This window comes from Aureimonas sp. SK2 (assembly GCF_029813115.1).
GTDB lineage: Bacteria > Pseudomonadota > Alphaproteobacteria > Rhizobiales > Rhizobiaceae > Aureimonas.
This window is the reverse complement of sequence record NZ_JAPZDS010000022.1, coordinates 1-42,827: the sequence shown is the minus strand read 5'-3', so window position 1 is coordinate 42,827 and position 42,827 is coordinate 1. Positions and strand designations below refer to the sequence as shown.

At 67.1% G+C, this 42,827-nt stretch carries 39 protein-coding genes and 1 tRNA gene; 13 read left to right on the top strand and 27 right to left on the bottom strand.

The window, feature by feature from the left end:
- Together O5O54_RS20160 and O5O54_RS20155 are read left to right on the top strand one after the other, a co-directional pair.
- Positions 1–1,219 (top strand): MFS transporter (locus O5O54_RS20160; RefSeq protein ID WP_279483645.1); only part of this gene is annotated, 1,219 nt, incomplete at its 5' end.
- Positions 1,220–1,423: 204 nt separating this feature from the next.
- Entirely contained in the window at positions 1,424–1,699 is a 276-nt protein-coding gene (locus tag O5O54_RS20155) for an AlpA family transcriptional regulator (RefSeq protein ID WP_279483644.1), read from the top strand.
- Here the strand turns inward: O5O54_RS20155 and O5O54_RS20150 are convergent.
- From O5O54_RS20150 to O5O54_RS20125, 6 genes are all read right to left on the bottom strand, one after another.
- Entirely contained in the window at positions 1,665–2,921 is a 1,257-nt protein-coding gene (locus tag O5O54_RS20150) for a site-specific integrase (protein ID WP_279483643.1), read from the bottom strand. The genes O5O54_RS20155 and O5O54_RS20150 overlap by 35 nt on opposite strands.
- 295 nt (positions 2,922–3,216) lie before the next feature.
- Positions 3,217–4,773 (bottom strand): glutamine-hydrolyzing GMP synthase, encoded by a 1,557-nt coding sequence (gene guaA, locus O5O54_RS20145; protein WP_279483642.1) that lies wholly within the window; start codon positions 4,771–4,773, stop codon positions 3,217–3,219.
- A 41-nt stretch (positions 4,774–4,814) separates the two neighbouring features.
- Positions 4,815–5,450, bottom strand: a complete 636-nt coding sequence (locus O5O54_RS20140) for a 5'-methylthioadenosine/S-adenosylhomocysteine nucleosidase (protein ID WP_279483641.1) — start codon at positions 5,448–5,450, stop codon at positions 4,815–4,817.
- Positions 5,447–5,899 (bottom strand): tryptophan-rich sensory protein, encoded by a 453-nt coding sequence (locus O5O54_RS20135; protein ID WP_279483640.1) that lies wholly within the window; start codon positions 5,897–5,899, stop codon positions 5,447–5,449. Before O5O54_RS20135 ends, O5O54_RS20140 begins: the two co-directional genes overlap by 4 nt.
- A complete protein-coding gene (locus tag O5O54_RS20130; RefSeq protein ID WP_279483639.1) occupies positions 5,896–7,194 on the bottom strand; it encodes an RsmB/NOP family class I SAM-dependent RNA methyltransferase in 1,299 nt (432 codons plus the stop codon). The genes O5O54_RS20135 and O5O54_RS20130 overlap by 4 nt, the downstream gene beginning before the upstream one ends.
- 123 nt (positions 7,195–7,317) lie before the next feature.
- Positions 7,318–8,823: a catalase gene (locus tag O5O54_RS20125; RefSeq protein ID WP_279483638.1), complete on the bottom strand. Its 1,506-nt coding sequence runs from the start codon at positions 8,821–8,823 to the stop codon at positions 7,318–7,320.
- A gap of 97 nt (positions 8,824–8,920) precedes the next feature.
- Between O5O54_RS20125 and O5O54_RS20120 the strand changes: the two genes are divergently transcribed.
- Positions 8,921–9,832, top strand: coding sequence for a LysR substrate-binding domain-containing protein (locus O5O54_RS20120; RefSeq protein ID WP_279483637.1), 912 nt, complete (start codon positions 8,921–8,923; stop codon positions 9,830–9,832).
- Here O5O54_RS20120 and guaB read toward each other — a convergent pair.
- Together guaB and O5O54_RS20110 are read right to left on the bottom strand one after the other, a co-directional pair.
- Positions 9,811–11,316 (bottom strand): IMP dehydrogenase, encoded by a 1,506-nt coding sequence (gene guaB / locus O5O54_RS20115; RefSeq protein ID WP_279483636.1) that lies wholly within the window; start codon positions 11,314–11,316, stop codon positions 9,811–9,813. The genes O5O54_RS20120 and guaB overlap by 22 nt on opposite strands.
- Positions 11,317–11,428: 112 nt before the next feature.
- Entirely contained in the window at positions 11,429–12,475 is a 1,047-nt protein-coding gene (locus O5O54_RS20110) for an MBL fold metallo-hydrolase (RefSeq protein WP_279483635.1), read from the bottom strand.
- A gap of 134 nt (positions 12,476–12,609) precedes the next feature.
- Here O5O54_RS20110 and O5O54_RS20105 point away from each other — a divergent pair, with 134 nt between their 5' ends.
- Positions 12,610–13,998 carry an MFS transporter gene (locus O5O54_RS20105; protein WP_279483634.1) on the top strand — a complete coding sequence of 463 codons (1,389 nt, stop codon included), beginning with the start codon at positions 12,610–12,612 and terminating at the stop codon, positions 13,996–13,998.
- Positions 13,999–14,002: 4 nt separating this feature from the next.
- On the opposite strand, the gene O5O54_RS20100 is transcribed toward O5O54_RS20105, so the two are convergent.
- Positions 14,003–14,746, bottom strand: a complete 744-nt coding sequence (locus O5O54_RS20100) for an RlmE family RNA methyltransferase (RefSeq protein WP_279483633.1) — start codon at positions 14,744–14,746, stop codon at positions 14,003–14,005.
- Positions 14,746–16,272, bottom strand: coding sequence for a Ppx/GppA phosphatase family protein (locus O5O54_RS20095; protein ID WP_407061740.1), 1,527 nt, complete (start codon positions 16,270–16,272; stop codon positions 14,746–14,748). Before O5O54_RS20095 ends, O5O54_RS20100 begins: the two co-directional genes overlap by 1 nt.
- Before the next feature lie 237 nt (positions 16,273–16,509).
- Here O5O54_RS20095 and O5O54_RS20090 point away from each other — a divergent pair.
- The 3 genes from O5O54_RS20090 (at position 16,510) to O5O54_RS20080 (ending at position 19,069) form a co-directional block, all read left to right on the top strand.
- Positions 16,510–16,583: transfer RNA gene (locus O5O54_RS20090), tRNA-Gln, on the top strand.
- 622 nt (positions 16,584–17,205) lie between these two features.
- Entirely contained in the window at positions 17,206–17,895 is a 690-nt protein-coding gene (locus tag O5O54_RS20085) for a haloacid dehalogenase type II (protein ID WP_279483653.1), read from the top strand.
- Between the two features lie 295 nt (positions 17,896–18,190).
- Positions 18,191–19,069, top strand: a complete 879-nt coding sequence (locus O5O54_RS20080; RefSeq protein ID WP_279483631.1) for a GNAT family N-acetyltransferase — start codon at positions 18,191–18,193, stop codon at positions 19,067–19,069.
- Here the strand turns inward: O5O54_RS20080 and O5O54_RS20075 are convergent.
- The 7 genes from O5O54_RS20075 to O5O54_RS20045 all read right to left on the bottom strand — a co-directional run bounded on the left by O5O54_RS20075 (position 19,054) and on the right by O5O54_RS20045 (position 27,893).
- Complete coding sequence (locus O5O54_RS20075; protein WP_279483630.1) at positions 19,054–19,749, bottom strand: GntR family transcriptional regulator; 696 nt, start codon at positions 19,747–19,749, stop codon at positions 19,054–19,056. The two genes, O5O54_RS20080 and O5O54_RS20075, sit on opposite strands and share 16 nt — an antisense overlap.
- Before the next feature lie 22 nt (positions 19,750–19,771).
- Positions 19,772–21,127: an aspartate aminotransferase family protein gene (locus O5O54_RS20070; protein WP_407061739.1), complete on the bottom strand. Its 1,356-nt coding sequence runs from the start codon at positions 21,125–21,127 to the stop codon at positions 19,772–19,774.
- Positions 21,128–21,130: 3 nt separating this feature from the next.
- The gene (locus tag O5O54_RS20065; protein WP_347814899.1) at positions 21,131–22,207 is read right to left on the bottom strand and encodes a phosphotransferase; all 1,077 of its coding nucleotides are present in this window, start codon (positions 22,205–22,207) and stop codon (positions 21,131–21,133) included.
- A 590-nt stretch (positions 22,208–22,797) separates the two neighbouring features.
- The gene (locus tag O5O54_RS20060) at positions 22,798–23,730 is read right to left on the bottom strand and encodes a sugar phosphate isomerase/epimerase (RefSeq protein ID WP_279483629.1); all 933 of its coding nucleotides are present in this window, start codon (positions 23,728–23,730) and stop codon (positions 22,798–22,800) included.
- 11 nt (positions 23,731–23,741) lie between these two features.
- Entirely contained in the window at positions 23,742–25,256 is a 1,515-nt protein-coding gene (locus O5O54_RS20055) for a glycerol-3-phosphate dehydrogenase (RefSeq protein WP_279483628.1), read from the bottom strand.
- Between the two features lie 4 nt (positions 25,257–25,260).
- Positions 25,261–26,886 carry a carbohydrate kinase gene (locus O5O54_RS20050; protein ID WP_279483627.1) on the bottom strand — a complete coding sequence of 542 codons (1,626 nt, stop codon included), beginning with the start codon at positions 26,884–26,886 and terminating at the stop codon, positions 25,261–25,263.
- Positions 26,883–27,893: a sugar-binding transcriptional regulator gene (locus tag O5O54_RS20045; RefSeq protein ID WP_279483649.1), complete on the bottom strand. Its 1,011-nt coding sequence runs from the start codon at positions 27,891–27,893 to the stop codon at positions 26,883–26,885. The genes O5O54_RS20050 and O5O54_RS20045 overlap by 4 nt, the downstream gene beginning before the upstream one ends.
- A gap of 303 nt (positions 27,894–28,196) precedes the next feature.
- On the opposite strand from O5O54_RS20045, the gene O5O54_RS20040 reads away from it, so the two are divergent.
- The 4 genes from O5O54_RS20040 to O5O54_RS20025 are packed head-to-tail and all read left to right on the top strand — an operon-like array spanning position 28,197 to position 32,474.
- Positions 28,197–28,850 (top strand): DUF2291 domain-containing protein, encoded by a 654-nt coding sequence (locus O5O54_RS20040; RefSeq protein ID WP_279483626.1) that lies wholly within the window; start codon positions 28,197–28,199, stop codon positions 28,848–28,850.
- Positions 28,847–30,385: a sugar ABC transporter ATP-binding protein gene (locus tag O5O54_RS20035; RefSeq protein WP_279483625.1), complete on the top strand. Its 1,539-nt coding sequence runs from the start codon at positions 28,847–28,849 to the stop codon at positions 30,383–30,385. The genes O5O54_RS20040 and O5O54_RS20035 overlap by 4 nt, the downstream gene beginning before the upstream one ends.
- A gap of 14 nt (positions 30,386–30,399) precedes the next feature.
- A complete protein-coding gene (locus tag O5O54_RS20030; RefSeq protein ID WP_279483624.1) occupies positions 30,400–31,467 on the top strand; it encodes an ABC transporter permease in 1,068 nt (355 codons plus the stop codon).
- Positions 31,468–31,526: 59 nt separating this feature from the next.
- Positions 31,527–32,474, top strand: a complete 948-nt coding sequence (locus tag O5O54_RS20025) for a D-ribose ABC transporter substrate-binding protein (protein ID WP_279483623.1) — start codon at positions 31,527–31,529, stop codon at positions 32,472–32,474.
- Between the two features lie 189 nt (positions 32,475–32,663).
- On the opposite strand, the gene O5O54_RS20020 is transcribed toward O5O54_RS20025, so the two are convergent.
- The gene (locus tag O5O54_RS20020; RefSeq protein WP_279483622.1) at positions 32,664–33,494 is read right to left on the bottom strand and encodes a sugar phosphate isomerase/epimerase; all 831 of its coding nucleotides are present in this window, start codon (positions 33,492–33,494) and stop codon (positions 32,664–32,666) included.
- 58 nt (positions 33,495–33,552) lie between these two features.
- Between O5O54_RS20020 and O5O54_RS20015 the strand changes: the two genes are divergently transcribed.
- A complete protein-coding gene (locus O5O54_RS20015) occupies positions 33,553–33,951 on the top strand; it encodes a cupin domain-containing protein (protein ID WP_279483621.1) in 399 nt (132 codons plus the stop codon).
- Between the two features lie 23 nt (positions 33,952–33,974).
- Here the strand turns inward: O5O54_RS20015 and O5O54_RS20010 are convergent, their stop codons facing one another.
- The 3 genes from O5O54_RS20010 to O5O54_RS20000 all read right to left on the bottom strand — a co-directional run bounded on the left by O5O54_RS20010 (position 33,975) and on the right by O5O54_RS20000 (position 36,173).
- Positions 33,975–34,853 (bottom strand): aldose 1-epimerase family protein, encoded by an 879-nt coding sequence (locus O5O54_RS20010; protein WP_279483620.1) that lies wholly within the window; start codon positions 34,851–34,853, stop codon positions 33,975–33,977.
- A gap of 60 nt (positions 34,854–34,913) precedes the next feature.
- Entirely contained in the window at positions 34,914–35,624 is a 711-nt protein-coding gene (locus O5O54_RS20005) for a DUF2161 domain-containing phosphodiesterase (protein WP_279483648.1), read from the bottom strand.
- 114 nt (positions 35,625–35,738) lie between these two features.
- Positions 35,739–36,173 carry an Lrp/AsnC family transcriptional regulator gene (locus O5O54_RS20000; protein WP_407061738.1) on the bottom strand — a complete coding sequence of 145 codons (435 nt, stop codon included), beginning with the start codon at positions 36,171–36,173 and terminating at the stop codon, positions 35,739–35,741.
- Positions 36,174–36,305: 132 nt separating this feature from the next.
- On the opposite strand from O5O54_RS20000, the gene O5O54_RS19995 reads away from it, so the two are divergent.
- Positions 36,306–37,409, top strand: a complete 1,104-nt coding sequence (locus O5O54_RS19995; protein ID WP_279483619.1) for a saccharopine dehydrogenase family protein — start codon at positions 36,306–36,308, stop codon at positions 37,407–37,409.
- On the opposite strand, the gene O5O54_RS19990 is transcribed toward O5O54_RS19995, so the two are convergent.
- The 6 genes from O5O54_RS19990 to O5O54_RS19965 all read right to left on the bottom strand — a co-directional run.
- Positions 37,370–37,693 carry a DUF6894 family protein gene (locus tag O5O54_RS19990; protein WP_279483618.1) on the bottom strand — a complete coding sequence of 108 codons (324 nt, stop codon included), beginning with the start codon at positions 37,691–37,693 and terminating at the stop codon, positions 37,370–37,372. The two genes, O5O54_RS19995 and O5O54_RS19990, sit on opposite strands and share 40 nt — an antisense overlap.
- 275 nt (positions 37,694–37,968) lie before the next feature.
- Positions 37,969–39,255 (bottom strand): D-tagatose-bisphosphate aldolase, class II, non-catalytic subunit, encoded by a 1,287-nt coding sequence (locus O5O54_RS19985; protein WP_279483617.1) that lies wholly within the window; start codon positions 39,253–39,255, stop codon positions 37,969–37,971.
- Positions 39,252–40,217 carry a sugar kinase gene (locus O5O54_RS19980; protein WP_279483616.1) on the bottom strand — a complete coding sequence of 322 codons (966 nt, stop codon included), beginning with the start codon at positions 40,215–40,217 and terminating at the stop codon, positions 39,252–39,254. The genes O5O54_RS19985 and O5O54_RS19980 overlap by 4 nt, the downstream gene beginning before the upstream one ends.
- 25 nt (positions 40,218–40,242) lie before the next feature.
- Positions 40,243–41,256, bottom strand: a complete 1,014-nt coding sequence (locus O5O54_RS19975) for a LacI family DNA-binding transcriptional regulator (RefSeq protein ID WP_279483646.1) — start codon at positions 41,254–41,256, stop codon at positions 40,243–40,245.
- 83 nt (positions 41,257–41,339) lie between these two features.
- Positions 41,340–42,110: an L-iditol 2-dehydrogenase gene (locus O5O54_RS19970; RefSeq protein ID WP_279483615.1), complete on the bottom strand. Its 771-nt coding sequence runs from the start codon at positions 42,108–42,110 to the stop codon at positions 41,340–41,342.
- 72 nt (positions 42,111–42,182) lie between these two features.
- Positions 42,183–42,827: extracellular solute-binding protein (locus tag O5O54_RS19965; RefSeq protein WP_279483614.1), on the bottom strand; the 645-nt coding region annotated here is incomplete at its 5' end.

Below are 42,827 nucleotides of genomic sequence, written 5' to 3'. Positions count from 1 at the left end.
CAAAAAGACGTCGGAAAGCTCCAACCAGCATAGACCCTTTCTCGCTATCCTAGCCTTGGCGGTTTTTTTCGTCGGCGCAAGCGAGTTCATGCTTTCGGCGATGCTTGGACCGCTAGCTGAAGCATTCCGCACGTCTCCGGCTCGTGCCTCGTGGCTAATCTCCGGCTACGCCTTCACTTACGCTTTGGCGGCTCCTATTCTGGGATATCTTTCAGACCGTATCGACCGTGTTCGTTTCCTACTCTTTGCTCTTCTGGCCTTTGCTATCGATGGAATAGGAATTGCATTTTCGCCGACTATCGAAATTGCAATGGTTCTTAGAGTCTTCGGTGGGCTAGCGTCTGCTGTAATCATTCCAACGGCGTTCGCCCTGGTTTCCGAAATCGTCCCCAGGGAAAGGCAGGCTGGTGCGATGGGCCTCGTCGTGCTTGGAATGACGTTCGGCATTGCGCTGGGTCCAGCCCTCGCAGGCGTGCTCACCGAATGGGCTGGTTGGCGACTGCCTTTTCTCACGAGCGCAAGCGGATGCGTGTTGGCGTTCATTATCGGCTCCAGAACGACCCCCGGTAATTATTCACCCTCATTCGCCAGAACTGCAGTGCATTTTCATTGGATGAAGAAATGGAATGTAATGCGACCGCTGATAGCCAAGGGCGCCTGGAATGGGACAGGCGTGGCCGCTTTCCTATTCTCGGGGGAGATGCTCAAGCAACGCTACAACTTGAACACGGCCGAAATTGGCGTCACGGTTACCGCGTTTGGTTTCGGTTTGGGCATCGGAAATCTTTCTGCAGGCTGGATACGCCGCATGTGCGGCAGAGAAGAGATATCACTCATCGCGATAACTGCATTACTTGCGCTGTCGATCGCAGCCTTCACCACAGTCGCTCTCCCTTTCATCTGGGCCGTAACTTGCCTAGTCCTATGGGGATTTGCACTCGGCGCCGGCGCGCCAAGCAGCACAACGATATTGGCAGAGCGATCTGGGTATAGCAAAGGCATGGTACTTGCTTTTGCTGAAACGCTAAATAACGTGACAATTTTTGCAGTCCTCCCTGCAGCAATACGTTCAATCGATCGCGGCGACAATATTTCCCTCATATTGGCGTTGGGTACGGGGCTTGTTGTTGGAATAATTCTGACGTTGATTGATGGCTTCCTTTCGCGACCGGTCTCTGCCGAGCAATCAAAGCCCCTCGACCTTTCGGGAACGAATTGATTGAACGTCATACGATCGAGAAGACGGCTGGGAACGTGACAAGCGGGCTGCATAACTGCGTGGACGGTTATGGGAGGCATTTCTTCCAAGACCAATCCGATTTGCACGACATAGCGCGATATTACCGCACAAGCGCCTGCAAGGACTTTTCACATTCAGCTTCTATCGCTTTCTATGGTTCTCATGATGATCAGAGGACATAGAATGAACACTCCAAATTTTCGTCGAACGATTCGGCGCCAGCAGCTACGTGAAATGGTCCCTTTGGCTGACAGCACCATTTATGAAATGGAGCAACGTGGCGAGTTTCCATGCCGGTTTGCGCTCTCTCCGCGTTGCGTCGTTTGGGACTTGGCTGAAGTCGAAGCTTGGCTGATGGCAAAGCGGGCGGCACCGATCCGGCGCGCCCAACACCCCGATGTCACCAGGCGTAAAACCCGCCCCGTCAAAGGGCAGGATCAAGCTCCATCAAGGGCATAGCTTGCGGCAAAAGCGTGGGAGCATACTTCCGGCCATCGATCCAGGCATCCACAGTATCCGCCCACTGCTGCATCATATGCCGGCGCTGCACTTCATACTCGGCCTTGTTATAAACGCCGCGCGATGAGCGCCCGTCCTCGTGCGCCAAGCACTTTTCTATCCAATCGCTGTTAAAGCCCAATTCGTTTAGCAGCGTCGACCCGGTGCGCCGCAGATCGTGCACGGTGAACGGCTCCAGCGGCAACCCCTCCTTCTTGGCCTGTGCGACGACAGCGTAGCTGATACGGTTAAAGGTCGCGCGGGACATGGGAGCATCAGCATCGTACCGGGACGGCAAAAGATATCGGGAGTTGCCGGAGCAGGTCTTGAGCGCGATCATGATATCCAACGTCTGTCGGCACAGGTAGACGTTGTGCGGCTTCGACCGCTTCATGCGTTCCTTTGGTATCGTCCAGATAGCGTTGTCGAAATCGATCTCGTCCCACACCGCGTCCTGCAGCTCGCTCTTTCGGACCATGGTCAGGAGGAAGAGCTTCATACCGAGGCGGATCGTTGGCAGCGTCGCGACATGCTCGAGTTGCTTGAACATGATGCGGATCTCGGCGGGCGACAATGCGCGGTCTTTCGGCGTAAAGGTGGCGATTGAAGCCGGACCGACGTCATCGGCCGGATTGACGACCTTCTCGCCGTGCAGAATGGCATAGCTGTAGATCTGCTTCAGGATATCCCGCACATGGATGGCCGTTGCAGGCGCGCCTCGTTCGACGATCTTGCCGCAGTGGGCACGCAGGTCATCAGGCGTGATCCCCGTCAGAAGACGATTGCGCCAGACGGGCATCAGTTCGCGCTCGAAGATGGAGCGACGCATCGCGCGCGTACTGTCGGCCATGGTTGCGTTCGTCAGCCACTTCTCTCCGAACTGACCGAAACTCTTCGCTTCCTTGATCCGGCGCTTCTCCCGCTGCTTCTCAATGGCAGGTGACCGCCCCTCGGCAATTGCGCGCCGTGCGTCGATGCATAGCTCCCGAGCCCTGGCGAGCGATATTCCGTCACGTGCATACCTACCGAGGTAGATGGTCTCTCGCCTGCCGTTCAGCCGATAGTCGAGCCTGAACGAGATGGCACCCGACGGCGCGACGCGCACATACATGCCGTCACGATCGGAGACCTTGTACATTTTGGCTTTTGGCTTCAAACACTTAAGTGCTGCATCGGTCAACATTTCGGGCCTCCTTGCGGAAAAGTACCGTCACGCGGTTTTTGGAGGCTGGCGGCGTCGAAAAGACTTTTTAATTAGCGTCTTAGATCAAAAAAAGTACCGTCATGAGCCTCATTACTCCTGACGGTACTTTCGCTTTTTCCGTTTGATCAATGGGGGCGAGGCCCGTCAGCGAGGCTGCCAAACGCGATCTATGCCCACCGATAGATGTCGATAGGCATAGAAGAAATTTATTTTTATTTTCAGTTGGTTAGATCGTGTTTCGGCGCAAAATCGGCGATGTTCGGATGGGTCTGAATCATTCCCACTCGATCGTGCCGGGAGGCTTCGAGGTGATGTCGTAGACCACGCGGTTGATGCCGCGAACCTCGTTGATGATGCGGGTCGCGGCGTTGCCGAGGAACTCCATATCGTAGGGGTAGAAGTCGGCTGTCATGCCGTCCACCGAGGTGACGGCGCGCAGCGCACAGACGAACTCGTAGGTGCGCCCGTCGCCCATCACGCCGACCGTCTGGACCGGCAGAAGCACTGCGAAGGCCTGCCAGATGGCGTCATAGAGGCCGGCCTTGCGGATCTCGTCGAGATAGATCGCGTCGGCCTGTCGCAGGATGTCGAGCTTCTCGCGCGTCACGCCGCCGGGGCAGCGGATGGCAAGGCCCGGGCCGGGGAACGGGTGGCGGCCGACGAACCGGTCGGGCAGGCCGAGCTCGCGGCCGAGGGCGCGCACCTCGTCCTTGAAGAGCTCGCGCAGCGGCTCCACGAGCTTCATGTTCATGCGCTCTGGCAGACCGCCCACATTGTGGTGCGACTTGATGGTGACCGACGGCCCGCCGGTAAAGGAGACGCTCTCGATTACGTCGGGGTAGAGCGTGCCCTGCGCCAGGAACTCGGCGCCGCCGATTTTAGCGGCTTCCGCCTCGAAGGTCTCGATGAAGAGGCGCCCGATCGTCTTGCGCTTGACCTCCGGGTCTATCTCCCCTTCCAGCGCGTCGAGGAAGAGGTCCTGCGCCTGAACGTGGACGAGCGGAATGTTGTAGTGGTCACGGAACATGCCGACGACCTCCTCCGCCTCGCCCATGCGCATCAGGCCGTGGTCGACGAAGATGCAGGTGAGTTGGTCGCCGATCGCCTCGTGGATCAGGACGGCCGCGACTGAGGAGTCGACGCCGCCCGACAGGCCGCAGATGACCCGGCCACTGCCGACTTTGGCGCGGATCTCCTGCACGGCCTGCTCGCGGAAGGCGGCCATGGTCCAGTCGCCGGGAAGGCCCGCGATGCGGTGGACGAAGTTGGAGATGAGCTTGGCGCCGTCCGGCGTGTGGACGACCTCCGGGTGGAACTGGACGCCATAGAAGCGGCGGGCCTCGTCGGCGATCGCCGCGAAGGGCGCGCCCGGAGACGTCGCGACGATCTCGAAGCCCTTGGGCAAGGCCGTCACCCGGTCGCCATGACTCATCCACACCTGATGGCGCGTGCCCTCGGCCCAGATGCCGTCGAAAAGGGGCGAGCCCTTCTGCACCTCGAGGAAGGCCCGGCCGAACTCCCGGTGGAGACCGCCCTCGATCCTCCCGCCGAGCTGGGCGCACATGGTCTGCTGCCCGTAGCAGATACCCAGCACCGGAACGCCGGCCTCGAAGATCGCCTCGGGCGCCCGCGGGCTGTTCTCCTCCGTCGTGGAGGCGGGCGATCCGGACAGGATCACGGCGCGCGGCTTCAGGCGCCGGAAGCCCTCTTCGGCCGACTGGAACGGCACGATCTCGGAATAGACGCCGGCCTCGCGCACGCGACGCGCGATGAGCTGCGTCACTTGGGAGCCGAAATCGACGATGAGGATATTGTCGGGGTGCTGGGTCATGGCGGACTTCTAATGATGCAGCGCCGAAAAACAAGGGGTGCTCAGGCCGGCTCCTGCAGGAGATCGGCAAGACGATCCAGCGCTTCGGCCAGCCGCCCGTCGAGATGGGGCAGGAGCGCGGTCCAGTCGTCGTAGCGGCGCAGCTCGCTCGCGCCGTCGGAGATGCCGCGCAGGCCGAGGAGCGGGATCTGGAAACGCTGGCAGGCGCGCAGCACCGCGAAGGTCTCCATATCGACCATGTCGGCGTCGATGGCGCGATACGCCTCGCCGCTGACGACGTTGGCGCCGCTCGAAAGGCGCGCGGCGGGAATGCCGGGGATCGGCGTCGGTAGGGGCAGTTCGGCCGGCAGATCCAGAAGCGGCGTCACGCCCTTGGGAAAACCGAGCGCCGAGGCGTCCATGTCGCGCCACGAGACGCTGGAGGCCTGGTAGACCTCGCCCTGTTCCAGCACCGCCGAGCCGGCCGAGCCGAGCGAGACGACGAGATCGGGCAGCCGGTCGCGCGCCACGCAGGCGCTCAGCGCATAGGCCGTGGCGATTCCCGCCTCGATCGGGCCGACGCCCGTCATGACCGGCCGGATGCGGGCGCGCAGCGCGGGACCGTATTCTGGCTCAGCCGCCATGGCGAACAGAACGCGGCGCCCCCCGATCGTCTCGATCTGCGCCTCGGGAATCATCCGTTCAGTCTCCAGATCGCCGCGTTCAGCAGCGTCGCATAGGAGACCCAGATCGCATAGGGGACGAAGCACCAGAAGGCGACCCGGTCGCGCGGGCCGGTGCGGGCGAGAAAGGTGAGGATCGCCGCCAGCATGCCGAGGATCACCACCAGCGCGGGCAGGACCGCGTGGGCCGAGAAGAAGAGCGGCGACCACAGGAAGTTCAGCGCCATCTGCACGACCCAGGCGACCAGCGCCTTGTGGTTGCCGGCGCTGAAGACCCTCCAGCCCGCCACCGCGATCAGCACGTAGAGAACGGTCCAGACGGGGCCGAACACCCAGTCCGGCGGGTTGAACCAGGGCTTCTCGAGCGCGCGGTACCAGTCGTCCGGCGTGTTGCTCGCGCCGATCAGGAGGCCGCCGCCGAGCGAGATGGCGAGGAACAGGGGGAAGCTCAGCCAGCGCGTCATGCGGTGCGCTCCAGAAGTGCGAAGAAGAACCCGTCCGTCCCCGAGCGCAGCGGCGTCAGCGTGAGGACCGCGCCCTCCCCGATCCGCTCGGCATGATAGGCGGGCGGCGCGCCGGGAAGGCGCTCGGCCCAGAGGCCCTGCGCATCGGCGAGGCGCCAGCCGGGCGTGCGCGCCAGAAAGGCCTCGACCCGCCCCGCGTTTTCCTCGCGCAGCACCGAGCAGGTGATATAGGCGAGGCGTGCGCCGGGCTTGGCGAAGCGGGCCGCGGCATCCAGGACCTTGTCCTGTTCGCCCATGCGTTTCGTCAGCTGCGCCTCCGTCAGCCGCCATTTGGCGTCCGGCCGACGGCGCCATGTGCCGGCGCCGGTGCAGGGCGCGTCCACCACCACGAGGTCCATCGTGCCGTAGAGCTTCGACAGGTCGTCGCGCGGGGCATGGACGGTCACCGCCGTCGCGCCCGCGCGCGCCAGCCGTTCCCAGATCGGGGCGAGGCGCTGGCGATCGGCGTCGAAGGCGTGAATCTCGGCCGCGCTGTCGGACGAGGCGGCGAGCGCCAGCGTCTTGCCCCCCGCCCCGGCGCAATAGTCCAGGACGCGCTCGCCCTCGCGCGCGCCGCACAGGAGCGCTGCGATCTGCGAGCCCTCGTCCTGGATCTCGAAGGTCCCCGTCTGGAAGCCGCGTTCCACCTGGACGTTGGGATGCCGCCCCTCCCCCACGATCGGCGGCACCCGCAGGCCGACGGGGGAAAGCGGCGTCGGCGCGGCATCGAACGGGGCGAGCTCGGCCGAAACCTCCTCGCGCGTCGCCTTCAACGTGTTGACGCGCATGTCGAGCGGCGGCCGGGTCGAGAGGGCGCGCGCCTCGGCGACCCAGTCCAGCCCGAGCGAGGCCGCGAGCGGCTCGGCCATCCAGTCCGGCACATCGGCCGCGACGGCAGGCTCGGCGCCCTCGACTCCTGCTTCGCGGAACCGTGCAAGCCGGGCATCGTCCGGCAGCGGGGGCGCGAAGCGGTCGCCGTCCAGCGCGGCGCGCAGGGCCGCCGGCTCCATGCCGGACGAATCGAGAAAGGCGCCGAAGACCAGCGACGCGGTCTCGCGCGTTCCCATGCGGAACTCCAGCGAACGGCGCCGGCGCAGGACGTCGTAGACGAGGTTGCCGATGGCCGACCGGTCGCCCGAGCCCGCGAAGCGATGGGCGAGGCCCCAATCCTTCAGCGCGTCGGCCACCGGGCGCCGGCGCGAGGCCATGTCGTCCAACACCTCGACCGCCGCCGCGATCCGCCCGCCAAGCCGCATGACACCTCGTCTCCGTTTCGAAGCGTTTGGTAGTGCGCCGGCGCATCGATCACAAGCTGCGATCACGACGCGAAAAGGGCCGGGATCGCTCCCGGCCCTTTCCTGTCATCCTGTCGCGACGCCTTACTCGGCCGCCGCCGAATGGCTGGTGGTCAGGCTCGCCTGCTCGTCGTCGCGGCCCTGGGCGGCCAGGGCGCGGCGGATGCCGGCGCCGTAGTCGGCATGGACCTTGTCGAAGTGGCCGAGCTGGCGCTCGACGATGAAGTCCGGCACGCCCTGCATCGCGCCCGCGATGGTCTTGAACAGGCGCTCCTTGTGGGCGTCGTCGAACATCTGGAACAGCGCGCGGGGTTGGCTGTAGTGGTCGGCCTCCGCGCGATACTCGTAACGACCCACCTGGCCGCTATAGCGGTGCGGCGGCTCCTCGACGCTCGGATCCTCCACGGGACCGCCGAACGAGTTGGGCTCGTAATAGGCGTCCGGGTTGGTGCGCAGGCCGAAGGGCATCGAGCCGTCGCGGTTGTAGTGGTTCACCGGCGAGCGCGGCTTGTTCACGGCGAGCGACTCGTAGTGGACGCCGATGCGGTAGCGGTGCGCGTCCGGGTACGAGAACAGGCGGCCCTGCAGCATCTTGTCCGGCGAGAAGCCGATGCCCGGCACCACGTTGGACGGGTTGAAGGCCGACTGCTCGATCTCGGTGAAGTAGTTGTCCGGGTTGCGGTTCAGCTCGAACTCGCCGACCTTAATCAGCGGGTACATGCCGTGGGGCCAGACCTTGGTGAGGTCGAACGCGCTCCACCCGGTCTTCTTCTCGAACTCCTCGGCTTCCATCTCCGGCATGATCTGCACGAAGAAGTCCCACTTCGGGAATTGGCCGGCCTCGATCATGCCGTAGAGCGCCTCCTGGTAGCTCTCGCGGGACTTCGCGATGACCTTCTCGGCCTCTTCGTTCGTGAAGGTCTTGTGACCCTGCTTCGTTTTAAAGTGGAACTTCACCCAGAAGCGCTCGCCCTGGTCGTTCCAGAACGAGAACGTGTGCGAGCCGTATCCGTTCATGCGGGAGGGGTCGACCGGGATGCCGCGGTCCGACATCAGGATCGTCACCTGATGCAGCGACTCGGGGCAGAGCGACCAGAAGTCCCACATGGCGGTCGCCGAGCGCAGGTTGGTGCGCGGGTGGCGCTTCTGCGTGTGGATGAAGTCCGGGAACTTGTAGGGGTCGGCGACGAAGAACACCGGCGTGTTGTTGCCGACGATGTCCCAGTTGCCCTCCTCGGTGTAGAACTTCAGCGAGAAGCCGCGCACGTCGCGCTCGGCATCCGCCGCGCCCTGCTCGCCGGCCACCGTCGAGAAGCGGGCCAGCATCTCGGTCTTCTTGCCGACTTCGGAGAAGACCTTGGCTCGGCTGTAGCGCGTGATGTCCTCGGTGACCGTCAGCGTGCCGTAGGCGCCCCAGCCCTTGGCGTGGACGACGCGCTCGGGAACGCGCTCGCGGTTCTGGTGCGCCAGCTTCTCGATGAGCTGGTAGTCCTCCAAGAGAACCGGCCCGTTGCGGCCGACGGTCTTGGAATTCTGGTTCGACGAAAGCGGCGCGCCGGCCGTCGTCGTGAGCCGCGGTCTGTCGGTCATGGAAACCTCCGTGATCAGGTTGGAAACATTCCAACCGATTCCTTTGATAATTTCCAATCGTATTTACCCGGCTTGTCGATCAGCTTATCTGATCGGCATGTTCACGATGCGACAGTTCCGCTACTTCGAAGCCCTTGTGGAGACGCTGCATTTCGGCCGCGCGGCGAAGCGGCTGAACATCTCGCAGCCCGCACTCTCCGCGCAGATCGCGCAGATGGAGTCGGATTTCGGCGCGGCGCTGTTCGAGCGGCGGCCGACCGGGGTGTCGCTGACGCCGGAGGGGCAGACGGTCGCCCGGCGCGTGCGTCGGATCCTCGCCGAGGTGCGCGACCTCGAGGCCCTCGCCAAGGCGAGCGACGAGCTTCTTGTCGGGCAGCTCAGGCTCGGCATCATCGCCTCGCTCGCGCCCTATCTCCTGCCGGGCCTCCTGTCCGAACTCTCGCACTCCTTTCCCCGCCTTGCGGTCGGCGTGCGCGAGAACGTGACGGCGCAGCTCGCCGACGAGCTGGCGCGCGGCGAGCTCGACTGCGTGGTGCAGGCGCTTCCCGTCGAGCGGAAGGGGGTGGAGACGATCCCGCTCGGGCAGGACCCGTTCCTCCTGGCCGTGCCGGAGCGAAGCGCTGCGCGCATCTCCGTGCCCGTGTCGCCGGACCGGCTGGAGGGCGAGCGGCTGATCCTCCTTGAGGAAGGGCACTGCCTGCGCGACCAAGCGCTCGACGTCTGTCGCATCGCCGAATCGCGCGACCTCGCCACGCTTGGTGCCACCAGCCTCAACACGCTGATGCGCATGGTGGCGGGTGGGCTCGGGGTCACGCTCGTGCCGGCCTGCGCGGTAGCGGCGGAGGGCCGGGCCGGCGGCATCGCCTTCCTCCCCTTCGAGGATCCCGCCCCCTCGCGAACGCTCGTCCTCGTGTTCCGCTCGTCCTCCGGCCGCCGCTCGGACTTCGAGCGGCTGGCCGAGATGATCCGGGCGTGCTTGGCAGACGTTCAACCCCCGAAGCCGGGATAGTTCGGGCTTTCGCGCGTGATCGTGACGTCGTGGGCGTGGCTCTCGCGCAGGCCCGCGTTGGAGATGCGCACGAAGGTCGCCTTCTCGCGGAAGTCCGGGAGCGTCGCCGCGCCCGTGTAGCCCATGGCGGCGCGCAGGCCGCCGGTCAGCTGGTGGAGCACGGCGCCGACGGCGCCCTTGTAGGCGACCTGTCCTTCGATGCCTTCGGGCACCAGCTTCAAGGTGTCGCGCACCTCGGCCTGGAAGTAGCGATCGGCCGAGCCGCGCGCCATTGCGCCGACGGAGCCCATGCCACGATAGGCTTTGAACGAGCGGCCCTGGTGGAGGTAGACCTCGCCGGGGCTTTCCTCGGTGCCGGCGAGCAGCGAGCCGACCATGGCCGCCGAGGCGCCCGCCGCCAGCGCCTTGGCGAGGTCGCCGGAATACTTGATGCCGCCGTCGGCGATGACCGGCACGCCCGCCTTGTCGGCGACGTTGACGGCATCCATGATGGCCGAGAGCTGCGGCACACCGACGCCCGCCACGATGCGCGTGGTGCAGATCGAGCCCGGCCCGATGCCGACCTTGATGCCGTCGGCGCCCGCGTCGATCAGCGCCTGGGCGCCACCCGGCGTCGCGACGTTGCCGGCGATCACCTGCACCTCGTTGGACATCTTCTTCACGCGCGTCACGGCGTCGAGCACGCGCTGCGAATGGCCGTGGGCGGTGTCCACCACGATCAGGTCGATGCCTGCGTCGATCAGGCGCTCGGCCCGCTCGAAGCCGTCGTCGCCGACGCTGGTCGCGGCCGCGGCGAGAAGGCGACCCTGCGCGTCCTTGGCGGCGTTCGGGTTGAGCTGGGACTTCTCGATGTCCTTCACGGTGATGAGGCCGATGCAGTGACCCTCGCCGTCCACCACCAGGAGCTTCTCGATCCTGTGCTTGTGCAGGAGACGCTTGGCCTCGCTCTGCTCGACGGTCTCGCGCACGGTGACGAGCCCCTCGCGCGTCATCAGCTCGAAGATCTTCTGCCGGTCGTCGGAGGCGAAGCGCACGTCGCGGTTGGTCAGGATGCCGACGAGGCGCCCCTTGGTCTGCCCGCCGCGCCCGGCATTCTCGACCACGGGGATGCCGGAGATGCGATGGGCCTGCATCAGGGCGCGCGCGTCGCCGAGCGTGGCGTCCGGGCCGATGGTGACCGGGTTCACGACCATGCCGGATTCGAACTTCTTGACCTGCCGTACCTCTTCGGCCTGCTCGGCGGGCGTCAGATTGCGGTGGATGACGCCGATGCCGCCGGCCTGCGCCATGGCGATGGCGAGGCGCGACTCGGTGACCGTGTCCATCGCGGCCGAAAGGATGGGGATGTTGAGGTTCAGGGTGCGGGTGATGCGCGTGCGCACGTCCACCTGCCCCGGCATGACCTCAGAATGGCCGGGCTGCAGCAGCACATCGTCGAAGGTCAGTGCCAGCGTGCCGGTCGCGGTCTCGATGATGCGTGCCATTGCCAGTCCCTTGAAATGAAAGCAGGCGCCCCGTGGGGAGCGCCGGCGTGTCTAGGATTGGCACGGGCTCGTAGCATGGAGGCCCGCCGAAGGAAAGCCGAAGCGGCTCGGCTCAGCCGTCCGCCAGAAGCTGATAGGTCTCCGGCACGAAGCGAAAGGCGTCGCCGTCCCGCTCGACATAGCCGAGGCCGGGGAACGGCAGGTGGTAGCCGAGGAGCGGCACCTTGGCGTCGGCCAGCATCCCGGCGAAGCGGCGCCGGGTCTCGGCCGCTGCGGTCTTGTCCTGGTCGAAGCGGACCTGCCAGTCCGGCCGCTGGAACGAGACGATGAAATGGCTGAACGTGTCGGCCATCAGGAACAGGCGCTCGCCGGCCGACGACACCTCGAAAGCCATCATGCCCGGCGTGTGGCCGAAGGCGGCGCGAGCGGTCATGCCGGGAACGACCTCGTCTCCGTCGCCGAGCAGCGTGGTCTTGTCCTGGAGGGGCACGACGGTCGCCTCCACCGCCTTGGCGTTTTCGGCACGCGGGCCGTTCTTCGCGTCGTCCGAGGTCCAGAACTCCATCTCTGTCCGGCCGACCGCATAGCGCGCGTTGGAGAAGACGGGCACACCGCCTTCCATCAGGCCGCCGATATGGTCGCCGTGGAGATGGGTCAGCACCACCAGCGTCACGTCGCCGGGCTTGAGCCCCGCCGCCCCCATGCGCTGGGTCAGGAGACCCATGCCGTTGGCGCGGCCGTTGGCGCCCATCCCGGTGTCGACGAGGATCAGCTCCTCGCCAAGGCGGATCACCACCGGCTGGAAGAAGTTGGCGAAGCGCTGGGCCGGCAGGAAGTTCTCCTCCATCAGCGCGCCGACTGTCTCCTGGCTCTGATCCTCGCCGAAGGTCGGGAACGGCCCCTCGCCCGGCCGGATGCCGTCGAGGATCACCGTGACCTCGGCGTCGCCGATCATGAACCGGCGCCAGCCGGGCGCGAGCGGATGGGTATCGCTGGTGGCTTCCATGGTCGAACCTTGTGCGGCGGCCGCGCGCGGCGCCATCGTTCCTGCGACCCCGCCGGCGGCCAGGAGCAGGGCGTTGCGGCGGTTGACTTCAAAGGCGTCGGGCATCGGGGCCACCTCACGTTCGATCTTGGGACGGACGACAAACGTGAACATGGGCCGGAGGTCCTGTTTCACAAGGCCGGGCGGCGCCCGGTTCGCGCTGCGTAAGGTGGACGCTATAGCCTGGCCCGTAAGTCCGGCTTATATCCCGCTGGAAACCCCGTCCTCCTGCCGCTGGTTCCCCCGCCGTGAAGCGCATCGTCCCGCTCGTCCTCGCCGTCGCCCTCTTCATGGAGAACATCGACTCCACGGTGATCGCGACCTCGCTGGCGACCATCGCGCGGGACATCGGAACGAGCCCCATCGCCCTCAAGCTGGCGCTCACGAGCTATTATGTCGCGCTCGCCGTCTTCATTCCGATCTCCGGCCGTATGGCCGATCGGTTCGGCGCCAAGCCGGTGTTCCAGATGGCGATCGCCGTGTTCCTGGCGGGCTCGCTGGCCTGCGGCTTCGCTACCTCGCTCGAAGGCTTCGTGATCGCCCGCTTCGTGCAAGGCATGGGCGGCGCGATGATGACACCGGTCGGCCGGCTCCTTCTGGTGCGCGCCGTGCCGCGCTCCGACCTCGTCAGCGCCATGGCCTGGTTCACCATGCCGGCCCTTGTCGGGCCGCTGATCGGGCCGCCGCTCGGCGGCGCCATCGCCACCTATGCCGACTGGCGCTGGATCTTCTTCATCAACATTCCCGTCGGCATCGTCGGCATGGGCCTCGCGCAACGCTACCTGCCCGAGGTCGAGCCGATCCGCGACGTCCATTTCGATTGGACGGGCTTCATGCTCTCGGGCCTTGCCTGCGCCGGCGTCGTGTTCGGCCTGTCCGTGGTCTCGCTGCCCGCGCTGCCGCCCGTCGTCGGCGTTGCGACGACACTGGTCGGCGCCGTCTTCGCACTCCTCTACATCCGGCATTCGCGCTGCACGGAGCAGCCGGTCGTGCGGCTCGACCTCCTGCGCATCGCGACCTTGCGCGCCTCCGTCGTCGGCGGCTCCCTGTTCCGCATCGGTGCGGGCGCGACGCCCTTCCTGTTCCCGCTGATGCTGCAGCTCGGCTTCGGCTACTCGGCCTTCCAGTCGGGCCTCATCAGCGCCGTGTCGATCGGCGGCGCGATGACCACGAAGGCGCTGATCAAGCCGATCCTGAAACGCTACGGCTTCCGCCCGACGCTGGTGGTCTCGGCGCTGATCGGCGGCGCGCTGATCGCGGCCATCGCCTTCTACCGGCCGGCCGTCCCGATCGCCGTCCTGATCGCGCTGATGCTGGTCGGCGGCTTCTTCCGATCGATGTTCTTCACCGGCACCAACACGATCGCCTTCGCCGACGTGCCGCACAACCGCTCGGGCGACGCGACCTCCATGCTGGCGGCCTTCCAGCAGATCGCGATCGCAGGCGGCGTGGCGACGGCCGGCGGCATCCTCGAGGCCGGCATCGTCCTCAACGGGACAGGCCATGCGACGTTGGCCGACTTCTCTGTGGCCTTCCTCGCCGTCGGCCTCGTCACCATGCTCGCCGCCATTCCCTTCATGCGCCTGTCGCGCGAGGCGGGGGCGGAGCTGGCCGGCCGGCGCTTGCCGGCCGAGTGAGCGCTCAGCCGAGCGGGCCGGCCTCCTCGTCGGCCTCGCGGTCGTCGGTCTCCGCCTCGGCGCGGCGGCCCTTGAAGCCCTTGGCGAGAAGGTAGAGCTCGACCGACCCTTCGCGCGAAGCCGGCGGCTTCACGTGGTGAACCGTGCGGAAGTTCTTCTTCAGCATGGCCAGGAGCTCGCCTTCCGTCCCGCCCTGGAAGGTCTTGGTCAGGAAGTGGCCGCCGGGCTTCAGGGTGCGAATGGCGAAGTCGGCCGCCACCTCGCACAGGTGCATGGTGCGCAGATGGTCCGTCCTGCGGTGGCCGGTCGTGGGCGCCGCCATGTCGGACATCACGATGTCGGGGTCGCCGCCCAGCGCCTCGATCAGGCGATCGGGGGCGCTTTCGTCGAGAAAGTCGAGTTCCAGGATCGTCGCCCCGGGGATCGGATCGACGGGCAGGTAGTCGATGCCGACGACATGCGCCTCTGCGGCCGAGTTCGCCGTGCGCTCCACCGCGATCTGGCACCAGCCGCCCGGCGCCGCGCCGAGGTCGACGATGCGCATGCCCTTCTGCAGAAGCTTGTAGCGATCGTCGATCTCGGTGAGCTTGTAGGCCGCGCGCGAGCGGTAGCCGTCGAGCTTGGACCGCCGGACATAGGGGTCGTTCAACTGGCGCTGCAGCCACTCGCGCGACGACGCCTTCAGGCCGCGCTTCTTCTTGACCCGGACCGCGAGGCCCCGGTCGTCGCCCCGTCCCGAACTCGCCATCAGACCGTCTGCCTTGCACTCGTCGGTGCCGGACGTCGCCAGACGCCGTCGGCCACCATCATTTCCGTAAGCAGCCCCTCGCGCAGGCCGCGATCGGCGACGCGCAGGGTCTTGGCTGGCCAGACGCGGCGGATCGCCTCCAGAATGGCGCAGCCGGCCAGCACCAGGTCCGCCCGCTCCGAGCCGATGCAGGGATTGGCGACGCGTTCCTCGAAGCTCCACCCGGCGATCCGGCCGACAAGGCGGTCGATGTCGGGCGCGGCGAGCCACAGCCCGTCAACCTGGCGCCGGTCGTAGCGCTCGAGCTCCAGCTGGACGCCGGCCAGCGTCGTCACCGTGCCGGACGTGCCGAGGAGATGGAACCCCTCGCCCCCGACGAGGTCGGCGAGCTTGTTCGCGCCGGGGAAGCGGGCGATCATTTCCTCCACCTCGCGGATCATCCGCTCGAACACTTCGGGCGGCACGTCGCGCCCGCCATGGCGCTCGGCCAGCGTCACGACGCCGACGGGAAGCGAGGTCCAGGCGACGATGTGGTTGGACAGGCGCCGGCTCGCCCCGCGGCGCAGGTCGAGAAGCGCGATCTCCGTGGAGCCGCCGCCGATATCGAAGAGCACCGCGCCCTTGGCCGAGCGGTCCACCAGCGAGCCGCAGCCCGACACGGCGAGCCGGGCCTCCGTCTCGCGCGTGACGATCTCGAGCGAGAGGCCCGTGTCACGCTGGACGCGTTCGATGAACTCCGCCCCGTTGGCGGCCGAGCGGCAGGCTTCGGTGGCGATCAGACGTGCGCCCGAGATCTCGCGCGCCGACAACTTCTGGCTGCAGATTTCCAGTGCCGCCACGGCGCGGTCCATCGCGCCGGCAGCCAAGCTTCCGGTGCGCCCGAGCCCTTCGCCGAGCCGCACGATGCGCGAAAAGGCGTCGATCACCCGGAACTGGCCGGGGCGCGTCGGCACGGCGATCAGCAGGCGGCAATTGTTGGTGCCGAGGTCCAGCGCTGCATAGGTCGGCTGGCGGCCAGGCTCGCCTGCCTGACGCAAGGGGGCGGGACGCGCGGCGGACGGCGCGGCCACGGCCGGCGTATGCACGGCCGGCGCAGCGGTGCCGGAAGCACCCGCACGGCCGCGCCCGCGGCCGCGACGCCGCCGCCTGCCCTTGGCGGCGGGCGGCACCGCTTCCGAGCCCGAGCGCGCACGAAGCGCGCGTTCGGCTTCGCTCACTTTGGCACTCAGGCCCGGCGGCAGGTCGCTCAGCACCTTGGCCACGGGGTCGGCATGGCCGACGGACGGTCCCTTGCGCCGACGGCGGCGCTGCCGCTTGGACAGCTTGCCCGCCGGCACGCCCGTTTCGGCAGCGGCGCGCTGGTCGCCGCGCTTGGGCTGGACGCTTTCGCCGGGCTTGGGCGTCTCGTCCGCCGGGGTCCTGCCGAGAACGGCCGCTAGATCACTCCCTAGATGCCTGACTGTTGCTCGGCCTTGTTGTTCATGGATCACATTTCTTCTCCGGAGCCGGCCGCGAAGGCGCTCCATGACCCTTGAGAGGTCAATGACGTTGCCCAGAGTGTAGCCGACCGGCCACAATGCACAAGCCGCCACCCCAAGCTTCCACGAAATCCGCGGGGATCGACATGCTTTCGCCCCAAAGCCCCAAGGCGTCACTCAAGTTTCGCAAAGGCGGTTGACGCGTGCGCGCGAATCCCTTATCTCGCCGCTCACGGAACGAGGCCTGGAAGGCTTCGCTCCTCCTCGCGAGAGCGGGACCCCTGCTGGGGGATAGTTTAAGGGTAGAACAGCGGACTCTGACTCCGTTAGTCTTGGTTCGAATCCAGGTCCCCCAGCCATTTCTTTTTTCCAGGCCTTGCCTTCAGTCTCTCTTGAGCGAGTGCCGCGTGCCGTTCTGGTTTACGAGCCTTTCGGGGTCAGCCGGTGAGCTTGGCTTTGGAAAGGCGACTGCCCGACATTGAATACGGCCCGCCTTTCAAATCTCAACGCGCTTCAAGAGCTTTGAGACTTGCCCCCGGGCGATAACGTCCAAGAGGCAACGGGAGTTTGCACGTTTCCGAGGAGGGCTCTCACAGAAGAACCTAGCCCACGGTCGGCTCCAGGATATGAAGGCTGGCGAAGCGGGCTTCCACACACTGCTTTGCACCGAGCTGATCGACCGTGGAACCGCCTTGTCCTCGGTTCGGGCCGTCGCATCGAAACTTCACGCGCCGGGCCGACCCTCGTGAGTTCGCCTCGTGCCACTGGAGCACGAGCGTCCGGGTCTCGTACCTTTCGGATCCGCTCACGTCGGAAACCCGCCCTCGCCGCGGGCTCGAACGAGCGCTGCCAAATATGCCGGCCTAATCGCAATGATCTGCTTCGAGGCCAAGCGTCGACAGTGCATCGTACCGCAGTCCGACGACTACGATGTCGCTTGTCGCGACACGTCGTGTCGCCAGAGATGACGGGAACGGCAAGATGTCGACATTCAGGCCCAAGTACGTGACGTTCGATTGCTATGGAACGCTCACAAATTTCGACATGGCGGGCGCTGCAAGGCGCGTTTACGGCGAGCGGCTCTCGCCGGAGGTCATGAGCCAGTTCATCAAGGACTTCTCTGCCTATCGGCTGGACGAGGTCCTGGGAGCATGGAAACCCTACATCGACGTCGTCTTCAATGCGGTCGAGCGGACCTGTCGGCGCAACGGCGTGCCGTTTCGGCCGGAAGACGCGCAACGCATCTATGACGAAGTGCCGACCTGGGGACCACATGCGGACGTGCCGGAGGGCCTCGCCAAGGTCGCAAGGGAAATCCCCCTGGTGATCCTGTCGAACTCGATGAACAGCCTCATCATGTCGAACGTCGAGAAACTCGGCGCGCCATTCCATATGGTGATCACGGCCGAGGAAGCGGGAACCTACAAGCCGCTGATGCGCGGTTTCGAGTACATGCTCGACAAACTGGGCTGCGGGCCGGAAGACATCACGCACGTGTCCTCGTCGTTCCGCTACGACCTGATGACGGCCTACGACATGGGCATCAAGAGCAAGGTCTGGGTCAACCGCGGCCACGAGCCGGCAAACCCCTATTACGAGTACACCGAGATCAAGAACATCGGCGGCTTGGCCGGCGCCTTGGGCCTCGAGCCGATGCGCAAGATCGCATGACAGGCAGGCTATAACGCCGGTCTTGAGGCAGGGGCAAGGGAACTGCCCCTGCCGCACTCGTCGCGAGCGACTGGAGAAGGTTTGTCTGGCTGCGAAGCGGCCACCGGAAGTCGTGTCCTGATGACGGTCGACCTGGGAGCGATCCGCGTCCGGCAATCGACGACATCGGTCGGCCGAAGCCGCGGATGCGGCTGTCTGAATTGTGGCGGGGAACTCCCTCCTTCGATAGGGTCGGCTATTTCTATGTCCTGGGCGGCCGGCAAGCGGGCGCTTCACCTGAGGCGAACCAATCCAGATGCAGCCATCGATCCAAGTGCAGTCCTTCGAATTGACGGCCTTAGACATGCGTGATGTCGATGTGGGCCTGCTGAATACCCTGACACTGGCCGTCGGTTGGCCCCACCGTCGGGAAGACCTCGAGTTCCTGATTCGCGCCGGTCGCGGCATCGTGGCCGTCGACGGGATCGGCCGCGTGTTCGGCAGCGCGATGTGGTTTGAGCAAGGCGACGCTCTCGTGACCGTCGGTCTGGTCGTGACGACGCCGCGCACACAGGCCAAAGGTACGGCGCGCTGGTTGATGAAGCAGGTGTTCGAGCAATGCGGCGGAAAGCGGCTGGTCCTGAACTCGACGCGCGCGGCCTTCCGTCTCTACTCCTCGCTGGATTTCGAAACCGAGGCACGGGTCTTCCAGTATCAGGGCATAGTGGATGCGTGCCCCCCTCCCCTTCCTCCCGTCGAGGGGGAAGTCACCCACCTCACGAACCCGCCCCTCGATCGGCTGGCGTCCCTCGATGTCCGAGCCTTCGGCGCAGACCGCCGCGAGATGCTGGCTCTCCTGGCGGAAAAGGCAGAGATCAACGGTCTCGAACGGGACGGTGAGTTGATCGGCTACGCGATCTGCCGGGAGTTCGGCCAGGGGCACGTCATCGGCCCGATCGTTGCCAGAAGCGACGGGGATGCCGTGCATCTGGCCGCATCCCACCTGAGGGGTCTGGTAGGTCGTTTCGCCCGGATCGATACACGCGAGCCGAAGGGCGTATTCGTCGACCTTCTCCTGCAAAGCGGTTTCAAGCACTACGACACGATGACCACGATGTCCCGTGGCGGACGGTTCCTGAACCACCAGCCGGGTGAACCATGGGTTTACGGCCTGGCGGGTCATGCCTTGTCCTGATTCGCCGCAGGCTGAAGCAGCTTCGATTCCAGATCGGCCCAGTGCTCCATGAAGGCGGCCTGCGCCGTCTTGTGGTGCCGGCTGCGGAGGCTGTCGATGAGTCGCTCGTGCTCCTCCGCCATCTGCGCCGGATCGGTGTAGAAGGACTGGCGCTGAGTCAGGAGGAGTTCGATTTCGCTTTCCAGTACATGATAGCTCGCACGGAGCCGAGGACTTCCGCTGGCTTCGACGAGCGCACGGTGGAAGTCGCGATCCGCAGCAACGAGCAGGGAGCGCTCCTCGCCGTCCTGGGCCTCGCGCATGAAGCGCACCGCTTCGACGGCTTTGGGCGGAATGGCGCCGATCAGCACGATCATGCGCACCGCCTCGCTCTCCAGAACGCCTCGCAAGCGCGTGATGTCGACGATGTCGTCCGGTCCGAAGCTGGGGACGCAAAAGCCTCGGTTCGGGATCTGACGCAGCAGACCCTGCGACACCAGAAGTCGCGCCGCGGCCCGGAACGTGTGCCGGGACGTCCCGGCTTCTTCCGCCATTCTCACATCGCGGAGAAATTCGCCCGGCCGGAAGTCGCCGTTCAGAATACGACGACGAAGCCCGGCCGCGACCGTATCGATCGCCGATGCTGCGCTTTGCTCTTCCAGGATCTCCGCCAGCACTCGCCTGCCTCGCTCGTCGTCCATACCAGCCCTTCTGCGGGGCGCATCAGGCCAAGCTTGCGAAGGTCGCCTCGACCCCCTCGAGGAGCCGTTCGGCGTCCTCTCGCCCGAAGACGAGCGGGGGGCGGATCTTGAGGATATGCGCGTCCGCACCGGTCGCGGAGATCAGGATGCGCCGTTCGCGCAGCCTGTTCACGGCGGCAAGCGCCGTATCCATGTCGGGCTCCTTGGTGGCGCGGTCCTTGACCACTTCGACACCGAAATAAAGACCGCTGCCACGCACGTCGCCGATCGCCTCGTAGCGGGTCGCGATATCTCGCAGACCGTCGAGGATCATGGATCCGACCGAAACGGCGTTGGCCATCAGATTTTCGTCGCGGATCGTATCCAGTGTCGCACGGGCGGCCGCGATCGCGACCGTGTTGCCACCGAACGTGTTGAAGTACCGCATGCTCTCTCCGAAGCTCGCGACGACCTCCGAGCGCACGACGAGACCGGCCACCGGGTAGCCGTTCCCCATCGGCTTGCCCATGGTAACGATATCGGGATCCACCCCATGTCGTGCATGGCCCCAGAGATGGCTACCGGTACGCCCGAAGCCCGACTGGACCTCGTCCGCGATGAACAGGCCGCCAGCCTTTCGCACCACATCGGCGACCGGCGCGAGAACGTCCAGAGGATCGACATACAGACCATCGGACGAAAACACGGAGTCCGCGATGAAAGCCGCGAGTCCGTCACCGTGGCGCTCGAGATTGTTGATCTGCGCCGCGACTTCGGCCGCCATGCGCGGACCGATCTCGGCCAGCGGCACACGGTAGGAATCGGGCGCCGACACGAGACGCGTGAACGGGTCGAGCGTCGACTTGCGGCCGAGCGAAGGAGAGATGCCGGCCACCGCGCCCGAATTGCCGTGATAGGCTTCGGCCGTGACGATGACGCCGGTGCGCCCCGTATGATGACGCGCGATCCTCAGGGCGAGGTCGTTCGCCTCCGAGCCGGTGCAGGTAAACATGGCGCAGCCGGTTGCACCGAGCACGCCGTCGAAGGTGGAGAGCAGCGTCTCGGCATAGTCGAGCAAGCCGTCCTGCATGTAGCGCGTATGCGTGCAGAGCGTCTCGACCTGACGCTGGATCGCCGCCACCACGCGCGGATGGGAATGCCCCAGCGAGACGACGTTGTTGTACGCGTCCAGGTAGGCGTTTCCGTCCCGGTCATAGAGATGGACGCCCTTCGCGCGGGATATCTCCACCGGCTGCTGGTAGAACAATCGGTAGGCGGGCCCGAGAAGGCGGCGCCTCCTATCGATGTGGGCGAGCGCTTCGGCATCCAACCGAGAAACGTCGTTCGGATTGAACCCGTTCGGCATGTCGCCGCGAAAGCCCTTGGGAACGGCACTCATCGGTCAGCTTCCTCTGTAGGAGGGTCGAAACGCCAGCAGCAGGTCGCCGATCTGCTGCGGGGAAAGGGAATGAAACCAGGCGAGATGTCTCCAGCCTGCCTGCGTGTTGCGCAGGATGTAGGGAGCGTTGTCCGGGAACAGGCTGGCGCGCCATGAGGTCAAAAGCGCGCGCGTCGCCTGCCGTCCGAGGGCCAGGAACGGGATGAGCGCAAGCTCGTCCTCGGTCAGGTCCGCATGCCTGAGATAGCCCGAGACAACATCTCGCGGAGCCTCGAAGGGATCGATTCCGTCACCGGCCGCCAGGCCTTTCGGCATCTGGTTCATCAACGTCGTCGAGACATCGATCGCGATCGCCGTCTTCACCGCGTCGCCGAAGTCGATCACGCCGCTGACGATGTCGGGATCCGCAGAATCGACGACGAGGTTGGACGTGTTCATGTCGTTGTGAAGAACCTGACGCCGGCAGCGCTCCAGCTTCGGGCGGATGTCGTCGAAGAGCGACAGAGCGCGCGCGACGTAGCCACGATGCGTCGCGTCCGTCACGTAGGGCAGTAGCTCGGCGAGGCTTCCCAGGTTCTGAACGTCCCAGGCGACGAAGCGGGTGTCCGCAGGATGGCCGAAATCGGCGAGGGCAAGGCGAAGCCGCGCCGACAGCGCCCCGATCCGATGCCTCTGCTCGCGCGAAGACGAGGCCGAATCGAGAGGCGTGCCGGGGAGGAACGACATCAGACGGACGCGTCGCCGCTCGCCACTTCGGGTCTCGATCTCGGGAATTGCCGCTCCTCTCCTATCCGGAAACGCGCGGGGGACAGGCAGATCGGGAGCGACGGTCTCGAGATGCCGCAGGATCGCGACCTGAAGATCGAGTTCCCGGTAGGCTTCGGACGGATGGGCGATTTTCAAGACATACTGACCGCCGTCGGCCGCGTCCAAACGGAACGTGTCGTCCTTCTCCGTCGCGAACCGTGTCGATTGCGCCTGAATGCCGTACAGTTCAAGCGCGTGGGCGCAGGCCTCCATCGTGGATACCCGTGCGCATGGCGATGACAGGTCGCTGAGTGCCTGGATCTTCGAAAGCATTGCGGTTCCCGTTGGCGACGGCCCAGTCAGCTCATACGGAGCGGCAACTCCGCCGCAACCGATTCCCTACGATTATTGTGCAACAATATTTTCCGCTTGTCGATGAACGCTGCGGATATCTGATTCGCCACCGCGTGATCCGACACGGTTTGGTTGCTGTTCACCCCATCTGAAAGGAGAGGAAGTGCGCAGCGGTAGAGCAAGAGCGTCAAATGCCAAGCCGGCGATCCCAAAATTGTGCAACAATTTCTGGATCCACTGACATGCGGATGCGTCAGCAAGTCCGGGCGTCTTGGACCCGGAAATCCCGGCAAAATGCGACCGCGCACGTAATTCGTGCGGCGCGAGGACACGGTGGTGACATCCTCCACGGCCGGCCGGCAAACTGGGCAGAGCCGCGACGAGGCGTCGGTCGCGACATGCGAAGCGAAAGGACCGGAGGCGGACGCCGAGCCCGATCTCGTTGCAACAAGCGGGCACGGCTGTCCGAAAACCGGTCCAACGACCGGCGAAGCGCAAACGATGGCGGGCGAAATTAGCAGGCAAATCCAGGCCGATGCAGAGGCCGGCGCAGGCGCCGGCGCCCTCGATCAAACGCGCAGCGCGTTCGCACCCGTGTCGATATGGGGAGCCCAGAAGGCGATCGACTCGGCGATCTGGGAGATCACCTGCCGGTCGTTCGGCTCGCGCTCCTTGAAGGATAGCTCCAGGCAGATCTCGTTGTCCGTTGCCCCGCCCTCGGCCAGCGCGGTGAGCAGCGGCTCCGGCTGGATGCGGCCCTTGGCGTTGAACTCGGCGGTGAAGGGGCGGTGCCCGCCCTTGTCCATCAGGCTCTGCTTGATGTGGATGATCGGCGAGACCTTCGGCACCGCGCGCGCCCAGGCATAGGGGTCGAAGTCGTCGGGGTCGGCGCTCGTCACGTCGCCGTGGTCGATGTCGGCCATCATCCACATCGGCACGGCCATATTCGCGCGGGTCAGCCGGTCCTGCAGCTTCAGGCATTCGGCGATGGTCTCGCCGAACTCGCGGCCGATGCTCATCGGTTCCCAGAAGACGTATCGGAGGCCCGCCGCCTGCGCGTGTTCGGCGACCTCCGCCCAGCAGTCCACCGCGATGCGGATCAGTTCCTCGCGCCGCGCCGGATCGTCGAAGTCGCGATAGGTGAAGATCGCGAACTGCGTGCCGATCGACGTGCCGCCGAGATCGGCCACGATGTCGGCGAAGGTCTTGAACCAGTCGACATAGTAGCGGCGCACGTCGCGGTCGGGATGGCCGAAATGGTTCAGCCGGCCGTAGGGGCCGGTCATGCCGCTCGTGACACGCACACCCGTGCGCCGGAGGGCGGCTTCCATCTGCCGGGTCAGGCGACGGATGACCGGCGCAGGCCAGGACGGATTGATGAACTCGTGTGTGAGCTGAAGGTCGCGAATCCTCAGATCCCGCGCGACCGTGTCGATCAGGTCGTCCGGGTCGGCGAAGCGGTTCACGAGTGGGTTGGTGTTCAGAGAGAGCGTCAGGGGCATCGGATCGTCCTTCAGGCGGCGCGGCGGAGCTCGGCGCTCTCGAACCACTCGGCGAACTCGGCGCGCTCGGCCGGGGTCATGTGGAGGCCCTCCTTGGTGCGGCGCCAGAGGATGTCCTGCGGCCGCTCGGCCCATTCGTGGGCGACGAGGTAGCGCACCTCCGCCTCGAACAGGCGCCTCCCGAAGCGCCGGCCGAGCCCTTCCAGCGAGGTCGCCGAGCCGATGATCGCCTGCATCCGTGTGCCGTATAGGCGGCCGAACCGATGGATCATCTCGCGACCCATCCAGGGATAGCGGCTGCGCATGTCCTCGCAGAACTGGATGAAGTCGGCGTCCTGGATGTCGCCGCCGGGCAGGGTCGCGTCGCCCGTCCAGGCCTTTCCCATCGCGGGAAAGAACTTTCCGATCTTCTCGATCGCGTGCTCGGCGAGTTCGCGGAAGGTGGTGATCTTGCCGCCGTAGATGTTGAGCATGGGCGCGCCGCCGTCCTCGTCGAGATCGAACGAGTAGTCTCGCGTGACCGCCGAAGGGTTGCCCTTGCCGTCGTCGAAGAGCGGACGCACGCCGGAGAAGGTCTCCAGCACGTCTTCGCGCCGCAGCTTCTCCTTGAAGTAGCGGTTCACCGCGGCCAAGAGGTAGGCGATCTCGCTCTCGTCGGCGGTCACGTCCTCGGCCCGGCCCTCGTAGGCGATGTCGGTGGTGCCGATCAGCGCCTTGTCGCCCTCGTAGGGGTTGATGAAGATCACGCGCTTGTCGGTGTTCTGGACGAGATAGGCGTGCTCGCCGCGCCAGAACTTCGGCACGATGATATGGCTGCCCTTCACGAGGCGCACGTTGCGCCGCGAGTTGCGGCCCGCCACGCGCCCGACCATGTCGTTGACCCACGGGCCGGCCGCGTTGACGATGCAGCGCGCATGGAGGCGACGTGTCCCACCAGTCGCCTCGTCGCGCAGCTCGACGGCCCAGACATCGCCCTCGCGCCGCGCGCTGGTGCAGGCGGTGCGCGTCAGCACCTCGGCGCCGCGCTCGGCGGCATCCACGGCGTTCAGCGTCACGAGGCGGGCGTCGTCCACCCAGCAGTCGGAATATTCGAAGCCCTTGTGGTACTTGTCGAGGATCGGCGCCCCTTCCGGGTCTCGCAGGAGGTCCAGCGTGCGGGTGCCGGGCAGCTTCTTGCGCCCGCCAAGATGGTCGTAGAGGAAGAGCCCGAGGCGCACGAGCCAGGCCGGCCGGTCTTCCGGCGAATGGGGCAGCACGAAGCGCATCGGCCAGATGATGTGGCTGGCGGAGCGGAGCAGCACCTCGCGTTCGATCAGCGCCTCGCGCACCAGACGGAACTCGTAGTATTCGAGATAGCGAAGGCCGCCGTGGACGAGCTTGCCGGAGCGCGACGAGGTGCCCTCGGCCAAATCGTCCTTCTCGCACAACACGACCGAGAGGCCGCGGCCCGCCGCGTCGCGCGCGATGCCGACGCCGTTGATGCCGCCGCCGACCACCAGCACGTCGACAGTCTTCGTCTCGCTCATCGTTTCAGTTCCTCGTCTCGGGGCCGGCGGCGATCGCCAGCTCGGCGGGCTCGGGACCCGCGTCGAGGCGAACGTCGCGCGAGCGCAGCGCCGCCATGTGATTCCAGACCGGCGCGAGGCCCTGGCGGGCCGTCCGATAGCCGTCGAAGACGCCGACGTAGCGCCGGGCGAGCCCCGGTTCCGGGGCTTCGGGCGCACCGAGAAGCGGCGTCACCCAGGTTTCGATGCAGGCGTCCATCGTCGGAAAGGCCTTGATTGCGACGGCGGCCATCATGGCCGCGCCGGCCGCGCCCGCCTCCTCTCGCGCCGAGGCACGGACGCTCGCGCCCGTGGTCGCCGCCAGCACCGAGCGCAGCGCGTGCGAACGGGCGGCGCCACCGGTCAGGCGCAACTCACGCGGCATGTCGCCCATGGCGGCGTAGCAGTCGCGGGCGGCCATCGCGATGCCATCGACCACCGCCCGCACGAGATCGGGATAGCGGTGGCCGCTCGACAGACCGACGAAGCCGGCCCGCGCGTCGGGGTCGATGAAGGGGCCGCGCTCGCCGGCCGAGATGTAGGGGTGGTAGAGTATGGCGCCGGGCTCGGATCGCGCGAGCCAGCCCTCGATGCGCCCGACGAGATCGCCCTTCGCCGGCCGTTCGCCGAACTCGGCCAGAAGGTCGCCGGCAAGGCCCAGCACCCAATCGATATTCAGCGTCGCGGCCATGTTGGTCTGGACCTGCGTCACGATGCCGGGGATCGGCAAGGCGATGACGTAGCCCGTCCCTTCCGCGTTCAGGACCACGTCTTCGGACCGCACGGCGCGCATGTGGACGCCGGTCGAGCCGATCGTCGAACAGGCGACGCCCGGTTCGCGTGCATAGACGCCGGCGCCTAGCGCCGTCATCACCATGTCGACATACCCGAGCGAGACCGGCGTGCCTTCCATTAGGCCCGTCGCTTCTGCCGCCTCGCGGTTCAGCGGATGGGTCACCTTCGTGCCGTCGAGGATTGGCGGCAGAAGATGGCGGCGCGTCGAAAGGCCAAGGGCCTCGATCACCGTGTCGTCGTAGGCGCGGTCGCGGAAGTTGCCGAAGGTGAAGCTCGCCTCCGACGGATCGGTCGCCCGCACGCCGGTGAGGCAGAGGTAGAGCCAGTCCTTGCAGTGGAGCGCGGCCTCCGCACGATCGATCAGCTCCGGGTGCTCGGTCGCCATGTGGGCGAGCTGCGCGCCCTGCTGGCAGGTGTTGAGACCGGTGCCGGTGCGCTCGAAGCGGGTGCGCTCCAGCGCCCCCCGCCACAAACGCCGCACCGCCGGAGCCGAGCGGGCGTCGAGCCAGAGCCAGGCGTCGCCGACCGGCCGGTTGCCGGCGCCGACGAGCCAGGTGCCGTCGCCCTGCCCCGTCACGGCGACGGCGGCGGTACGGTGGGCGAGGTTCTCGACCACCTGTCCGAGCTCGCGTAGCGCCTTCGCGCAGTCGGTCCAGGTGCGCTCCATAGACTGGACAGCCGAGCCGTCCGGCTCCTCGCGATAGGTGTTGACGACGGCGGCGGTTCCGAGCTGGCGGCCGGCGAGATCGAAGGCGACCGCCTTGATCACCGACGTTCCTGCATCGATTCCGATCAGGATCTCCTTGCCATCAGTCACGCGCGCCTCCCAGTTTCGAACGTGCCGACGCCCCTTCCCCCATCGCCTCCTCCATCAACCCCCGGGGCACCCATCAGCTCGCGCGCGGTTCGCTCGTCCGTGATGAGACCCGTCAAAACGCCGCTGCGCAGCACCGCGCGGATCGCCGCGACCTTCCCTTGTCCTCCGGCGATCGCGACCGCTCGGCGCCCCCGGATGTCGTCCAGGGCCGGCGAAACGGTGCGCCCGGTGAGCGGCGTCTCGACGGGGGCCCCGGTCTCGTCCAGAAAGTGGCCCAGCATCTCGCCGACGCCACCGCCGCGCCGGACCTCCTCGATCTCGCCCGGAAGGATCATGCCCGAGCCGACGAGCTGGGCATCCACCTCGGCCGTGCCGATGCCCATCAGCATCAGGTCGGCATGGCAGGCGAGGCGGAAGATCTCGTCGACGCCACGCTGCGACAGGAGCACGTCCCGGTCGGCCGGCGAATTGGCGACGAAGGGGATCGGCATGACATAGGCCAGCGCGCCGGTGCGCTCGGCCAACCTGTGGATCACGTCGTGCGGATTGGCCGCGAAGTTGCGGGTCAGGCCGCCCATCAGCGAGACGAAGCGCATTGCGCCCGAGACGGTCGGCGTCATCGCCGTGACGGCGGCGGCGAGCGTGCGGCCGAATCCGATGCCCAGCACCCCGCCGGCGCCCGCCTCGATCTCCCGCTCCAGAAAGGCAGCGCCCGCACCGCCGAGCGCGCGCAGCGGCATGCCGCCATCCTCGTGAAGGTCGGGCACGACTTCGCAGACCAGGAGGCCGAAGGTTTCGCGAATCGCACCTTCCAGCGCGACGCATTCGGCGATGCTGCCGACCACCGACACCTTCACGGCGCCGTTCTGGTAGGCCCAGGCGATGAGCCGGTGCGCCTTGGTGGAGGATACGCCGAGCTTTTGGGCCACCTCCCCTTGCGTCATTCCGGCGGCGTAATGAAGCCATGCAGCCCGGATGGCGAGGCTCTCGTCGGCGTCGCGCCTCATCGACATACGCACCGGCCCTCCCCGCCTCGTCCGCTGCAATGCAAAATTTTTCAGTGCGAGAAAACTATTGCATTTGTCGCTCGGGTGTCAATAAATCTTCCCGTGTCGACGGCGGCGGATGCTCGGCCGTCTCCCGGCATCGCGACGGAGGAGCGTCGCGGCGGGACATCAGGGAGGACGAACGGTGCGACAGGGGATGGAACGTCCGTCTCGACCAGCCGCGGCAAGCCGCTGTGCGTCGTCGCGCGGCTTCCTCTCGCTGATCTCCAGCCTCGTTCGGCCGGACCGGAGAAGGAGAGTTCGATGACCCTGCAGGCTCAACGGCCATCGCGCCGCAAGGGCGCCTCGCGGGCACCGCTGATCGTCGCGGTGCTCGGCGTGGCGCTCGTCGCGGCCATGGCCTATGACACGCGCATCGTCACGATCGGCGGCGAGCACGACGTTCAGGCCGAGGTGTTCTCGCCCGAGACCTTCGGGGCCAGCGCCTTTCCCGAAATCCGCGAGAGCGTAGAGGCGCGAGCCGTGGACGCTGCCCAGCTCTCCTCGGAGCTGGCGGCCGACAAGGCTGCGGCGACGGAAAAATACGGTGTCTCCGGCGGAACCGGACCGGTCTTCCCGGTGACGTTCACCGGCATGGTCGGCGAAGGCAAATCGGGCGTCTACAAGGTGTCCGTGCCCGGCATGCCGGCCGAGACAACCGTGCGCGTCCAGACCGGGCCGGCCATCAACGGCACGGATCTGCGCGACGCGACGGGTACCATCGCCTTCGGCCAGTTCAAGAACCAGATCGAGTACCAGAACGCCGGCGCGGCCATCAACGACCAGATGAAGAAGGACGTCCTCGCCGGGATCGACAACACGGCGCTGACCGGCAAGACGATCACCGTCACCGGCGTGTTCCGCCTGGTGAATCCAAAGAACTGGATGGTGACGCCCGTCGCCATGAGCGTGCAATGAGCCACGCCGGGGCCGCCCGAGACGAGGTCGTCCTGTCCGCGCGCAACGTCGCCAAGTCCTATGGCAACGTCCACGCATTGAAGGGCGTCAACTTCGATGTCCACAAGGGCCAGGTGACGACCCTGTTCGGCGAGAACGGGGCGGGCAAGTCGACGCTGATGAAGATCCTGTCGGGCGTCGTGCGCCCGACGTCGGGCGAGATCGTTCTGGACGGCGAGCCCGTCGCCTTCTCCTCGTCCACCGACGCACGCGACCGCGGCGGCATCTCGATCATCCACCAGGAACTGTCGCTCGCGCCCAACCTCTCGGTGCGCGACAACATCTTCATGGGCCGCGAGATCACGGGCGCGGCCGGGGGCGTCGACTTCGCGGAGGAAGAGCGCCTCACCCGGCTGCTGATGGAGGAACTGGAAGAGGACATCGATCCGCTGACCCCGGTCGAGGAGCTCCGCCTCGGGCAGCAGCAGATCGTCGAGATCGCGCGCGCCCTGTCGGTCAACTCCCGCATCCTGATCATGGACGAACCGACCTCCGCGCTGAGCGCCACGGAGGTGGAGGTCCTGTTCAAGGTGATCCGCGATCTGAAGAGCCGCGGCGTCTCGATCGTCTACATCTCGCACCATCTGGAGGAGGCGCTCCAGATCACCGACCATGCGGTGGTCCTGCGCGACGGTACCATGACGGCCTATGCGCCGCGGGCCGCGATCGATCTCGAATGGATCGTCCGCAACATGGTGGGCGACAACTACGACCTCGGCTCGCCGCCGACCGGATACGACTTCGGCGAGGTGGTCCTCAGCATCGAAGCCTTGAGCGTCCCCGACGCCGCGCGGCCGGACCGTTCGGTGGTGGACGGCTTCTCGCTCGACGTGCGCGCCGGCGAGATCGTCTGCATCTACGGCCTGATGGGCGCCGGGCGCACCGAGATGATGGAGACGGTTGCCGGGCGCCTTCGCCCGAGCGGCGGCCGGGTCCTCCTCGACGGCGAGGACCTTGCGGGCTTGTCCATCGCCCAGCGCATCGCATGCGGCCTCGTGCTGGTGCCCGAAGACCGCCAGCGCGATGGCCTGGTCCAGACCATGAGCGTGGGGGAGAACCTGTCGCTGGCCTCCATCGGCTCCTTCACGCGCGGCCTCTTCACCTCGAAGCGACGCGAACGCGAGATCGTTTCGGAGGCGATCCGAGATGTGCACATCAAGACAGACGGCGGCGGCGCCCCGATCGGATCGCTGTCGGGCGGCAACCAGCAGAAGGTCGTAATCGGCAAGATGCTGGCGACCGACCCGCGGGTCGTCCTTCTCGACGAACCGAGCCGTGGCATCGACATCGGCGCCAAATCCGAGGTCTTCAAGCTGCTCGCCGAGGGCGCCCGCAAGGAACTTGCCGTCGTCTATTCGACGTCGGAAGTCGGCGAGTGCCTCGCCGTCGCCCATCGCATCGTCGTCATGCATCGCGGCCGGATCTCGGCCGAATTCGGCGCCGACGCCACCAAGGAAGAGATCATGGCCGCCTCCGGCGAAGCCGTGACCCACTGAACCGGAGTTCCGTCATGAGCACCACCACAACTCTGAAGGCGTCCGGCGGCGGGTTCGATCTCGGCCGCGTGCTTCTGGAGGGCCGGGCGTTCTTCGCGCTGATCGCGATCATCGCGATCTTCTCCTCGCTCTCGCCCTACTATTTCTCGACCGCGAACTTCCTGACCATGGCCTCGCACGTGGCCATCTTCGGCCTGCTCGCCATCGGCATGCTGCTGGTCATTCTCACCGGCGGCATCGACCTGTCGGTCGGCTCGACCCTAGGCCTGTGCGGCGTCATCGCCGGCGCGCTGATGCAGGGCGTGACGGTGGAGCCGATGGGCGTGATCCTCTATCCGCCGGTCTGGGTGGTGGTGGTGCTGACCTGCGCAGTCGGCGCCCTTGTCGGCCTCACCAACGGGGTCCTGATCGCCTTCTTCAAGGTGCCTGCCTTCGTGGCGACGCTCGGCCTGCTCTACGTCGCACGGGGCATCGCGCTCCTGATGACCAACGGCCTCACCTACAACAATCTCGGCGGCCGCACCGAACTCGGCAACACCGGCTTCGACTGGCTCGGCTTCAACCGCGTCCTGAACGTGCCGATCGGCGTCCTGATCCTGGCCGCAGTCGCGATCGTCGCCAGCGTCCTCCTCAACCGCACGGCCTTCGGTCGCTGGGTCTATTCCACCGGCGGCAACGGGCGCGCCGCCGAGCTCTCAGGCGTCCCGGTGAAGCGCGTCACGATTTCGGTCTACGTCCTGTCGGGCATCTGCGCGGCCATCGCCGGCCTCGTCCTCTCGTCGCAGCTGACCTCGGCCGGACCGACCGCCGGCACGACCTACGAACTGACCGCGATCGCGGCCGTCGTGATCGGCGGTGCGGCGCTGACTGGCGGACGCGGCAACGTTCGCGGCACCATGCTCGGCGCGTTCGTGATCGGCTTCCTGGCGGACGGGCTCGTGATCATCGGCGTGTCGGCCTACTGGCAGACCGTCTTCACCGGCGCGGTCATCGTGCTCGCCGTCCTCCTGAACTCCATCCAGTACGGCCGGCGCGGCCCCAAGCCCGCCAAGACCGCCACCTCTTCGCCATCGAAGGCATGACGCCTCAACGACGGCAAGCCTCGCCGGGAACCGGCACACCAAAGGGAGTGAGACCAATCATGCTCAAGAACCGGACGCTTCTGGCAGCCGCCGCAGCCGCCGCGATGACGATCTTCTCCGCTCCGGCTTTTGCCGACGGCGCGATCTCGATCATCGTCAACGACCCGTCGAACCCCTACTGGTTCACGGAGGGCGAAGTCGCCAAGGCCGAGGCCGAAAAGCTCGGCTACACCGCCACGGTCGCCGCCCACAAGGGCGATACCAACGCCGAGTCGCGCCTGATCGACACGGCCATCACCAGCCAGGTCAAGGCGATCATCCTCGATCCCGCCAATGCCGACGGCTCGGTCGGCGCGGTGAAGAAGCCCGTGGACGCCGGGATCCCCGTGATCCTCGTCAACGCCGAGATCAATCAGGAGGGCCTCGCCAAGGCGCAGCTCGTCTCCAACAACGCGCAAGGCGCGGCCCTCGGCGCCCAGGCCTGGGTCGAGGCGGTCGGCGACACCGGCAAGTATGTCGAGCTCTTCGGCGCCCCGTCCGACAACAACGCCCAGACCCGCTCCAACGGCTTCGAGACGGTGCTGACGCAGTACCCGGACCTCGAGAAGGTCGGCCAGGAAGTCGCCAACTGGGATCGCACCCAGGGCTACAACAAGATGCAGTCGCTGCTCCAGGCCAACCCCGACATCATCGGCGTGATCAGCGGAAACGACGAGATGGCTCTGGGTGCCGTCGCCGCTCTCAAGGAGGCCGGCAAGCTCTCGGACATCAAGGTCGGCGGCTTCGACGGCTCGCCGGATGCGGTCGCCGCCGTCAAGGCGGGCGAGCTCCAGTACACGGTGCTTCAGCCGGTGGCCGTGTTCTCGGCGGAAGCGGTGAAGCAGGCTGACAGCTTCATCAAGACCGGCAAGACCGGCGTCGATCAGGAGAAGCAGCTTTTCGACTGCATCCTGATCACCAAGGACAACGCCGACAAGATGACCGCGCCGTTCACCCTGGCGCCCTGACCGGCAGTTCCGCGAAGGGGCGTTGGTTCTCCGCGACCCGTTCGCATGTGCGCCTGCCCGTGACAGCAGCCCGATGGGCTGCTGTCTTCGTTTCCGGCCCCGAGCGGGCCGCCGTCTGGCCGCATTGCCTCGAAGGCGCTCCGACGATGAATTGCGCGCCGCTTGGCGCACGCATCGGAGCGGCCTGTCTCACATGCCGAGGCGACGCATGGTTTCGCGGTTCGTCTTCACCGCTCCGGCGGGATTCCGGGCCGCCTCGTCGGATTCTTCCTCGAGCACCAGCCAGCCGTTGAAGCGCGGCGCTTCACGAACCGCACCGATCACGCCCGGAATGTCGCACACGCCCTGCCCGAGCATCGTCCATGTGCCGCTCGCATCCACGTCCTTCAGGTGGAGGTAGCGGATGCGGGAGGCGTGGGTGCGCAGCGTATCCTCGATATCCATGCCGCCGCGCAGGATATGGCCGGTGTCGGGCACCCAGCCGACGCGCTCCGGGTCGAGAAGCGCGAAGAGCGCGTCGTAGTCGCTCCGGTCGAAGAGCAGCGTGTCGTGATGCGAGCTCGGGTGGATCGCGACGTCGACGCCGGCCGCCCGGCCGATCTCCGCCGCTCGCTCGTAGACCTCGGCCGCCACGCGGAACTTCGCCTCCCTCGGCCCGTCCGACATGACCGTGGCGGAGCCCATCGACAGGATCGCGCCGGGAAAGCGGCCGGTGAAATCGATCCAGCGGCGCGCGGCCTCGATGTCCGCCTCGACCTCGTCGACCTCGGTGAAGCCGCTCTTCGACGACATGGTGAAGGCGACGAGCGCCAGCCCCCGCGCCTCCAGTGCGCGCGCGAAGGCCTCGGGCTGCGAGCCGTAGGCACCGATCATCGTGTCGGTGATCTCGATACCGGCATAGCCGCCTGCCGCGACGGCATCGAGGAGGTCGTCCGGTCCGCCAGCGAAACGCTCGCCCAGCATTTCCCAGGTGTAGGTCTGACAGCCGACCTTGAGATCCACCACTCTCGTCTCTCCCATTTGCTCCTCCGCACGCCCTTCCTATCCTCTTGCGCAGATTCGAGCGACGGAGAAGGTCATGGACATCATCAGGAACGGATCGCGACCGTCCGGCGCGGGTCCGGCGGACTGGTTCACCGGGTCCGTGCGGGTGGATCCGCTGTTCTCGCCCAACGCGGCGCGGCGCGCGGCGGCCGCGATCGTCACCTTCGAGCCCGGCGCCCGGACGGCCTGGCACACGCATCCGCTCGGCCAGACCCTCGTGGTCACCGCCGGGCTCGGCCTCGCACAGCGCGAAGGCGGGCCGATCGAGGAGATCCGGCCGGGCGACGTCGTCTGGTTCGAGCCCGGCGAACGGCATTGGCACGGCGCGTCGCCGACGGTCGCCATGACCCATATCGCCATCCAGGAGGAGAAGGACGGCAGGGTCGTGGACTGGATGGAACCCGTGCGCGACGACGAGTACCGGCCGGGCTGAAGGAGCTGGGCCGACGGGGCCGATCAGACCGTGACGCGCCAGACGAACTCGCGCGCTTCGCCGGGTTGGAGATGCAGGATGCCCGGCTTGTCGGCGAACTCGCCGTCCCAGCCGACGGGGCTGGCCATCGAATACCAGGGTTCGATGCACAGGAACGGCGCGCCGGTAGGCTTCGACCAGATCCCAAGATCCCTGTACCCCTCCCAGGAGAAGGCCAGGGCGCGGACAGTCGAACCGTCGGGCGCCTTGGCGACATAGCGCACGGAGCGGCTCGCGACGTCGGGCAGGACCAGCGCGTCGTCGGCGAACAGGCCCTCCGACAGCGGCAGGACGTGGCCGTCGAGCGGGATGGACCTGGCCGCGCCGATCAGCCCGCCCTCGACCGACAGCGCCTCTCCGCTTTCGGTCCGGTCGAACTGGATCGCATGGTCCGCCTTGGCGATCCCGTCCACCAGCGGCCAGCGGAAGCCGGGATGGGCACCGACGCCGCAGGGCAGCACTCCCTCTCCGGGATTGGACACGCGCGTCGTGACCGTCAGCGTGGAGCCCTCGGCGACGTAGATGACGTCGAGTTCGAAGGCGAAAGGAAAGATCGACCGCGACTGCGTGTCGTCGCCCAGTCGGAGCGCCGCACGTGTGGGCGTCGCGTCCACCACGGCGAACGGCCGGTCGCGAGCAAAGCCGTGCTGGGTCATTCGATAGGTCATGCCACCGTGGCGCAGCGCATTGCCTGCGAGGCTGCCGACGATCGGGAACAGGATCGGCGCACGGCGCGGCCACTCCGGCCCGCCCTGCCAAAGAAGCTCGCCGCCCTCCGGCCCGCTGAGGCTCGACAGTTCCGCCCCGAGGGGTGTGATCGAGGCCGAAATGCCGTCGGCGGCGATGGTGATGCGGTCGTTCATGCGCGGGCTCTCCGTTCCATGCGTCGGGGTTATGGACTGCGACCTCGCGGTAGCAAGGGGTCAGAGCTGCACGGCGGGCCATCGGGCCAACGCCTCGCGGTCGGCGGGCGTGAGCGAGTAGACCCCGTGGCCGGTGCGCTCGAACCAGCCGTAGACGTTGCGACGCAGGATGGCGGCGGCCTTCGGGACCTTTCCAGCCAGGTCGCGCGGGCGAAGCGCCCCCTCGGCCAAGGCGCGGGCGCAGACGAGCGCTTGCTGGCGATAGGCGGTCATCACCGGCATGCGCGAGCCGCCCCCGACGACGGGATCACCCTGCCGGCGCCGGTGCTCGTCGAGGAGGCGCGAGCGTCGCTTCGGGTCGCGCCGGGGCATCGGCGCCGCGGGGCCGAGAAGGACGTGGACGCCGTCGTCCACACCGACGCCCAGAAGGCCGAAGCCGAGGCGCCGGCACAGGTTGCGGAAACGCGCATCCGCCTCGCGTCCCTTGCCGCGCGACGACAGCCGAGCCGCGAGCCACACTTCGTCGCACGCGCTTGCGCGATCCACCGCCTGCAGCACGAGTTCCAGGTTGAAGGTCTGCTTGAGTTCGCAGACCACGAGCACCGGCGGCTCCCCCTCGCGCACGCCCAGAAGATCGCAGCCGCCGACCTCGCCCTTCACGGCGAAGCCGAGGGTTTCGAGGAAGGCCTTCACGGGCGCGTAGAGCGCCGTTTCCGGCGGTCGGACAGCCGGCTCCCGGCGGGCGCCCTGCGGTTCGGGTGGAGGTTCGATCGACACGCCTCGGCAGATATCATCCGGCGATCGGCACTTCCATCGCCGAGGACGCCATGCGGGCGCGACGTGGCGTGGCGCGCCCGCATGGCGTCCACTTCCTTTTCCCGTCCTTCAGCGCGAGATCCGCGTCGAGAGGATGATGGAGGACTGCGTCCGTTCCACGCCGTCGATCCCGCCGATCTCGTCGATCCAGCGGTCGAGCTCGGCGATGGAGGGGGCGGCGATCATCGCGATGAGGTCGAACGCGCCGCTGATCGAATGCAGTTCGGTGACGGCCTGCACCCTTTCGATCGCGGCGGCCACCTGCGCCAGCGACTTGGGCGCGATCGTGATCAGCACATGCGCCCGCACCAGACCGGAGGCGTAGGCCTCGGACAGACGAAGCCCGTAGCCCTCGATCACGCCGAGCCGCTCCAACCGTTCCAGCCGGGCCTGCGCCGTGGTGCGGGAGACGGCGAGCCGTTTCGCCAGCGTCGCCACGGGCATCCGGGCGTTCTGCCCGAGCAGCGCCAGGAGGTCCCGGTCCTTCGCCGTCAGCTCCACCATTCCCGACACCCAGCCCAATTCGTCTTGTCGGATTGCATAGAAGCGGGCGCCCAATCGTGCAACTCGACGCTATGAACGGTGTCCCTCCTCCTTACACTCGCCTCATTCCATTCGGTTCGCGAGGAGGACGGCATGAAGGACGTGGTGGTGATCGGGGCCGGCAAAATCGGCGGGGCGATCGCGCATATGCTGGCCGGCTCGGGCGACTACCGCGTCGTCGTCGCCGATCGCAGTGCCGACCAGCTCGCCAAGATCGAGGCCCATCCGGCGGTCTCGACGCGCGTTCTCGACATCTGCGATCCGCAGGCCCTACCGGACGCGCTGGCGGGCCGGTTCGCCGTTCTCTCCGCCGCGCCCTTCCACCTGACGGGGCGGATCGCGCAGGGCGCGCGCGCGGCCGGCGTCCACTATCTCGATCTCACCGAGGACGTCGCGACCACCCGCATGGTCGAGGGCCTGGCCGAAGGCGCTACCACCGCCTTCATCCCCCAGTGCGGCCTCGCGCCCGGTTTCATCTCGATCGTCGCGCAGGATCTGGCCAAACGCTTCGACAAGCTCGACAGCGTGCGCATGCGGGTCGGCGCCTTGCCGCAATATCCGTCGAACGCCTTGAACTACAACCTGACCTGGAGCACGGACGGGCTCATCAACGAGTACATCGAGCCCTGCGAGGCCGTGGTCGAGGGCCGGCTGATCAGCGTCCCGGCCATGGAGGAGCGCGAGGAGTTCTCGCTCGACGGCGTCACCTACGAGGCTTTCAACACGTCGGGCGGTCTCGGCACGCTCGCCAAGTCGCTGGAGGGCCGCGTGCGGACCCTCAACTACCGGACGATCCGCTATCCCGGCCACCAGGCGATCATCAAGGCACTGCTCAACGACTTCAATCTGAAGAACCGTCGCGAGGTCCTGAAGGACCTGTTTGAGAACGCCCTACCCGCGACGATGCAGGACGTGGTGATCGTGTTCGTCACCGTCTGCGGCTGGCGCGAGGGCCGCTATCTGCAGGAAACCTACGCCAACAAGGTCTATGCCGACACGCTCGGCGGACGGCGCATGAGCGCCATCCAGATCACCACGGCGGCCGGCATCGCCACGGTGCTGGACCTCTTGGCCGCCGGTGCCCTGCCGGCGCGCGGATTCGTCCGGCAGGAGGAGATCGACCTCGGCGCCTTTCTCGCCAACCGTTTCGGGCGGGTCTACGACCCCGCCCCCGGCCGACTGCCTCGGGCCGCCTGACGCTGGGCGTCTTCGGCCGCCACCGGGTCGCGGAGATGGTCGATCGGCGTCATCGGGATGAGACTGCGACACCATTCCCTGTGGACGACCCGTCCGTCGCCGTCGCAGATCTCCACGGCCGACCAGATCGGAAAGGGCCGCCCGGATCGCAGTTCCTCCACGGCGAAGCCGCGGCAGTCGGCCCTCGCCTCCGTCTTGGCTTCGCAAAGGCCCGCGAGTTCCATGCCCTCGGGATCGCTCACGACCTCGCTGCCGTCGAAGAGGTGGAAAAAGAAGCGTGGCATGGTGCGTCCCCGTTTGGAGGGAGATGGCAACGGCGCCAAGGCGCCAAAATGGCATCGGCGCCCCCAACTCATTACCGGAGGATTACGGATGATGCGCCGGCTAGACATGGGCGCCGCCGCTTTCCGAGCGTCTTCAGGCCTCCATCGATCGGGGACGAGCTCCGCGATCGCCTGCGCGACGTCGAGATGAACGCTCGCGATCCCCTCGCCGACCTCTCCCGGCGCGGATGACCATTCGCCCGCTGCGGCGAAGGCGCGGCGAGGGCTTCCGGCTGTCAGCTCCGGATAGCCTCCGCATAGATGTCGAGGACCCGCGTCACGCTCGCCAGGAGCAGCGGTCGCGCCCGCGCCGGCGTCGCGCCCGCTTCCACGCCGGCATAGAGCTGGCCGAGATGCTGGCTGATCAGCGGCAGGGGGATCTCCCGATCGCCGAGCCTTGCCAGGAGACGATCGACCGCCGCCTTGGCCTTGGGCTCCGGCCAGTAGTAGCGGACGCGGTCGCTGAACGAATAGTGGCGCTGGAGCCGCTGCTCGATCTCGTCGCCGGGATAGTACTTCTGCCAGTTGTCCGGCGCGGCCAGCATCACCCGCTCCATCGTCGCGGGCAGCGGCTCCTCGCCGTCCGCCGGAACGAGGACGTCGGCGATGGCCGAAAGGCCATAAAGCGCCTCGCGCAGCGCGAAGGTCAGCCAGGGACCGACCTTGAGGATCACGAACCCGTCGCGCACGAGCGCGGCCAGCGCGGCCATGGGCTGGTAGTCGGTGGAATGGGCCTCGAAGACGAAGCCGGGCAGCTCGCGCAGCGTCGCCGAAAGGGCGCGCGCCTCCGCCGGCTGGTAGGCCACGACCTCGGCATTGCCGAACTCGACGCCCGGCTGCACCACGGCACCGACGGCTCGTCCGAAGGCGTCCGACAGACCGGCGGCGGCAAAGGCCTCGCGGTGCACCGCGATGGTGCGCCGGGCCGACTCCGGTGTCGTGACGGCGAGATGGTCCAGCGCTTCCAGCGCGCCGCCCGGCACCGGAACCTCGGTGCCGACGACATAGACAGGAAGGCTCCCGCCCCGCGCGCGCGCAACCCGTTCCGCCGCCCCGGCGAGGCGCGCCGCCCGCTCGGCCACGACCTCGTCGGCCAGCGCCACCGGCTCGCCGGCGCAGCCCATGGACGTGTCGAGATGGAGCTTGGTGAACCCGGCCTCGGCGAAGGCCGCGATCATGGTCTCGGCCTTCGCCATCGCCTGGCTCGCCGGCAACGCCTTCCAGGGGTTGGGGCCGAGATGGTCGCCGCCCAGCACCAGCCGGTCGAGCGGGAAGTCGACATCGGCGGCGATGTCCTCGACGAACCGGCGAAAATCGGCAGGCGTCATGCCGGTATAGCCGCCGTCCTGGTTGACCTGATTGCAGGTCGCCTCGATCAGGACGTCCGAGCCCCGCGCCAGGCCGTGGCGCAGGGCCGCCTCGATCACCAGCCGGTGCGCCGAGCAGACGGAGCAAATGCCGGCGGGTTCGCCGGCGGCGTAGCGCTCCGCGATCCGGGCGAAGCGTTCGGTGGCCGTGGTCATGCGCCCGTTCCTCCGGCCGAAGCGATCATCGCCTGCACCTCGGCCAGCGTCCCCGTGCCCGCCATCGGACCCTTGGCGCCGACCGCGAGAGCGCCGCAGGCGTTGGCGATCTGCAGGCATTCGGCCGGCGGCGCGCCGCGCAGCCAGGCGGAGACGAAGCCCGCGCCGAAGCAGTCCCCCGCCCCGGTCGGATCAATCTCCTCCACGGCGAAGGCAGGCATCGCGGTCCGCCCGGCGCGGTCGTAATGGACCGCCCCTTCGGCGCCCTTCTTCAGCACCACGGTGGAAACGCCGCGTTGAAGAAGCTCGGCGACGGCGCCCTCCTCGTCCTGCGCCCGCGTGAACAGGAACAGCTCGGAGCCGCTTGGCAGGAAGAGGTCGCAGGAAGCGAGGACCGAGGACAGGGCCTCGCGCATGCCGGGCGAATCCAGCATCTCCCGCCGGATGTTGGGGTCGAACGACACCGTTCCGCCCCGTGCCTTCACCGTGCGGACCGCGTCCTCGACCACGGCGATCACCGCCGGCGAGAAGAGCGACGATCCCATGACATGGACGTGGTCGGCCCGGCCGAGCAGCGCCGTCGCCTCGGGCGTCGTCGCGATATGGCCCGACGCGCTCAAGGGGATGTTGAAGACGAAGGCGCGGCTGCCGTCGGCGGCGTAGCGCACGAAGGCCGTGCCGGTCGGAACGCCGGGCAGACGCGCGACGGCGGAGACGTCGACACCGCTGGCCTCGAGGCGTTCGACGTTCAGCGTGCCGAAGTCGTCGTCGCCGACTGCCGCGATCATGCCGCAGGCCTGGCCGAGCCGCGCGGCCTGGTCGATGAAGATCGCCGGCGCGCCGGAGGGGAACGGGCCGACGAGCGGTCCGGGCTCCAGGAAGGTCTGGCCGATCTGGGTTGCCATGATCTCGACCACGATCTCGCCGGCGGTCACCAGCAGCTTCGATCCCGTGGGATCCATTCCTTCACTCCCTTGCTCGTCGGTTTCAGGCCGACCGGCGTTGCACCACCGCCGCGCCGAGCAGCACGACGTCTTCGGACGGATCGTCCGGCGCGCCCTCGTTCATCCGCCGCAGCAGGATCTCGATCGCCCGGCGGCCGATCTCGTCGAAATCCTGCGCCACCGTGGTGAGCGGCGGGCAGGTGTAGCGGGACAGCGGATGGTCGTCGTGGCCGGCGATGCGCAGGTCGCATCCCGCCTCCCCGCCGACCCGCAGGCCTGCGCCCCAGGCGGCGGCCAGCGCGCCGAAGGCCAGGCGGTCGTTGGCGCAGAGCACCGTGCGCCCCGCGGCCCGGTCTTCGGCGATCGCCATCTCCATCGCCTCGTGCCCGAAGCGCTCGAAGTCCCAGCCGCCCGTCGCGGGCAGCGGCATGTGCTGCGGCTCCAGGCCCTGTGCGCGCATCGCGGCATCGTAGGCCTTCCGGCGCGCGGTCGCGTTGGCGTTCACCGCCGGCATCCCGAGAAAGACCGGGGGCGTGCCGGACGCCAGCAGATGCGCGACGATCAGGTCGAAGGAGCGCCGGTTGTCGGTGCCGACGAAGGCCGCGGGGCCTGCGGGGGCCGAATCGACATAGACGAGCGGGATATCGGTCTCCAGCCGGCCGAGCGCGTCCGACGATCCGTCGGCTTCGGCCTCCAGCGGGGCAACCACCGCGCCCGCGACGTTCATGGACGACAGCGTCCGCACCGCCTGCGCTTCCTTCGCCATGTCGCCGTCCGACGACAGGACGAAGGCCTGGAACCCGGCGTCCTGCGCCATCCCCTGCACCCGCCGCGTCAGGGCGGCATAGAAGGGGTCGGCCGTGTCGGGCACGATCACGCCGACGATGCTGGAACGGCTACGGCCGAGATTGGCGGCTAGGAGGTTGCGGTTGAAGCCGGAGGCGGCGAGCGCCTCCTCGATGCGGCGGCGCGTCGTCTCCTTCAGGGTCGAGGGATCGTTGAAGAACTTCGACACGGTCGGCCGGGACAGGCCGACGAAGGCTGAGAACTCCTCCATCGTGCGAAGCGGCGCCTCCGGCAGGGTCTGCTTGCGAGCCACGACGAACCCCTTCCCCTACCGGCTCCGAATGCCGGCCGAACTCAACTCATCCAGTTTCCGCCGTCGACATTGTAGGTCTGCGCCAGAATGTAGTCGCTGTCGGACGAGGCGAGGAAGACGGCGAGCCCCGCGATGTCCTCGGGCGTCGCAAAGCGTCCGATCGGCACCTCCTTGGCGACGGCCGCCTTCTTGGCGCCGGGAGCGAGCCCTTCCCACTTGGCGAAGGCGGCGTCGACCTGATCCCAGTGCTCGCCGTCGACGACGCCCGGCGCGATCGCGTTGACCTGGATGCCGTGCTTGACGAGGGCAAGCGCGGCCGACTGCGTGGCGGAGATGATGGCGGCCTTTGAGGCGCAGTACATCAGCACCAGCGCCTCGCCCCGGCGCCCGGCCTGGCTGGCCATGTTGATGATCTTGCCGCCGCGCCCCCGCGCGATCATCGCGTTGGACACCGCCTTCATCATGAAGAGCGGACCCTTCAGGTTGACGGAGAAGACGCGCTCGTAGCTCTCCTCGGTGATGTCGGTGATCGGCGCCATGTCGAAGATGGCGGCGTTGTTGACGAGAATGTCGATCCCGCCATGCGTCCGGTCGACCTCGGCGACGACCGCCTCGATCGAGGCGAGGTCGGTCACGTCGAGCTTCACCGCACTGGCCTGATCGCCGATCTCGCCGGCCGCCTGCGTGGCCCGCTCGATGTTGACGTCGGCGATCACGACGCGGGCACCTTCGCGCACGAAGGCTCGCGCGAAGCCCAGCCCGATGCCGCGGGCGCCGCCCGTGATGAGTGCGGTCTTACCCTCGAGTTTCATGGCAATTGGTCCTGACGGAAAAAGGGGTGCGGCGATGGACGCCGGAGACGGGCTCCGGCGTCCGTCGGTTCGCTACTTGATGTAGCCGGCGCGGGTCATCTCACGCGTCGCCTGAGCCTGCGCCGCGGCGAGCGCCTGGTCGACGCTCTGCTGTCCGGACAGGGCGCCTGCGATCAGCTGACCGACGGCCGTGCCGAGACCCTGGAACTCGGGGATCGCGGCGAACTGCAGGCCGACATAGGGCTTGTCCGGCCCGGCCGAGGGGTCGGCGGCGTTCATGGAGCGCAGCGTCTCGGCGGCGAAGGGCGCGGCCTTCAGATAGTTCTCGTTCTCGTAGAGCGCGGTGCGCGTGCCCGGAGGCACGTTGCCCCAGCCTTCCTTCTCCGCGACGAGCTTCTGATAGTCGGCATCCGTCGCCCAGGCGATGAAGGTCTCGGCGGCTTCCTTCTTCTGGGAAGACGCGGGAATCGCGAGCGACCAGGCCCAGAGCCAGTTGGCCCCGCCATTCGGGCAGTTGTCGATGCCGCAGGGCGCCGCCGTGAAGCCGACCTTGTCGGCGACCTGGCTCTGGCTCGGGTTGGTCACGAAGGAGCCGAGGCTCGTCGCGTCGATCCAGAGGCCGCACTTGCCCTGGCTGAACAGCGAGAGATTCTCGTTGAAGCCGTTGGAGGCCGAGCCCGGGGGGCCGTATTTCTGCATGACCTCGACATAGGACGA

What these genes read in the sequence shown, in the direction of transcription:
- O5O54_RS20155 (WP_279483644.1), top strand. Translation starts at nt 1,424, where the DNA reads ATGAACACTCCAAATTTTCGTCGAACGATTCGGCGCCAGCAGCTACGT.
- O5O54_RS20150 (WP_279483643.1), bottom strand. Translation starts at nt 2,921, where the DNA reads ATGTTGACCGATGCAGCACTTAAGTGTTTGAAGCCAAAAGCCAAAATG.
- guaA (WP_279483642.1), bottom strand. Translation starts at nt 4,773, where the DNA reads ATGACCCAGCACCCCGACAATATCCTCATCGTCGATTTCGGCTCCCAA.
- O5O54_RS20140 (WP_279483641.1), bottom strand. Translation starts at nt 5,450, where the DNA reads ATGATTCCCGAGGCGCAGATCGAGACGATCGGGGGGCGCCGCGTTCTG.
- O5O54_RS20135 (WP_279483640.1), bottom strand. Translation starts at nt 5,899, where the DNA reads ATGACGCGCTGGCTGAGCTTCCCCCTGTTCCTCGCCATCTCGCTCGGC.
- O5O54_RS20130 (WP_279483639.1), bottom strand. Translation starts at nt 7,194, where the DNA reads ATGCGGCTTGGCGGGCGGATCGCGGCGGCGGTCGAGGTGTTGGACGAC.
- O5O54_RS20125 (WP_279483638.1), bottom strand. Translation starts at nt 8,823, where the DNA reads ATGACCGACAGACCGCGGCTCACGACGACGGCCGGCGCGCCGCTTTCG.
- O5O54_RS20120 (WP_279483637.1), top strand. Translation starts at nt 8,921, where the DNA reads ATGTTCACGATGCGACAGTTCCGCTACTTCGAAGCCCTTGTGGAGACG.
- guaB (WP_279483636.1), bottom strand. Translation starts at nt 11,316, where the DNA reads ATGGCACGCATCATCGAGACCGCGACCGGCACGCTGGCACTGACCTTC.
- O5O54_RS20110 (WP_279483635.1), bottom strand. Translation starts at nt 12,475, where the DNA reads ATGTTCACGTTTGTCGTCCGTCCCAAGATCGAACGTGAGGTGGCCCCG.
- O5O54_RS20100 (WP_279483633.1), bottom strand. Translation starts at nt 14,746, where the DNA reads ATGGCGAGTTCGGGACGGGGCGACGACCGGGGCCTCGCGGTCCGGGTC.
- O5O54_RS20095 (WP_407061740.1), bottom strand. Translation starts at nt 16,272, where the DNA reads ATGGAGCGCCTTCGCGGCCGGCTCCGGAGAAGAAATGTGATCCATGAA.
- O5O54_RS20085 (WP_279483653.1), top strand. Translation starts at nt 17,206, where the DNA reads ATGTCGACATTCAGGCCCAAGTACGTGACGTTCGATTGCTATGGAACG.
- O5O54_RS20080 (WP_279483631.1), top strand. Translation starts at nt 18,191, where the DNA reads ATGCAGCCATCGATCCAAGTGCAGTCCTTCGAATTGACGGCCTTAGAC.
- O5O54_RS20075 (WP_279483630.1), bottom strand. Translation starts at nt 19,749, where the DNA reads ATGGACGACGAGCGAGGCAGGCGAGTGCTGGCGGAGATCCTGGAAGAG.
- O5O54_RS20070 (WP_407061739.1), bottom strand. Translation starts at nt 21,127, where the DNA reads ATGAGTGCCGTTCCCAAGGGCTTTCGCGGCGACATGCCGAACGGGTTC.
- O5O54_RS20065 (WP_347814899.1), bottom strand. Translation starts at nt 22,207, where the DNA reads ATGCTTTCGAAGATCCAGGCACTCAGCGACCTGTCATCGCCATGCGCA.
- O5O54_RS20060 (WP_279483629.1), bottom strand. Translation starts at nt 23,730, where the DNA reads ATGCCCCTGACGCTCTCTCTGAACACCAACCCACTCGTGAACCGCTTC.
- O5O54_RS20055 (WP_279483628.1), bottom strand. Translation starts at nt 25,256, where the DNA reads ATGAGCGAGACGAAGACTGTCGACGTGCTGGTGGTCGGCGGCGGCATC.
- O5O54_RS20045 (WP_279483649.1), bottom strand. Translation starts at nt 27,893, where the DNA reads ATGAGGCGCGACGCCGACGAGAGCCTCGCCATCCGGGCTGCATGGCTT.
- O5O54_RS20040 (WP_279483626.1), top strand. Translation starts at nt 28,197, where the DNA reads ATGACCCTGCAGGCTCAACGGCCATCGCGCCGCAAGGGCGCCTCGCGG.
- O5O54_RS20035 (WP_279483625.1), top strand. Translation starts at nt 28,847, where the DNA reads ATGAGCCACGCCGGGGCCGCCCGAGACGAGGTCGTCCTGTCCGCGCGC.
- O5O54_RS20030 (WP_279483624.1), top strand. Translation starts at nt 30,400, where the DNA reads ATGAGCACCACCACAACTCTGAAGGCGTCCGGCGGCGGGTTCGATCTC.
- O5O54_RS20025 (WP_279483623.1), top strand. Translation starts at nt 31,527, where the DNA reads ATGCTCAAGAACCGGACGCTTCTGGCAGCCGCCGCAGCCGCCGCGATG.
- O5O54_RS20020 (WP_279483622.1), bottom strand. Translation starts at nt 33,494, where the DNA reads ATGGGAGAGACGAGAGTGGTGGATCTCAAGGTCGGCTGTCAGACCTAC.
- O5O54_RS20015 (WP_279483621.1), top strand. Translation starts at nt 33,553, where the DNA reads ATGGACATCATCAGGAACGGATCGCGACCGTCCGGCGCGGGTCCGGCG.
- O5O54_RS20010 (WP_279483620.1), bottom strand. Translation starts at nt 34,853, where the DNA reads ATGAACGACCGCATCACCATCGCCGCCGACGGCATTTCGGCCTCGATC.
- O5O54_RS20000 (WP_407061738.1), bottom strand. Translation starts at nt 36,173, where the DNA reads ATGGTGGAGCTGACGGCGAAGGACCGGGACCTCCTGGCGCTGCTCGGG.
- O5O54_RS19995 (WP_279483619.1), top strand. Translation starts at nt 36,306, where the DNA reads ATGAAGGACGTGGTGGTGATCGGGGCCGGCAAAATCGGCGGGGCGATC.
- O5O54_RS19990 (WP_279483618.1), bottom strand. Translation starts at nt 37,693, where the DNA reads ATGCCACGCTTCTTTTTCCACCTCTTCGACGGCAGCGAGGTCGTGAGC.
- O5O54_RS19985 (WP_279483617.1), bottom strand. Translation starts at nt 39,255, where the DNA reads ATGACCACGGCCACCGAACGCTTCGCCCGGATCGCGGAGCGCTACGCC.
- O5O54_RS19980 (WP_279483616.1), bottom strand. Translation starts at nt 40,217, where the DNA reads ATGGATCCCACGGGATCGAAGCTGCTGGTGACCGCCGGCGAGATCGTG.
- O5O54_RS19975 (WP_279483646.1), bottom strand. Translation starts at nt 41,256, where the DNA reads ATGGAGGAGTTCTCAGCCTTCGTCGGCCTGTCCCGGCCGACCGTGTCG.
- O5O54_RS19970 (WP_279483615.1), bottom strand. Translation starts at nt 42,110, where the DNA reads ATGAAACTCGAGGGTAAGACCGCACTCATCACGGGCGGCGCCCGCGGC.